Consider the following 57,671-nt stretch of genomic DNA (forward strand, 5'->3'; position numbering starts at 1 on the left):
TGGGAAGGAATTGAATTACTTCCTGTCGTTGAGGAAGGAAATAAGCTGCAAGGTATTATTAGCCGTCAAGATGTACTTCAGGCACTGCAAATGATTCAACGTCAGCCACAAGTTGGAGAAACAATTGATGATATTGTAACGAATCAATTTATGACGCCAAAAGAAGCGAGGAATGAGCATCTATATCAATTTTCGGTGACGCCACAAATGACGAACTCAATCGGAACGTTATCGTACGGTGTATTTGCAACAATTGTGACAGAAGCGACAAATCGCGTCATTCGTGCGCAAAAGAAAAGCGATTTAATTGTTGAAAACTTAACGATTTATTTCGTAAAGCCGGTTCAAATTGATAATGTTGTATCCGTTCATCCGAAAGTATTAGAAATTGGGCGTAAATTTGGTAAGGTCGATGTAGAGGTGCATCATGAAGGTAATGTTGTTGGAAAAGCATTACTTATGGTTCAGTTAATCGATAAATAAAAAGATGGGACAAATCGTTTTGATTTGTTCCATCTTTTTTGCTGTTTTACATTTGAAAGGCATGATTTTAGATGGGAGTTTTAGTGGAATATGTATGGGATGGAGTGGAAAAGTAACGTAATAAAAGACAGAATAGTAATTCAATTCCGTCGTATATTGTGTTATGATTATATTGTAAGAAAATGGATTTCTGAAAGGTGGTATGCATTATGTCGTCAGCCGTACTCTTTTTTTGTAGTATCGCACTATTTTACTTTCTTGTAATGATACCGATCCAATATTTATACTTACAAGGTTTACATGAAAAAAAGGAAAAGACAGGATTATCTCAGCGAGAGCTATATGAAAAAATGTCTTTTGGAGAAGAACAATTACATTTTCACGTACAAGGTAACCCATTTAATATACCATCTGCGTTTGTTGCATATATGATTTTGAAAGTTAGGGGACGTAAAAAAGCATCACAATATTGATGCTTTTTTATGTTGCTTCATAGACTTCGGCTTCTTTAACTGCTAATGGCAAGAAATGTTTGTATTGGCGAAATCCATTAAATACACTTGCACTACCAAATAGAATGAATAAAACACCAACGATAATACGAGCGGTTGAAAGTTCTAAAAAGAATTGGTTTATCCCGAAAAATAAAACGAATGAACCGAGTGCCATTGCGGATTTTCCTGAGAGCCAACCTTTTTCCATTGGGCGGTTTGTACGAAAGTATTTTGTTTTGTAAAAGATGTACAACATAAATGAGACGATAATACAGAAGACTAATACTGGCATAATGAACACTCCCATCGCTTTGTGAAAAATAATAGAAAAGAAAAAGAAATATCTAAACTTTCTAACTTTTATTATAAAGCAATTGTTCGCATGTATGAAATACTTTCCGTTATAATGGAGGATAAAGTGAAACTTTAATTAGTGTGGGGATGTTTCCATGCGCTAATGATTAGCCCCATCCATTGGGCTTTTACTGCACGTTAAAGTGAAGAAGTTGATTAAAAAGGAGATTATACATATGCATGAGCAAATTTTAGGAGCAATTAAAGAATTTGATACAATTATTATTCATCGCCACGTGCGTCCGGATCCAGATGCGTTAGGTTCACAGGGTGGTCTTGGTACAATTCTACAAGAATCGTTTCCAGAGAAAAATATTTATACGATTGGGTACAATGAACCGTCACTAGCATACTTACGAGTAATGGATGATATTGAAGATAGTGTATACGAAAATGCGCTTGTTATTGTTTGTGATACTGCGAATCAAGAACGTGTTGACGATCAACGCTATACAAAAGGGAAGATGTTAATTAAAATTGATCATCATCCAAACGAAGATCCATATGGAGATATTACGTGGGTAGATACGACAGCGAGTTCTACAAGTGAAATGATTTATGAGTTTTATAACTATGGAAAAGATAAGGGGTTAAAAATAACAAAAGAAGCAGCCCGCCTTATTTTAGCAGGAATTGTTGGAGATACAGGTCGTTTCTTATTCCCAAATACGACAGCAAAAACACTTCGTTACGTAAGTGAGCTTGTTGACATGGGTGTGAAATTCACAGATTTATACAATGAAATGTATAAGACAAAAGAAAAAATTGCTCGTTTAAACGGTTATATTTTACAAAACTTTACGATGGTAGAAGAAGGAGCAGCTTACATTAAATTAACGAAAGAAGTATTAGAAGAGTTTGATGTACTTCCTTCTGAAGCATCTGGTGTTGTTGGAGCGCTTGGCAATATTGATGGATTAAAGGCGTGGGTTCTATTTTTAGAGGAAGACGACGTAATTCGTGTTCGTCTTCGTTCAAAAGGACCAGTTATAAACAAATTGGCAATGCAATATAACGGCGGAGGGCATCCGATGGCTTCTGGTGCCAAGGCATCTTCTTGGGAAGAAGCGGATCGTCTTTTTGCTGATTTACGTGAGATTTGTAAATAAGAGACTATATGTTAGAACGAAAAGAAGGAGCGGCGCTAAAGCCCTCCTTCTTTATTTTTCTTTCTCTATAGTTATGCTAATTTCAAGCACTGTATCAAAAGATATTGTATCGACTTTAAAACGGTATAGCCGATCGTAATGTTTGTACGTTTTATTTTCGATTACCTTTTTTAGCAGGTCTTTATTTTTTGCGATACTTTGAATGTTTTTCGTTAAAAGATGCTGGAGATCATTATGGATAGATGTAGTCATATTTTCGAGTGTAAGATTGTCTAAATCGTATTTTTCTCGATTGATAAGTTTTATTTTAATCTCTTGAATGGTTAAGAGTCGTTTATTTTCAGTGTTCAATTTTTCTTGATCTTCGAGAAGGACGTGGAGCTTTGCTTCTTGTTTTTCTATAATTTCTCTTTGTTCTGCTATTTTACTAGCTTGTTCTTCTTGAAAAACACCGTATATGTACAAAAAAATAAACCAGCTCAACACGCCTCCAACAGCAGCACCGGCTAATACTAAGTACCATCTTTTTGCTGTATTGGCACTTGGTACTCTCATACATGTTCCTGCGTTAGCCATTTAATAATAATGAGACCTGTTTGCATACCACCAGTTGCGAAAAAAATAAGGAGAATTTGTTTTACGATATCTTTCATATCTCCGCCAAAGAAACTTCTTTCAAAGCTATAAAAGGTATCGAATGTTCCACCGATTGCTGCAACGAGTGCCCAAATTCTTAAATTTTGGGCGAATTGATTAATGTAAGTTAGAGCTGGTTTTCCGATAAGAAACGCACCAAATCCACCAATTAATGAACCGCCAAGTATAACCCCAAAGGCAATAAAATAACTAATAATAAGCAGAGAGAAAAAAGTATGTTCTCTTACATCCATCGTCATTCCCCTTTCTTCTTCATATATATGGACAAAGTATAAGAAGTATGTTTTGATTTCCGCTTTCCTCATCACCTATAATAAAAGTAGTCAAATAGGTAAAGAGAGGGTACAACAGTGAAGTTTGTGCATTTACAATGTCAAACCGTTTTTAGTTTATTAAAAAGTGCTTGTAAAATTGATGAGCTTGTAGTCAGGGCGAAAGAACTCGGTTTTTCATCGCTGGCTATTACGGATGAAAATGTTATGTATGGCGTTATTCCGTTTTATAAAGCATGTAAGAAACATGGTATACAGCCTGTTATTGGATTAACCGCTTCTATTTTTAGTGAAGAAGAAGAAAGGTCTTATCCGCTTGTATTACTTGCTGAGAATGAAATAGGCTACCAAAATTTATTAAAGATTTCTAGCAGTATTATGACAAAGTCCAAAGAAGGTATTCCTAAGAAGTGGCTTGCGCATTATGCGAAAGGATTAATTGCAATTTCACCAGGTAAAGATGGCGAAATTGAGCAATTATTACTAGAAGACAATGAGAGTCAGGCTGAAGAAGTAGCTCGCACATATCAAAATATGTTCGGCCATTTTTATATGAGTTTGCAGCATCATGCGATTCAAGATGAGTTGCTTTTACAAGAGAAACTACCTGAATTTATTAGTAGGGTTAATATTCCAGTCGTTGCAACAAATGATGTGCGCTATATCAATCAAAGTGACGCGCTTGTTCATGAATGTTTACTATCTGTTGAAAGTGGAACGAAAATGACTGATCCAGATAGGCCGAGGCTGAAAACAGATCAGTATTATTTAAAGTCATCGGATGAAATGGAAGCACTATTTTCCCATGCGCCGGAAGCAATCAAAAATACAATAAAAATTGCAGAGCGTTGCCAAGTAGAAATACCGTTCCATGTAAATCAACTTCCGAAGTTTCCTGTTCCGTCTAATGAAACGAGTGATATATACTTGCGTCGTGTTTGTGAAGAAGGTTTGCGGAAACGATATGGTGCTCCGAAAGAAGTGCATATAAAGCGTTTGGATCATGAATTAAATGTTATTTCTCGTATGGGATTTAGTGATTATTTCCTCATCGTATGGGATTTTATGAAGTATGCACATGAAAATCATATTCTAACAGGACCAGGTCGTGGATCGGCAGCTGGTTCACTCGTTTCATACGTATTAGAAATTACAGATATTGATCCAATTGAATACGATCTATTATTTGAAAGGTTTTTAAATCCTGAACGTGTGACGCTTCCTGATATTGATATTGATTTTCCAGACGTAAGACGTGATGAGATGATTCGCTATGTGAAAGATAAATACGGTCAGCTCCGTGTTGCGCAAATTGTAACGTTTGGTACGCTTGCAGCAAAAGCGGCAATTAGAGACATTGCCCGCGTAATGGGGCTTCCGCCGCGAGATATTGATATATTTTCAAAACTTATCCCATCAAAGCTCGGTATAACGTTAAAAGATGCATATGAAGAATCACAATCACTTCGTGAGTTTATACAAGGGAATCTTCTACATGAGCGTGTGTTTGAAATCGCAAAACGTGTAGAAGGTTTACCACGTCATACGTCTATTCATGCGGCTGGTGTTATTATGAGTCAAGAACCGCTAACAGGCAGTGTAGCAATTCAAGAAGGACATAACGATGTTTATGTTACGCAATATCCAGCCGATGCGCTAGAAGAACTTGGGTTGCTTAAGATGGACTTTTTAGGATTACGTAATTTAACGTTACTTGAAAATATTATAAAATTTATCGCGAACAAAACAGGGAAAGAAATCGATATAAGAAACTTACCTCTTCAAGATGAAAAGACGTTCCAATTATTAGGGAGAGGGGATACAACAGGTGTATTCCAGCTTGAGTCAGGTGGTATGCGAAATGTACTTCGCGGGTTAAAACCGAATGAGTTTGAAGATATCGTAGCTGTTAACTCGTTATACAGACCAGGACCGATGGAACAGATACCGACTTTTATTGAATCGAAACATGGAAAAAGAAAAATTGAATATTTACATCCGGATTTAAAGCCAATTTTAGAAAGAACATACGGCGTCATTGTATACCAAGAACAAATTATGCAAATTGCATCGAAGTTAGCAGGTTTTTCGCTTGGTGAAGCAGATTTACTGCGCCGTGCGGTGAGTAAAAAAAATCGTGATATTTTAGATCAGGAACGTAAGCATTTCGTCCAAGGATGTTTGCGAAATGGATACGATGAGACATCCGCAGAGAAAATTTATGATTTAATTGTAAGATTTGCGAATTACGGTTTTAACCGAAGTCACGCTGTAGCTTACAGTATGATTGGATATCAGCTTGCCTATTTGAAAGCGAATTATACGCTGGAATTTATGACGGCATTATTATCAAGCGCAATTGGAAATGAAGATAAGATTGTACAGTATATACGAGAAACGAAGCGGAAAGGTTTTCACGTTTTGCCGCCGTCTCTTCAGAGGAGTGGTTACAACTTCCAAATAGAAGGGAATGCGATACGTTACAGTTTACTTTCGATCCGAAATATTGGAATGGCTACAGTGACGGCATTATTAGAAGAACGAGAGAAAAAAATGTTCGAAGATTTATTTGAGTTTTGTCTCCGTATGCCGTCAAAGTTCGTAACGGAGCGTAATTTAGAAGCTTTCGTCTGGTCGGGATGTTTTGACGATTTTGGTGTTTCGAGAACGAATTTATGGAAAAGTATTAAAGGGGCGTTAGAGTACGCGAATCTCGCACGTGATTTAGGAGATGCTGTTCCAAAATCGAAATATGTACAAGGAGAAGAGTTATCTTTTATTGAACAACTAAATAAAGAGAAGGAAGCACTTGGCTTTTATTTATCAAGTTATCCAACAGCGCAGTATGTGAAGTTAGCAAAAGAATTAGAAATTCCATCTCTCGCTCAGGCGATGCGAAACAAGAAAAAAGTACAAAGAGCGATTGTGTATATAACAAGTGTGAGAGTGATTCGTACGAAAAAGTTTCAAAAGATGGCATTTATTACATTCTGTGATCAAAATGATGAAATGGAAGCGGTCCTCTTCCCGGAAACGTATATACATTTCTCGGATAAGTTGCAAGAAGGAGCAATTGTTTTAGTTGACGGTACGATTGAGCTAAGAAATCATAAGCTGCAATGGATTGTAAATGGACTATATCCGCTAGAGGAAATGGATGTTTATGAAGAAAAGAAAGACGCATCTGTTTACGTGAAATTGCCATCTCAGTATGAGAAAAAGCTTTTAAATCAGGTTACGAAAATATTGTTCGACTATTCAGGTTTTGCGAAAGTACTAATTTATTATGAAAAGGAACATAAAATGGTACAATTATCTCGGAGTTTATCGATTCATCCAAGTGAAGAATGTTTAGGAGCACTTCGTGAAATTGTCGGGGAAGAAAATGTAGTTGTGAAAATATAATGGACAATTTCCCTACACTTCGATTATTATAGTAGTAGTGTTCGTGGTCAGACCACTTGGAGAAATTGATATCAGCAAGAATAATTTGAGGAGAGTGGATAGTTTGTCAACACTTCGTGAAGAAGCACTTCACATGCATAAAGTGCATCAAGGAAAATTAGAAACTGTATCAAAAGTAAAAGTAGAAAATGCAAAAGATTTAAGTCTTGCATATTCTCCAGGGGTTGCAGAACCTTGTAAAGAAATTTATGACGATAAAAGTAAGGTATATGAATATACGATGAAGGGAAATATGGTAGCAGTTGTGACAGATGGAACAGCTGTACTTGGTCTTGGTAACATTGGACCTGAAGCATCTCTTCCAGTAATGGAAGGTAAAGCTGTATTATTCAAGAGCTTTGCTGGTGTAGATGCATTCCCAATTGCCTTAAATACAAACGATGTAGATAAAATTGTTGAAACTGTAAAATTAATGGAGCCAACTTTTGGCGGCGTTAACTTAGAAGATATCGCAGCACCAAACTGCTTCATTATTGAAGAGCGTTTGAAAAAAGAAACAAATATTCCTATCTTCCATGATGATCAACACGGAACAGCTATCGTAACAGTAGCAGGTCTTGTAAATGCACTGAAATTAGTTGGAAAGAAAATGTCTGACATTAAAGTTGTCGCAAATGGCGCAGGTGCAGCAGGTATTGCAATTATTAAACTTTTATATCGCTATGGTGTACGCGACATTATTATGTGTGACCGTAAAGGCGCAATCTATGATGGTCGTCCTACAGGTATGAATCCGGTGAAGGATGAAGTTGCAAAATATACAAATAAGAATCGTATAGAAGGTTCTTTAGCTGATGTTGTACAAGGTGCGGACGTATTCATTGGTGTGTCTGCAGAAGGTGCATTAACAGAAGAGATGGTTCGTACAATGAATGACGATGCGATTATTTTTGCAATGGCGAATCCAGTTCCAGAAATTATGCCAGAATTGGCAAAAGCAGCGGGCGCAGCTGTTGTTGGAACAGGTCGTTCTGACTTCCCGAACCAAGTAAATAATGTACTAGCGTTCCCTGGTATTTTCCGCGGTGCACTTGACGTACATGCGACACAAATTAACGAAGAAATGAAGATGGCAGCTGTACAGGCTATTGCTGAGCTTGTAGCAGAAGATGAGTTAAATGCAGACTATATCATTCCGGCGCCATTTGACGCGCGTGTAGCGCCTCAAGTAGCGGCTTACGTTGCAAAAGCAGCAATGGAGACAGGAGTAGCTCGCCGTCAAGTAGATCCAAATGAGATCGCTGAAAAAACAAAACAATTAGCGCTGATTGGTAAAGAATAAGCGAGGAATTTCCATTGACATCATCAAATACAAAAGTATATCTCGAAATTGTAAAAAAAATCCGTTCCATTATGGAAGAGGATGGTTTGGTAGCGGGGGATCGTTTGCCGTCTGAGCGTGAGTTAAGTTCACGCTTAAACGTAGGACGTTCCTCTGTAAGAGAAGCATTGCGTGCTTTAGAACTGGTAGGATTGATTGAAACGAGACGTGGTGAAGGGACGTTTATTCGAAACTTTTATGATAACGGTCTTGTACAATTAATTGCTCCGTTCTTATTGCAAGATGAGAAAACAATTCGTGATTTATTACAAACGAAACGATTACTTGAGAAAGATATGATTCGAATTGTATGTAATTTACCGAAAGAAATGTTTTCTAAAGTACTAAGTAGATTACACCAAGTACTTGAAGGAAATGAAAGCTCAATCCCAACGCTTCATCAAACGTTCTTTAAAACCCTTATTGAACAAGTCGATAATTATTTACTATATCGCATTTGGATGATCGTAAATGATTACGTAGCAACTCTTTCTTGTAAAGTTTCAAGAGATTCTATCAATATGTATAGAAAGCTTTATGCTACTTTGGAAGAAAAACAAGAAAATGATGCACTAAAAATTTACGATGAATTAGTAGAGAATATACAGTTTCACTCGTAATGTATAAAATTTGTCGAAATGACCATGACACGTTATGACAAACATTCTACCGCATAGCGGTTAAAGTTAAACGTAAAGAGTGAGGTTATTAGACAGATTGAGAAGATAAGGCTAACATCAAACTTTGGTGTTAGCCCCATTTTCTTCTTACGCTAACCTTAGCTCTCAACGAAGGGGGTCAAATTGTGCTAAGAGATTTATTCGTGAAAAAGAAAAAGTACGCTGCAATACCTTCAGAACAAGTACGAAAAGATGTACCAGATGGCGTTATGACAAAATGTCCGGAATGTAAAAAAATCATGTATACGAAAGAACTTCTAAAAAATTTAAAAGTATGTGTGAATTGTGGATATCATCATCCTATGAATGCATGGGAACGTCTTGATAGTATATTGGACGAAGGGTCATTCCGTGAGTATGACAAAGAAATGGTTTCATTAAATCCACTCGAGTTTCCAGGTTATGAAGAGAAACTAGAGAGCGATCGTAAGAAGACTGAATTGAACGAAGCGGTTGTAACTGGTGAAGGAACAATTGATGACATGCTTGTTGTTGTTGCAGTAATGGATTCTCGTTTTCGAATGGGGAGCATGGGCTCTGTGGTAGGAGAAAAAATCGCCCGTGCGGTTGAAAAGGCGTACGACTTACAAGTTCCATTTATTATCTTTACTGCTTCGGGTGGTGCCCGTATGCAAGAAGGTATATTAAGTTTAATGCAAATGGCAAAAACAAGCGTAGCTTTGAAAAAGCATAGTAATGCAGGAGGATTATTTATTTCTGTTATGACTCACCCAACGACGGGCGGGGTTTCAGCGAGTTTCGCTTCACTTGGTGATTATAATCTTGCAGAACCAGGTGCACTTATCGGATTTGCTGGTAGACGTGTAATTGAACAAACGGTGCGTGAGAAACTACCAGAAGATTTCCAAACAGCAGAATTCTTACTAGATCATGGTCAATTAGATGCGGTGGTGCATCGTGATGATATGAGAGAATCACTTCGCAAGATTTTAGAAGTTCATCAAGGAGGGGAAATGGCTGTATGGCAGAGCTAGAATTTGAAAAACCAGTTGTTGAGCTAAGAAATAAGATTCGTGAACTGAAAGACTATACGAAAAACAGCCAGATGGACTTCAGTGAGGAGATTCGTATTTTGGAAGAAAAGCTAGAAAATTTAGAGGAAGATATATACGGCAATCTGAAAGTATGGGACCGTGTTCAAATTGCTCGTCATGCAGAACGACCGACAACGCTCGATTATATTGAGCACTTATTTACTGATTTTTTCGAATGTCATGGAGATCGTCTATTTGGCGATGATGCAGCGATTGTCGGCGGCATTGCGAAATATAAAGGGATGCCTGTAACTGTAATTGGGCATCAGCGCGGAAAAGATACGAAAGAAAATATTCGCCGTAACTTTGGAATGCCTCATCCAGAAGGATATCGAAAAGCATTACGTTTAATGAAGCAGGCGGAAAAGTTCAATCGTCCTATTATTTGTTTTATTGATACAAAAGGAGCTTATCCTGGTAAGGCTGCTGAAGAACGTGGTCAAAGTGAAGCTATCGCCCGCAATTTATTTGAAATGGCAGGTTTAACGGTACCTGTTATTTGTATCGTTATCGGCGAAGGTGGTAGTGGTGGTGCGTTAGGCCTTGGAGTTGGAGATTACATTCATATGCTAGAAAATTCCACTTATTCTGTTATTACACCAGAGGGTGCAGCGGCAATTCTTTGGAAAGATGCAGGAAAAGCAAAGGAAGCTGCAGAGGCAATGAAAATTACAGCAGCAGATTTGAAAGAATTAGGTGTAATTGACGAAATTATTCCAGAAACAAGAGGTGGAGCTCACCGTAATATTTTGAAACAGTCAGAAAATATAGACTTAATGATTCGGAAAACTTTTGAACAATTAAACGGAATTTCGAAAGATGAATTAATCGAGAAACGTTATGAAAAATATATGAAAATTGGGCAAGTTTCGTTTTCAAACGCTTCCATTTGGATAAAATAAGAAAAGCGTGCGTTCCACTTCGCGAATGCACGTTTTTATTATGAAAAGACACATCTTCTCCATTGTATTTTTATATTTTTTCGTGTTATTTTATTATAAGGCAAATAATCTTTATGAGGTGAGTACAAATGAAACGTATTGGTGTATTAACAAGTGGTGGAGATTCACCTGGTATGAATGCTGCCATTCGTGCAGTTGTTCGTAAAGCGATTTTCCATGATATTGAAGTATATGGTATTTACCATGGATACGCTGGATTAATTTCTGGTCACATTGAAAAATTAGAACTTGGTTCTGTTGGCGATATTATCCACCGCGGTGGTACAAAATTATATACAGCAAGATGTCCTGAGTTTAAAGATCCAGAAGTACGACTAAAAGGTATCGAGCAATTAAAGAAACACGGTATCGAAGGACTTGTTGTTATTGGTGGAGATGGTTCTTACCAAGGCGCTAAAAAATTAACTGAACAAGGATTCCCATGTGTTGGTGTACCAGGTACAATCGACAATGATATCCCTGGAACAGACTTCACAATTGGTTTCGATACAGCTTTAAACACTGTTATTGATGCAATTGATAAAATTCGTGACACAGCTACATCTCATGAACGTACATATGTTATCGAAGTAATGGGACGTCACGCTGGTGATATCGCATTATGGGCTGGTTTAGCTGATGGTGCGGAAACAATCTTAATTCCAGAAGAAGAGTATGACATGGATGATGTTATCGCTCGTCTGAAGCGTGGTAGTGAACGTGGTAAAAAACACAGTATTATCGTTGTAGCTGAAGGTGTTGGAAGTGCAATTGACATCGGTAAGCACATTGAAGAAGCAACAAACTTTGATACTCGTGTAACTGTATTAGGTCACGTACAACGTGGTGGATCGCCAAGTGCACAAGACCGTGTATTAGCAAGTCGTCTTGGCGCAAGAGCAGTTGAATTATTGATTGCTGGTAAAGGCGGACGTTGTGTAGGTATTCAAGATAACAAACTTGTTGATCATGACATTATCGAAGCGTTAGCTCAAAAGCATACAATCGATAAAGATATGTATCAATTATCTAAAGAATTATCCATCTAATCGGCGTAATGTCAGATATTTGGGAACGGTTTCATAATTTTCGGAGGTGCAATATGCGTAAAACTAAAATTGTATGTACTATAGGTCCTGCTAGTGAAAGTATTGAAAAATTAGAGCAATTAATCGAAGCAGGTATGAACGTTGCTCGTTTAAACTTCTCTCATGGTAGCCATGAAGAGCACGGAGCTCGTATTAAAAACATTCGTGAAGCTTCAAAGAAAACTGGTAAAACAGTTGGTATCTTACTTGATACAAAAGGTCCAGAAATCCGTACTCACGACTTCGTAGACGGACAAGCTGAGCTTGTAACAGGTGCAGAAGTAGTTCTTTCTACTGAGCAAGTATTAGGTACTGCAGAGAAGTTCTCTGTATCTTATGCTGGTCTTTATGACGATGTAGACCCAGGTTCTCGCATTCTAATCGATGACGGTCTTATCGAACTAGAAGTAATCGAAAAAGCTGACGGAAACATCCGTACAAAAGTTCTTAACAGCGGAACTGTAAAAAATAAAAAAGGTGTTAACGTACCAAACGTAAGCATTAAGCTTCCTGGTATCACTGAAAAAGACGTAAAAGATATCATCTTCGGTATCGAGCAAAAAGTTGATTTCATCGCAGCTTCATTCGTACGTAAAGCGTCTGACGTATTAGAAATCCGTGAATTATTAGAAGAGCATAACGCTCAATACATCCAAATCGTACCAAAAATCGAAAACCAAGAAGGTATCGACAACATCGATTCAATCTTAGAAGTTTCTGACGGTTTAATGGTAGCTCGTGGTGACATGGGTGTGGAAATTCCACCAGAAGAAGTACCATTAGTACAAAAACGTCTAATTAAAAAATGTAACGTGTTAGGTAAACCGGTTATTACTGCAACACAAATGTTAGATTCTATGCAACGTAACCCACGTCCAACTCGTGCGGAAGCAAGTGACGTAGCTAACGCAATCTTTGATGGTACAGATGCAATCATGCTTTCAGGTGAAACAGCTGCTGGACAATACCCAGTAGAAGCAGTAACAATGATGGCTAACATTGCGGTACGTGTTGAAAAATCATTACAATATGAAGATATGTTCAAAAAACGTATTAAAGAGTTCACTCCAACAATTACAGATGCAATTAGCCAATCTGTTGCGCATACAGCACTTGCTCTTGATGTAGCTGCAATCGTAGCTCCAACAGAAAGTGGATATACTGCAAAAATGATCTCTAAATACCGTCCAAAATCTCCAATCGTAGCTGTAACATCTGACGAGCAAGTAGGACGTCGTCTTGCACTTGTTTGGGGTGTACAAGCATTTATGGCTGAGGAGCGCGCGGCTTCAACTGACGAAATGTTAGATACAGCAATTCAAACAGGTATGGATGCAGGTCTAATCGGACTTGGAGATACTGTAGTGATTACTGCTGGTGTACCAGTTGCTGAAACTGGTACAACAAACTTAATGAAAATCCACGTTGTCGGTGAAGAAATTGCTAAAGGACAAGGAATCGGTCGTAAAGCTGCAAAAGGTAAAGTGGTTGTAGCAAAAACAGCTGCTGAAGCTGTAGCGAACGTAAACGAAGGTGATATCCTTGTTACAACAAGCACTGATAAAGATATGATTCCTGCCATCGAAAAAGCTGCGGCTTTAGTTGTAGAAGAAGGTGGCTTAACAAGCCATGCAGCTGTTGTAGGCGTATCAATCGGTATTCCTGTTATCGTTGGTGTAAACGGCGTAACAGCAACTTTAAAAAATGGCCAAGAAGTAACAGTTGATGCAGCACGCGGAATTGTTTATAATGGACATGCGGAAGTGCTATAAGTAATACAGAGAGAAGGATCGGAGTCCTTCTCTTTTTTTTACACAAAAACGAGATAGAATTAGCTTAAAGCGCCTAGGATTGCTTTTAAAAGCTGTTTGTTATGGGTTTTAATATGAAAGGGTATCTATATTTCATATGATGTATGTAGGCATTGTGAGGGCATTAAAAGTGAGTTGTGAGAGAGGTGTAGAACTATGAAGTGGTTACTATTCTTGTTTATTTTAATACCGGCGATTGAGATTACGGTCTTAATTGGATCAAGCCATGTAATAGGTTTATGGTCTACGTTCGCTATGATTGTATTTACAGGTGTTGTAGGTGTGTATTTGGCGAAAAGACAAGGGTTTAAAGTGCTTAGAGAGATTCAATCTAAGTTGAATAGAGGGGAAATGCCAGGTGAGGCAGTACTAGATGGTATTTTTGTATTTGTAGGAGGCGTTCTCTTGGTGCTTCCTGGGTATGTGACAGATGTGCTAGGGTTTATCTGCGTGATTCCTATTACGAGAGCTTTATTGAAGCCTCTTGTTATGAAGTGGATGGAATGGAAATTTAGAAAGAACTCTACTATTATCATTCAGAAATAGCACTTAGATTGTAGAAATCTAAGTGCTATTTCTTGTCTTGTAAGAGGAGAAGAACTTTTTGATTGAAGCTTTGCTTTACCTCGCTATTTGTGGGGGATTTCTACCTCAAAGCTGGGCTGCTTGTAAGTGTCTGATGTGGGGTGAATGATGAGTGGGGATGAACAAAACGTCCGCTTATTATATTTGTTATATAATTTTCGTTTGAACTCTTGTTGTACTTCGATTAAACTTGTGATTTTTTAGTGCTATTTATTTAGATGAATAAGATGGAGGGGAGTGCTGTTAAATTAAAGTTTTGCTTTTGTATATTTATTCATTTACATAAAAAGTAATAAATGTAAATAATAATTATAAAATAAATAGAATAAATATGTAAAAACACCACGAAATATGCGTTTTTTATGCAAAAAACAAGAGAATTATCTTTTTTGAGTGCAATTCTCTTGTTTTATGTAATGAGTATGAAAAATAAGTACAAGGAATAATCAGTGGGAATTTCCCACTGATTACATGTAAGTTTTTTGTTGTGTATGAATTAGAAACTATTATTTTGAAGGTGAACCTTTAATATATTTCCACAAGTCATGGAAGACATTAGCTTTGTGTAATGTATTAAGTAGTACTAAGGTGACTGGACCGATGATTAACCCTAAAAAGCCAAAAAGTTTAAAGCCGACAAATAGAGCGACGAGTGTTGCTAATGGATCGAGACCGATGTTAGATGAAAGTACTTTCGGCTCCATAATTTGTCTTTGGACAATCACGACGATGTATAAAATGAGAAGACCAATGGCGAATGCGGTATCGCCAGTGAAAAATACGTATATAACCCATGGAACAAAGACTGCGCCTGTTCCTAAATATGGTAGTAAATCTACAACCCCTGTAATAATCGCGATAGTAATGGCGTATGGTACGCGTAATATTAAAAGCCCGATTAGTACAATGACAGTTGTCATAGATACGAGTGTAAGTTGTGCTTTCACAAAACCAAACAAAGCTTTTCTTAAGTCGACAAAAATAGTTTTTCCATAGCCATGTACACGATTCGGTAGCAATTTTCTTGCTTTCTGAGCAAGACGGTGCCAATCGTAACTAATGAAGAAAGTGGCTAATAAAATGAATACAAGGACAGTTAAAGTTGTTGGCAGTGCACTAATGAAATTCGTTAACCCGCTTATAATGGTGGTTAAAAGTTCTTTCATTTGTGTTGTCGCTTCTGTTCCTAAGTTTTGAATGTTTTGTGTAATTGTATAGCGCTGTGGTTCTCCAAGATGATTAAATTTAGAGATTAAATCATCGTAGAGAGGCATAATATGATTAAGTGCAAATTGCTGAGCGAATGTAACGATATCTGGAAACTTTACTGTAACAAGTTGTAGTAAGTATGTTGTGGCAGATATTGCTTCAGTCACAAGATATGTAACAAGTCCAACGATAGCTCCAAATACGAGAATTAAGCTAACGAGTACTGCTAGTGCGCGAGGAAATTGTAGTTTTTGATTAAGGAAATTGACGACAGGATTAATCAAATAAGCAAATGCAAAAGCGATAATAAAAGGATAGATAAGCCCTGATATGTATAGTAATACATAGAACCCAGCTACCGTTGCTACAATGACAAATATGAGTCGTAATATCATATATAGTAAGTTTCGGTTCAAAGATGTATACCTCCCATTCCGATTTGGATTATCCTAATTCGTTCAACTTATAACGAGTGTGCCCCACTGATTAAAGTTTCACTTTACCCCGCATTAACGGGCAGTAAAGCTCCTATCAAAAGTGCGGCTGGATCAAAGGAGTTAGATGGCGATAAACTGCCCGTAAAAGCCCGATTGGTTCAACTAATAATCAGTGGAAAATGCCCCACTGATTAAAGTTTCACTTTATGTTATAGTGGAATGATGGATTTTTCCTGCTTTTTCAGTATGTGAGTGACTGTGAAAGCTTGGTGTTGATGCTTCTACTATATGGTAAAAACTTCATTTTCTCTTCTTTTTATTTTACCTGTTTCTAATTAGAAAAGAAAGAAGAGACGCCCGTTTTTAAAAATGTATACATGCTTAAATTTTGATGGTGAAAGTCTCAGTTTGTCATTTTAAAATACATAAAAAATGAAGTGATTCATGTTGAATAGGCATCGATATAGCATGTATAACGATAGGTTTAAAGGTATTTTTGTTTGGAAATGAGTTCATTATTTTCAGAAAGGAAGTGCAAACATGATTAGTCAGTCAACGTTATTTTTATTCATACTACTTATTATCGGACTTATTGCTAAAAACCAATCGCTTACTGTAGCTATTGGTGTGTTATTTTTATTGAAGTTTACATTTTTAGGAGATAAGGTCTTTCCTTATTTACAAACGAAAGGAATTAATCTAGGTGTAACGGTCATTACAATAGCGGTGCTCGTACCGATTGCGACGGGGGAAATAGGTTTTAAACAACTTGGAGAAGCGGCGAAATCTTATTATGCGTGGATTGCTTTAGCTTCAGGTGTAGCGGTCGCTTTGTTAGCGAAAGGCGGCGTACAATTGTTGACAACGGATCCTCACATTACAACTGCGCTTGTTTTTGGGACAATTATAGCGGTTGCGCTATTTAATGGGGTTGCTGTTGGTCCGTTAATTGGGGCTGGAATTGCCTATGCGGTTATGAGTATTATACAAATGTTTAAATAAGGAATTTTATAGTAATATAAAATTTTTGAATTCTTTCTGTTCACAAAAGTCAGATAATTGTTTATAATAGGATTAGAAACTTTGAAAAGTTACATAACAGCAGAGACTTTACACCAGATAAAATAAAAACAACATAAAACAATTTTATAATGATATTGTTTTATGTTGTTTTTATCATAAAACTCTTCGGAATGTATTTTCCTCACTAACTTGTTGTTTTGAGCGTGAGGATTCGGGGAGACATTCACGCTCATGCTTTCCATGTAGACAATGGACAATAAGAGGGGAACATCGCAACAAATTTGCATGATCGTGCATTTTGCTTGCCTAAAGAGTGAACGGGCGTTCATAATTCATAGGGGGAGCAAATAGATATAAGGAGCAAGGTTGGGAGAATTTTCAGGAAAAGGAGAGAATGTCATGACTGTTATTCGAGGTTTAGAAGGGGTAGTAGCAACAACATCATCTGTGAGCTCTATTATTGATGATACATTAACTTATGTTGGGTATAATATTGATGATTTAGCTGAGAATGCTACGTTTGAAGAAGTAGTGTACTTATTATGGCACCGCAAGCTTCCTAATGAAAAAGAACTAGCGGAATTTAATGAAATTGTATCTGAATACTATAAAGTTCCAGGTGAGATTTTAACATATTTAAAACAAGTAGATTTAAAAGTTGCACATCCGATGTCTGTTTTACGAACTGCAATTTCCATGCTATCATTATACGATGAGAGCGCTGAAATTATGGATGAAAAGTCTAATTATTTGAAAGCGGTTAAATTACAGGCTCAAGTGGGAACTTTAGTTGCTGCTTACGCGAGAATCCGTAAAGGTTTAGATATTGTTGAGCCAAGAAAGGATTTATCATTAGCTGCAAACTTCTTGTACATGTTAAATGATCGCGAGCCAAATGAAGTTGAAATTGAAGCTTTTGATAAGGCGCTTGTACTTCATGCAGACCATGAGTTAAACGCTTCTACATTTACTGCACGTGTTTGCGTAGCTACACTTTCAGATGTATATTCTGGTATTACAGCAGCAATCGGTGCATTAAAAGGTCCTCTTCACGGTGGGGCAAATGAAAATGTAATGAAGATGTTAACTGAAATTGGTGAAGAAGAAAATGTAGAGCCATATATTCATAATGCTCTTCAAAATAAAGTGAAAATCATGGGCTTTGGCCACCGTGTGTATGAGCAGGGTGATCCACGTGCAAAACACTTACGTGAAATGTCTAAGAGATTATGCGTGCTTTTAGGAGAAGAGAAATGGTATAATATGTCTATCAAAATTGAAGACATTGTAACAAAAGAAAAAGGTCTTCCACCAAATGTTGATTTCTATTCAGCTTCTGTATACCATTGTTTAGGAATTGACCATGACTTATTTACACCTATTTTTGCAATTAGCCGTATGTCAGGCTGGTTAGCTCATATTCTAGAACAATATGAAAACAACCGTTTAATTCGTCCGCGTGCTGATTATAATGGACCAACGCATCAAGTGTATGTTCCAATTGCACAACGATAAGCGAATAACACTATTTTGATAGTGAAAATACGCTTTCAAAAGTCTGATTTTTTCGGAAAGATGTAATGATTAGAATATTTTAATTTGACTAACGGTTTGAACTGAGGGGTTATTCCCTCAGTTTCATACATATGAAATTTCAAACATGGGGGTTATCACATTGACGACAGGTGAAAAAATTACTGTAACTAATGGTGTTATGAATGTACCAAACAATCCGATTATTCCATTTATCGAGGGAGATGGAATTGGTCCTGATATTTGGGCAGCTGCATCTCGCGTACTAGAAGCAGCAGTTGAAAAAGCTTATGATGGTGAGAAGAAAATCGTTTGGAAAGAAGTGCTTGCAGGGGAAAAAGCATTCAACCAAACAGGCGAGTGGTTACCAGAAGAAACTTTAAACTTAATTCGTGAATATTTAATCGCGATTAAAGGTCCACTTACAACTCCAGTTGGCGGTGGTATTCGTTCTCTAAACGTAGCACTTCGTCAAGAATTAGATTTATATGTATGTCTACGTCCAGTTCGTTATTTTGAAGGTGTTCCTTCACCTGTAAAACGTCCGGAAGATACTGATATGGTTATTTTCCGTGAAAATACAGAAGACATTTATGCTGGAATTGAATATGCACAAGGATCTCCAGAAGCAGAAAAAGTTCTTGCTTTCTTAAAAGAAGCAATGGGTGTTAATAAAATCCGCTTCCCAGAAACATCTGGTATTGGTATTAAGCCGATTTCAGAAGAAGGGACAAAGCGTCTTGTTCGTGCTGCAATTCAATATGCAATTAACGAAAAACGCTCTTCTGTTACATTAGTTCATAAAGGAAACATTATGAAATTTACAGAAGGTGCTTTCAAAAACTGGGGTTACGAAGTAGCGGAACAAGAATTCGGCGACAAAGTATTTACTTGGGCTGAATACGATCGTATTGTTGAAAAAGATGGTAAAGATGCAGCGAATAAAGCGATGGCAGACGCTGAAGTGGCTGGAAAAATCATCGTAAAAGATTCTATTGCAGACATCTTCTTACAACAAATTTTAACTCGTCCACGTGAGTTCGATGTTGTTGCAACAATGAACTTAAATGGTGACTATATCTCTGATGCACTTGCTGCACAAGTAGGTGGAATTGGTATTGCACCTGGTGCAAACATTAACTATGTGACTGGACATGCTATCTTTGAAGCTACACACGGTACAGCTCCAAAATATGCAGGTTTAGATAAAGTAAACCCATCTTCTGTTCTTCTTTCAGGTGTATTATTATTAGAACACTTAGGATGGAACGAAGCTGCGAAATTAGTAACTGCTTCTGTTGAGAAAACAATTGCTTCAAAAGTAGTAACTTATGATTTCGCACGCTTAATGGAAGGTGCAACAGAAGTGAAATGTTCTGAGTTCGCTAATGAACTTATTAAAAACATGGATGTAGCGATAATCAAAAACGCATAATTAAAGCGGGGGGTAAATTATGACAATCAAACGCAAGAAGGTTTCAGTCATCGGTGCGGGATTTACAGGAGCAACAACGGCATTCTTATTAGCACAAAAAGAACTTGCAGATGTTGTATTAGTGGACATTCCACAACTGGAAAATCCAACAAAAGGGAAAGCGTTAGATATGTTAGAAGCGAGCCCAGTACAAGGTTTTGATGCTAACATTATTGGAACATCTGATTACGCAGATACTGCTGATTCTGACGTTGTCGTTATTACAGCAGGTATTGCACGTAAGCCTGGTATGAGCCGTGATGACTTAGTAGCAACAAACTCTAAAATTATGAAAAGTATTACGCGCGACATTGCAAAACATTCACCAAATGCAATTATTGTTGTGTTAACAAATCCAGTTGATGCAATGACATATTCTGTATTTAAAGAAGCAGGATTCCCGAAAGAGCGTGTAATCGGCCAATCGGGTGTATTAGATACAGCTCGTTTCCGTACATTCATCGCACAAGAATTAAATCTTTCTGTAAAAGACATTACAGGATTTGTTCTTGGCGGACACGGTGACGACATGGTACCTCTTGTGCGTTATTCTTATGCAGGCGGTATTCCGTTAGAAACATTAATTCCGAAAGAGCGTTTAGAAGCAATTGTAGAACGTACACGTAAAGGTGGCGGTGAGATTGTAGGCTTATTAGGAAACGGTAGTGCATATTACGCACCAGCAGCTTCTTTAGTTGAAATGACAGAAGCGATTTTAAAAGATCAACGCCGTGTATTACCAGCTATTGCGTATCTTGAAGGTGAGTATGGTTATAGTGACCTTTACTTAGGGGTACCAGTAATTCTAGGTGGTAACGGAATTGAAAAAATTATTGAATTAGAACTTCTTGCAGATGAAAAAGAAGCGTTAGATCGCTCTGTAGAATCTGTACGTAACGTAATGAAAGTTCTTGTTTAATAATTGAATAGTAGTGAAAAAGATTCGGGATCCCGAATCTTTTTCTACTATTTACCGAATTGTTTTTTTGAAATAATATGAAAACGCTATCATTTGTAATATCCTATAATGAAACTGTAGATTTATACTATACATTGCCCTCATCATAGTAAATTTCGGATAAGGTATCGCTTTTAGTAGGGTAATAAGGTGAAAAAATCGGAGGGGGTTGTAACATGTTAAAGAAAAAAGTTCAAATTGGTCGTAAAATGGATGAAATTACAGTAGGAGAGAAATTATCTATCACTGAAAAAATTGAGGATAAAGATTTGTTATTGTACTTAGGGTTAACGAATGATGCCAATCCATTATATATTCAGCATGATTACGCATCCCAAACTCCGTATGAAAAGCCGATTGTACCAAGCATTATGCTAACGGGAATGATTACAACGGCGGTTACGAAATATTTACCGGGTCCAGGAAGTCATATTACGAGAAAGGACCTTACATTCGTGAAACATGTTCACCATTATGAAACGTTACAAATCCACTTTGAAGTTGTGGCTGTTTCTGAGGAGGAACATACAATTGATATGCTTGTATCTGCTCATGATGAAAAAGGAGAAACTGTTGTGAAAGGTTCATTAACAGTAACGCCACCTTTTAAATCAGTCTCTATTATGGAAAAAGCATTAGATAATTTTTAAAAGAAGAAAGTATGAATAGCGCTAGCATACCTTTAATAAGGATGATAGCGCTATTTTTAGTTGAAGAATCCTTCTTTGAACCCTTCAGCAAATTCTGAGCACCCCGTTTTAATCGTATCCCAGCTCGGTACGTTAAAAGTAAGGAAACATGTTACTACTAAAGTTAAAATAGGTAGTAATAGTCGCATAATAGAAACTCCTTATCTTTTATATTCGAATTATCAAATTAACAATATTCACTATATTATAATTTAATAATTTAAGTCAATGGAAGGAGTGATTCTTTAAGATGAGGTGGAAAAGAGAAGGTGTGATCTTTGAAACGGTAAGAGAAGCTGAAGTGTGGGCAGACGGGGTTGCGAATGAAATGTACGGGAGAGTATTTGATGGATATGAAACACCAGATTATAAAATAGCGTATGCTCTTTCGTTTTTTCTAGCACAAAATCAAGATTTTATAGTTCATACGGAAGTGAGCTTTAAAGAAGAGAGAGCAATCTATAAAGTTTGGCAAAATCCTGTGTAGTTGCAGGTGAAGCGTAATTACGTCTATTTTCTCAATTCTACACAAACGATCTCCATGAATAGACAATTATATTGAGAGGGACCTTATTTTCTAGTATGATGAGAATAACGGGGAAAATACTAGGATGAAGAAGGTTTCAAGTCTATAACTTGGAGGAAAAGAATGAACAATCGTATTTTAGTAGTTGATGATGAGGAATTTATCTTAACTTTAATTGAATTTAATTTACAACAAGCTGGGTTTGAAGTTATAACAGCGATGGATGGAGAAATGGCGCTTCAAAAAGCGACAACAGAACGCCCAGATTTAATTATATTAGATTTAATGCTTCCGAAAATGGATGGTATGGAAGTGTGTAAAGAATTACGATTGCAGCGCGTTATGACGCCGATTTTAATGTTAACGGCAAAAGATGATGAGTTTGATAAGGTGCTAGGCCTTGAACTTGGGGCAGATGATTATATGACGAAGCCATTTAGTCCAAGAGAAGTTGTTGCTCGTGTGAAGGCGATTTTGCGCCGTACGAAATTACAACAAGAAGAACAAGTTGCAGAAGCGCCAGATGAAGATAGCATCACAATTGCAGAACTTAAAATTTTACCGGAGTTTTATGAGGCTTATTTCCAAGGAAGAAAGCTTGAATTAACACCAAAAGAATTTGAACTACTTGTGTATCTTGCGAAAAATAAAAGTCGCGTGTTGACACGTGATCAATTATTAAGTGCTGTATGGAATTACGATTTTGCTGGTGATACACGAATTGTTGATGTTCATATTAGCCATTTGCGCGATAAAATTGAACAAAATACGAAAAAACCGACGTACATTAAAACGATACGTGGTTTAGGATATAAATTAGAGGAGCCAAAAGGGAATGAATAAATTTCGTTCCAGGCTTCTTTTTACATTTGTTTCTCTTATTGTATTTATTTTAGTTGGACTAGGTTTATTACTAGAAACTGTGTTTGAAAACTACTATATAGATCATGCTAAAGAGAGAATGGTAAAAGAGACGGAGTATGTTGCGACGTTAGCAGAAGAGCAAGGTTTTGATAATGTCTTAAAGAATCCATACGTATTTGAAAAGATAGAAGAAAAAATACCAGCTTCTATCGTATTTTTGGATGAAAAAAAGAAAGTTCAATATAGAAAAGGACAAGAATTGGCATTTAGTCCAGAGACGATTAAAGAACTTTCTTCGGAAGTGGCAAAACAACGAAGTAAAGTGATTACGAAAGAAACGGATCGAAAGAATGAATTTTATCATGCGGTGTTCGTTCAAGATGTAGAAGGAAAACAAGGATACATTTTGGTGAAAAGCACAATTGAGCCTTTGAAAGATGTTCACCAAAAAACGTGGGGATTATTAATTATCGGATTTGTCATTGCTTGTCTCGTAGTTGTATTTTTAGGTATGAAAATTACAGGGCAATATATTAGGCCAATTGAATCGGTTACGAAAGTTGCAATTGAATTGGCAAAGGGTAATTATAAAGCACGTGCATACGAAAGTCATTCGGATGAAACAGGAATGCTGAGTAAAGCGATTAATATTTTAGCTCGAAATTTACAAGAGATGACACTTGAACAAGAAATGCAGCAAGATCGTCTGCATACGTTAATTGAAAATATGGGAAGCGGAATGATTTTAATTGATAGCCGAGGATATATAAACCTTGTAAACCGCTCTTATAAGGAAACCTTCCACGTAACAGATGAAGAATATTTAGATCGCTTATATTATGAATCGTTTCATCATACAGAAATTATTGAGCTTGTAGAAGAAATCTTTATGACAGAAGTGAAAGTGCGTAAACAAATGTTATTGCCACTTGGAATTGAACGGAAGCATTTCGAAGTATATGGAGCGCCTATTATCGGGACAAACCATGAATGGAAAGGGATTGTTCTCGTATTCCATGATATAACAGAGTTAAAGAAATTAGAACAAATGAGAAAAGACTTTTTAGCGAATGTTTCTCATGAATTAAAGACACCGATTACTTCTATTAAAGGTTTTTCAGAAACACTCTTAGACGGAGCGATGGATAATAAAAAATTCTGCGAACATTTCTTGCACATTATTTTAAAAGAAAGTGAGCGCATGCAAGGATTAATAGAAGATTTATTAGATTTGTCAAAGATCGAACAACAAGGATTTAAATTAAATATGGGAACTGTTGACATGAAGGGGCTGCTTGAAGATATTCATATGGTGCTTGATAATAAAGCGGGAGAGAAAGAAATCTCTTTACAAGTGAATGTATTAAAACGAGCCTCTGTTATTGGAGATCCAAGTCGTTTGAAACAAATCTTTATTAATTTAATTAATAACGCAATCGTATATACACCGGCTGGAGGCGTTGTTTCAGTAGAGTTAGCGGAAGATAAATATAATGCTTATATAAAAGTATCGGATACTGGAATTGGTATTAGTAAAGAGGAAATTCCGCGTATTTTTGAACGTTTCTACCGGGTGGATAAAGCAAGAAGTAGAAATACTGGTGGTACCGGCCTTGGATTGTCGATCGTAAAGCATTTAGTTGAGGCGCATCAAGGTACGATTACAGTAGATAGTGAAGTTGGAGAAGGGACAACGTTTACAGTTGTTTTACCGAAATCAGCAACTGAAAAATAGGATGAAGGATGTTTACAATATATTAACAATGGCTTAATTAAATATTAATAAAGCTCTGTTAATATAATACATGAAAACCCCTTCATCCAAGGAGTAATTTTGGACGAGAATAGTTAAGCTGTTCTCGTCACTTCCCTTTATGCCAATATAAGTCTGTTTTATATATGAAAGAAAATAGCCGTTATTTTTCTTCTCTCTATTAGTCATGTTAATATAGAGAGAGGAAAGGAACGGTTTTTTTCTGTGAAAAAAATCATTTCAAATTTGTATGGGGAGGTTTCAATTTTGGAAAAAAAGGTCGTATTAGTAGATGGTAATAATATCGCGTATCGTGCTTTCTTTGCACTACCGCTTTTAAATAACGACAAAGGTATACATACGAACGCAATTTACGGTTTTACAATGATGTTAATGAGAATATTAGAGGAAGAAAAGCCAACTCATATGTTAGTGGCATTTGATGCAGGCAAAACAACGTTCCGTCATAAAACGTATAGTGAGTATAAAGGAGGACGTCAAAAGACTCCACCTGAATTATCAGAGCAGTTCCCGTTTATTCGTGAGATGCTGGATGCGTTCAATGTACCGCGTTATGAATTAGAAAATTATGAAGCGGATGACATCATGGGAACGTTAGCGAAAGAAGCGAGTGAGCAAGGGGCAAGTGTAAAAGTTATTTCAGGAGATAAAGATTTACTTCAACTCGTTTCTGATAACACGCTTGTATGTATTCCGCGAAAAGGGATTACAGAAGTGGATGAATATACGAAAGAAGCTTTATTTGAAAAATACAGCTTATCACCAAAGCAAATTATCGATATGAAAGGTTTAATGGGAGACCAGTCAGATAATATACCGGGTGTACCAGGAGTTGGTGAAAAAACGGCAATTAAATTGTTAACACAGTTTGGAACGGTTGAAGCGGTGTATGAAAATATAGATCAAGTAAGTGGGAAGAAATTAAAAGAAAAACTGGAAGAAAATAAAGAACAAGCTCTTATGAGTAAGGATCTTGCAACTATTATTACAGATGCGCCGATTACAGTTCATGTGGATGATATGGCGTATAAAGGATATGAAGCAAGTGATGTCATTCCAATGTTCGAGAGTTTAGGATTTACATCTCTTTTAAATAAATTAGGCGTTACGCCAGAAGAAACAGCTCCAGCTGAATTAGATGATATTACATTTGATATTGTGGAAGAAGTTACAGAAGAAATGTTTCAGCAAGATAGTGCGCTTATCGTTGAAGTACAAGAAGATAATTATCATAAAGCAGACATTCAAGGTTTCGGTATTCAAAATGAAAATGGATGTTACTTTATTCAGACAGACATTGCTCTTAAGTCAGATGCTTTTAAAGAGTGGCTTGCAGATGGAGAAATGAGAAAGCATACATTTGATGCGAAGCGTGCAATCGTTGCACTGAAATGGAATGGGATAGATATGCAAGGGATTGACTTCGATCTATTAATCGCTGCTTATTTACTTGACCCGGCTGATACAGATAAAGATTTCCGTACTGTAGCGAAAATGAAAGAAACGCATGCTGTGAAATCAGATGAAGAAGTTTACGGAAAAGGTGCGAAGCGTGCTGTTCCAGAGTTAGAGGTAGTAGCGGAGCATGTGGCTCGTAAAGTGCATGTATTATATGATATAAAGCAAACATTTGTGGAAGAGTTAAAGAAGAATGAGCAATATGAACTGTTTACAGAGTTAGAATTGCCGCTTGCACGTGTATTAGCTGATATGGAAGTAAAGGGTGTAAAAGTTGATACAGATCGTCTTCGTAATATGGGGGAAGAACTTGCGGGTAGATTAAAGGAAATGGAACAGGAAATTTATAAGCTTGCGGGAACAGAATTTAATATTAATTCACCGAAACAGCTTGGTGTTATTTTGTTTGAGAACTTAAACTTACCGGTTATTAAAAAGACGAAAACAGGCTATTCTACGTCAGCTGATGTACTAGATAAGCTTATGAATCACCATGAAATTATTCCAAATATTTTACATTATCGTCAATTAGGGAAGCTAAATTCAACTTACATTGAAGGTTTACTGAAAGTTGTACATGAAGATTCATCTAAAATTCATACACGCTTTAATCAAGTGTTAACGCAAACAGGTCGATTAAGTTCAACGGATCCGAACTTGCAAAATATCCCGATTCGATTAGAAGAAGGAAGAAAGATTCGTCAGGCATTTGTTCCATCAGAAGAAGGATGGATTATGTATGCAGCTGATTATTCACAAATCGAACTGCGTGTATTAGCTCATATTGCAAATGATAAAGGGCTAGTTGAAGCGTTCCAACATGACATGGATATTCATACGAAAACAGCTATGGATGTATTTGGCGTTGAAAAAGATGAAGTAACTTCAAATATGAGACGACAAGCGAAAGCTGTTAACTTCGGAATTGTGTATGGTATTAGTGATTATGGTCTTTCGCAAAACTTAGGAATTACAAGAAAAGCAGCAGCGGAATTTATTGAAAAGTATTTAGAAAGTTTCCCTGGTGTACAAGAATACATGGAGGACATCGTAAAAGATGCGAAACAAAAAGGATATGTGGCTACATTATTAAATCGTCGCCGTTATATTCCAGAAATTACGAGTCGTAATTTCAACTTGCGTAGCTTCGCTGAACGTACAGCGATGAATACACCAATTCAAGGTACTGCAGCAGATATTATTAAAAAAGCGATGATTATTATGGCAGATCGTTTAGAAGAAGAAGGATTACAAGCGCGTCTTCTTCTGCAAGTACACGATGAATTAATATTTGAAGCACCAAAAGAAGAGATCCAAAAATTAGAGCAGCTTGTACCTGAAGTAATGGAACATGCAATTGAACTTGCAGTTCCGCTGAAAGTTGATTATTCTTACGGTCCAACTTGGTACGACGCAAAATAAGGAAGTGATGAAATGCCTGAATTACCAGAGGTTGAAAACGTCAGACGGACACTTGAAAATCTTGTAACAGGAAAAACGATTGAAGATGTTATTGTTACTTATCCAAAAATAGTGAAAAGACCGGATGATGCAGAAATCTTTAAAGAAACGCTAAAAGGCGAGAAGATTGAAAATATAAAGCGAAGAGGAAAGTTTTTGCTTTTATATGTAACGAATTATGTCATTGTTTCACATTTGCGTATGGAAGGTAAGTTTTTACTACATCAAGAGGATGAGCCAATTGATAAACATACGCACGTCCGTTTCTTATTTACAGATGGAACGGAATTACATTATAAAGATGTGAGAAAGTTTGGTACGATGCATCTCTTTAAGAAAGGTGAAGAAATGAACCAAATGCCTCTTGCTGACTTAGGTCCGGAGCCATTTGATGCTGAAATGACACCGCAGTATTTGCAAGAAAGATTGCAAAAGACAAATCGTAAAATAAAAGTTGTGCTACTGGACCAGCGTCTTTTAGTAGGGCTTGGAAACATATATGTAGATGAAGTTTTATTCCGTTCTCAAATTCATCCGGAACGAGAAGCTTCGTCTTTAACAGTAGAAGAAATTGAGCGAATTTATGAGGCTACCGTTACCACGCTAGGTGAAGCAGTAAAGCGTGGCGGAAGTACAATTCGGACGTATATCAACTCACAAGGGCAAATTGGTTCGTTCCAAGAACTTCTAAATGTATATGGGAAAAAAGGAGAGCCGTGCGTAACTTGTGGCACGATATTAGAAAAAACAGTTGTTGGCGGGCGAGGAACGCATTACTGCCCGATTTGTCAGCCTAGAATATAGAAAAGAGATAACATCGGATAGGCATTTGTCATATACATACAGCAGAGCTATGTATAAGGGAGGAGCTTACCGATGTACCTTTATTTATCTCTTATTTTATTAGCTTTTACATTAAGCTTAGACAGCTGTAGTGTAGGGCTAACATATGGTTTAAGAAGCGTAAGAATACCACTAAGATCAATAATAATTATCGGAATGTGTTCAGCGGCTGTTATGCTTGTTTCAATGGGAATTGGACATATGATCGCGAAAGTATTTTCACCTGTTATCGCAACGCGTATCGGTGGGCTTGTTCTTATTGGAATAGGGATTTGGGTATTATATCAATTTTTTCGAAGTGAGAAAAAAGAAGAACCGAAGCAAGAGGAGAAGGTCTGGAAATTAGAGATTGCCTCACTAGGGCTAGTGATTCAAATTTTACGGAAACCGACTGTAGCAGATTTTGATAAATCAGGCACCATTTCTGCAGGAGAAGCATTGCTTCTTGGTATCGCTCTTTCTGTAGACTCATTTGGTGCCGGAATTGGTGCATCTTTATTAGGGTATGCACCCGCTATGATGGCGATATTAGTTGCAGTTATGAGTTCTTTGTTTTTATTTATTGGAATGAAACTTGGAACGGTTTTATCGAATATGAAGTGGTTACAAAAATTTACATTCCTGCCTGGAGTATTACTCATTATTATTGGAATTTGGAAAATGTAAGTATGGGCGTGGAACATTAGTTTCGCGCCTTTTATTATGAGGAGGATTATGATGACAGTAGTAATTGGATTAACAGGAGGCATTGCAAGTGGAAAAAGTACAGTATCTCAAATGTTTCGCGAGCTCAGTATACCAGTTATTGATGCAGATATTATTGCACGAGAAGTTGTAGAGCGAGGAAAACCAGCATATAACAAAATAGTAGAAGTATTTGGAACGGAAGTTTTACAAGAAGATGGAGAACTAAATCGTCCAAAAATAGGAAGTGTCGTTTTCTATAATGAAGAAAAACGATTGCAGTTAAATAAAATTGTTCATCCTGCAGTGCGTGAGGAAATGAATAGGAAAAAGGAAATGTACATAGAAGAAGGTATGCAAGCGGTTGTGTTAGATATTCCTCTCTTATTTGAAAGTAAATTAACAAGTCTCGTTGACCGCATTTTAGTTGTAGCGGTTAAGCCGCATACGCAATTAGAGCGTTTAATGAAACGAAATAACTTTTCAGAAGAAGAAGCAACAGTTCGTATTCAATCTCAAATGCCGTTAGAAGAAAAAGTGAAAAATGCAGATGAAGTGATAAATAATGATGGCACAATTATGGGAACGAAAACACAATTGCAGGTAATTTTAAAGAAGTGGAACATTATTGACTAAAAAATTGTGAAATTAATGAAAATGCTTAGTGACATATCTCCTTTTTGTGTTATACTATTATTGGGATTGGAGATAAATAGTATAACGCATTCAAGGGGGATAACATATTATGACTCGTGTGGCAATTAATGGATTTGGACGTATTGGGAGAATGGTATTTCGTCAAGCAATAAAAGAAAGCGCATTCGAAATTGTAGCAATCAATGCAAGCTATCCATCTGAAACGTTAGCACACTTAATTAAATATGATACAGTTCATGGCAAGTTTGACGGAACAGTAGAAGCATTTGAAGATCACTTATTAGTTGATGGAAAAATGATTCGCCTTTTAAACAACCGCGATCCAAAGGAATTGCCTTGGACAGATTTAGGTGTTGAAGTTGTAATTGAAGCAACTGGTAAATTTAATTCAAAAGAAAAAGCAATTCTTCACGTTGAAGCTGGAGCGAAAAAAGTTATTTTAACGGCGCCTGGTAAAAATGAAGATGTAACAATTGTAGTTGGTGTGAACGAAGACCAATTAGATATTACAAAACATACTGTTATTTCAAATGCATCTTGTACAACAAACTGTTTAGCGCCTGTTGTGAAGGTGTTAGATGAGCAGTTTGGAATTGAAAACGGTTTAATGACGACAGTTCACGCTTATACAAATGACCAAAAAAATATTGATAACCCACATAAAGATTTAAGAAGAGCACGTGCTTGCGGACAATCAATCATTCCGACAACGACAGGTGCTGCGAAAGCGCTAGCAAAAGTTCTTCCGCATTTAAACGGAAAACTTCATGGTATGGCACTTCGTGTACCAACACCAAACGTGTCTCTTGTTGACTTAGTAGTAGATGTAAAACGCGATGTGACAGTTGAAGCTATTAACGATGCATTCAAAACTGTTGCAAACGGTGCTTTAAAAGGTATTGTAGAATTCAGCGAAGAGCCTTTAGTATCTATCGACTTTAATACAAATACGCATTCAGCTATTATCGATGGTTTATCTACAATGGTAATGGGTGATCGTAAAGTGAAAGTACTTGCTTGGTATGATAACGAGTGGGGCTACTCTCGTCGTGTTGTAGATCTTGTAACGTTAGTTGTTGAAGAGTTAGCGAAACAAGAAAATGTGCAACACATTTAAGTGAATAAGGGAGGAGAGGGCAAGGCAATATTTGCCCTCTTTTTTTATTTTTTTCTGAAAAGGAAAAAAATTATATGAGTATATTTTAAAAAGTGGACATACCACGAAACGTTGTGATTACTGCATTTGTGAATCGTTTATTTTTTTTAGGGAAAAGTAAAGAGGAAAATATGACAGAAAATCGAAAAAACTGTTGTTGCAAAATGAAAATAAACAAAGTATACTAACACTCGTAAACTTAAGAGCTGAGGTACGTAGTCACTACTTAAAGGGTTAGGACCTCTCTGGACTAACTTTCCCCCGTGGTAGTGGAGCAAGCCAAATTGCAAATTAGTTTTCAATTCGAACAGTTAGAATAAATTTACAAGGGGGAACTGTAGAATGGATACTATGGATACGATGGGTCGTCACGTGATCGCTGAACTTTGGGATTGCGATTTCGACAAGCTTAATGACATGCCGTATATTGAACAATTATTTGTGGATGCAGCACTAAGAGCTGGTGCTGAAGTGCGTGAGGTTGCTTTCCATAAATTTGCACCACAAGGTGTAAGTGGAGTAGTAATTATCTCAGAATCACATTTAACAATTCATAGCTTTCCGGAGCACGGTTACGCGAGTATTGATGTTTATACTTGTGGGGATCGTATTGATCCAAATGTTGCTGCAGAATATATTGCAGAAGGTTTAAACGCGAAAACGCGTGAGAGCATCGAGCTTCCTCGAGGCACTGGTAGCTTCGAAATTAAGCAGAGAGAAACAAAAGCTCTTTAAAAAAGAACATAATTGATTTAAAATGTAAAGAGGTGTATAATGCACCTCTTTTTTAGTTTATAAAAAAGGAAAAATATAACGTAATCGTTAGTTGAATAAATTGGACTCTTGCAAATGAGGTAGTGCTCTCTATATACCATCTTATTTTTAAGGATGAGATGATAAAATGATGCGCTGAAACTTAAAGTGGTAAGAGAGTTAGAATGAGTTATATAATATTGTATATATATTTTAGGTGAAGTGAGTAGAGAAAAATAAAGAGTATAGTGTAAAGGAGTGAATGAATTGCGTTGTCCATCCTGTTCTCATAATGGTACAAGAGTGTTAGATTCGCGTCCGGTAGACGAGGGGCGCTCTATTCGAAGAAGGAGAGAGTGTGAAAGCTGCTTAAGTCGCTTTACGACCTTTGAAAGGGTAGAAGAGTCACCTCTTATCGTTGTAAAAAAAGAAGGCACACGAGAAGAGTTTAATAAAGAAAAGATTTTACGCGGTTTAATTAAAGCGTGTGAAAAAAGACCAGTATCTTTAAGACAATTAGAAGAAGTAACACAAAGCGTGGAACGTGAACTGCGTAATTTAGGTATATCAGAAGTGAAAAGTGATATGATTGGTGAAATTGTTATGGAAGAACTGCGCGATATTGATGATGTTGCTTACGTACGTTTTGCTTCTGTATATCGTCAATTTAAAGATTTAAATGTATTTATTGAAGAATTAAAAGATATACTGCAAAAAGAAAGAGAGTAGAAGTTGTATTTTATTCTCTTTACATACCGTAAGTAATAGGATAAGAGAGCTAGAAGCGCAAGCTAATAGCTCTTTTTCACTAAGAATTTATATAATGAAGATAGAACGAATGAAGTAGAGGATAGATTGGATGAGAGAAAGGAAAAGCAAGAATGGAAAAACAGTCATGGATGGAGCTATTGCCGATTGATCGTTATAAAGTAAGTGCGAAAGGGCTACTGCACAATTACGACCGAAAAGTGTTAACGATGTTGTATCAGCCGTTAATAGGTAGTAGAGCTTTTAGCTTATACATGACACTATGGGGAGAGCTAGAGCAAGATCGTGTATTTGGAAAAGAGAATACGCATCATTCCCTTATGGTGACTATGCAAATGCAACTTCCTGAAATATATGAGGAACGAGTAAAGTTAGAGGCAATTGGGCTATTGAAGGTTTATATTAAGAAAGAAAAAGATATTCGAATGTTCATATATGAGTTGCAACCACCTTTATCTCCGAAGCAGTTTTTTGATGATATTGTTTTAAGTATCTTTTTATATAATCGATTGAGCCGGACAAAATATAATCAAGTAAAGCAATATTTCTTAGAAGAAGAATTTGATTTTGCTTCTTATGAAAATGTTACGCGTTCTTTCAATGATGTGTTTGGTTCGTTTAATCCAGGACAGCTTGAGCATGCGCAAGAAGACCTTCGTATTCCAAAAACGACAACTATGCCAAGTAACGAGAAGGGAGACGCTCCGAAAGTTTGGAATGATTTCTTTGATTTCTCTTTATTTGTAGATGGATTGTCCGCTCTTGTTCCTAAAAAGGCGATTACAGATCAAGTGAGAGACTGCGTTATAACACTTGCTTACGTGTATGGTGTAGATGTGTTATCGATGCAAAATATCGTTCTTGGTGCAGTGACAGAGATGCAAACAATTGATATGGAAAGGCTTAGAAAAGGAGCGCGCGATTGGTATCAATTTGAAAATGGTCAAGCATTACCGGTATTAAGTGAAAGAGTACAGCCTCATGCTGCACGTACGATGAAAGAGAAAGAGCCTTCATCGCAAGAGGAGATGTTAATAAAGCAGCTAGAGGAAATCTCGCCAAAACAACTATTGAAAGAGATTTCTGGTGGTGCAGAGGCAACGAAAGCGGACTTGCAGATCGTTGAAGATGTCATGATTAATCAAAAATTGACACCAGGAGTTGTGAATGTACTTATTTATTACGTTATGCTACGCTCAGATATGAAACTTGCGAAAACGTATGTCGAGAAGATTGCTGGGCATTGGGCACGTAAAAAGGTCGGTACAGTAGCGGACGCGATGGCGTTAGCGAAAGAAGAGAACCGTCAATATCAAGAGTGGGCTGAGACGAAGAAAAAAGGCCGTACGGCGAAGAAAACGGTGCGGAAAGAAATGGTGCCAGATTGGCTTAAGGAAGAAGAGCCGAAAGAACAAGAGAAAGAAACAGAGAAGAAAGATATAAGTGTAGAAAAAGATGCAAGTACGCTAGAAGATGAAAGAAAACGACTAGAAGAAGTGTTAAAAAAATATAAGCGTGATTAATAGAAGAGAATGAACGCTCTTTGAGGTGAGGAAATGGAGCATATTCAAAATTCATTTGCAAAATTAATGGAAAATGAAAACTTTAAAAATAGATATGAAGTACTAAAGGCAGAAGTAATGGCGCATCCGCGTGTGAAAGAATTTATAGACGAACATAAGGGTGAAGTAACGACTTCTATGATTGAGCGCAGTCTTGTGAAGTTATATGAATATATTGGACAAAGTGTAGGTTGCGTGGATTGTCCGGATTTAGGTTCATGTAAAAATATGCTACAAGGTTATGAGCCAAAGCTTGTTATTCAAGGGAAGATGATTGATATTCAATACGATCGCTGCGTTAGAAAAGTAGCGCATGACGAGAGAAAGAAATATGAAAAACTCGTTCAAAGTGTATATATGCCAACGGATATTTTGCAGGCAACTATGGAAAACTTAGACCCTTCTGATTTAAATGCACGTATCGATGCAATTGGTGCAGCGAATGAATTTTTAAGTACATATGAACCAGGTAAAAAAGCACAAGGTTTATATTTGTACGGTAAATTTGGTGTAGGAAAAACTTACCTTTTAGGAGCAATAGCGAACGAGCTTGCTCGAAAGAAAATAAGTTCGATGCTCGTATACTTCCCGGAATTTTTACGTGAAATTAAAAGTTCAATTCAAGATAATTCGATTGGTGAAAAGATTGATGCGGTTAAACGCGTACAAGTTTTAATGTTAGACGATATCGGGGCAGAAGCGATGTCAAGCTTTGTGCGTGACGATGTGCTTGGTGCAATCTTGCAATTCCGTATGTTAGAAAACTTACCGACGTTCTTTACGTCTAATTTTGATTTTAAACAACTGGAACACCATTTAACGTATACGCAGCGTGGTGAGGCTGAAGAAATGAAGGCAGCACGTATTATGGAGCGAATTAAATATTTAGCGAAACCAATTCCAATTGGTGGGAAAAACCGTCGTCATAAGTAAAAGAGCAAGCTGAGAAGCTTGCTCTTTTGTATTATAGTGATATTTTCTTTTCAAATATGAGGTCGAAATATTCAGGTTGTCCAGAACTGCCAATCGTAGGGGCAACAATCTGTACGAACCTCCAGCCATCTCTAGCATGTTCTTGAATAATTTCTTGGTAGTCTTCAGCTGGTTTTGAGCGAGTGAACCCCCAATGTAATTCGACTTTTATGAATTTATATTCAAACATTCAGATACCCCCTTTTATTGATAAGTAAAGTATACAATAAAAATTCATAGTAGCTTGTATCATTTTTTTCTCCCTCCCTTAATATATATAAAATTAGCAAGCCATATTGAGTGGATTTTCTAACGATAGGAAATGTGATTCTACTAAGAGTGAAATTCACGCGGGACGGACTCTTATAGGATTTGTAACGTATAGATACAGTCCTTTAGAGCGGGGATAAAAGGGGGGACAAAAGTGATTGAAATTTGCTTCGAAGAAAAAAATGATGCTATGCACGTATATAGACAATTGCTGAAAAGAGCGGAAGTATTATATAAGGAAACGAGTGTGTATTTACAGGAACAAAAAGTGGTGATTCACATACCAGTACGTGAATCGAATTATATTGAAAAGATCTTATTGCCAGTAATGGTGTATTTCATTGTGAATGTGAAACAAAATGAGTGGATTTATACGATTTTAAAAGAAAAGTTTTTTTATGAAGAACAAGAAGAGTGTCATCAAATATTGCACATGGCACATGAGATTTTAAAGGGAAGAAGAAAAGGTGTAGCTCAGGATTTAACGCGTAACGCATTTGAGTCATATATTAAGTCTTCTTTAAACAATTGGCTTTGTGATCCGCTCTCATTCTCGTTTTCATCATATATCCGTTTTCGTCTTCGTACATATAGGGAAATGGTGGCTAAACTTGCGGAAGTGGCAATTGATGAATATAAGATGGAGCAAGAATACCAAATGTTCATTGAGACGCTTCGGCAACAAGTAAGCAGCCGTAAATCACGTTTGTCTTGTGTGCATCTTATTTTTGATGAAAGCTTTATCTTTTATGATGATAAAGGTAGACGTTTAAAACAGGAGAAGTTGGTCCAATATATAGATGAGGAATTGTTAAAGCAAAATGATGTATATATTGATACGAAAGTAATTGCGCCGCTTCTTTCTATTTCGCCCAAAAAGATTTATTTATATACGAAAGAACAAGACCATAATATGATTATTACTTTGCGAAATGTGTTCCAAGAACGGGTCCAATTACATGGATTACATGATTTTGAGCGCAATGTGAAAAATTTAAAAAATAAAGGTAACGCCCTTGATTTTCTAAGTTTTTGAGCATATAATTACCTACATAAATGAAATATATTGAAATGTCATGATGAGGACATGAGTAGTTTTCTACGATTTTCAGAGAGGGAAGCCTTAGGGTGTGAGCTTCCTAGTACGGGATTATTACTTACCACCTCTAAACTTTAGCAGTGAACGGTTTTTCTAGTAATTGCTAACGGACAACACCGTTATGTTGAACTTGAGCAATTAACAATTATGTTAATTGGAACAAGGGTGGAACCACGAATTCAACACTCGTCCCTTTTTACGGGATGAGTGTTTTTTATTTTGAGAAAAAGAGGAGTGACCAGTGATGGCAGATGTAGTTAAAATTACTTTCCCTGATGGAGCTGTGAAGGAGTTTCCAAAAGGCGTAACAACTGAAGAAATCGCAGCTTCTATTAGCCCAGGCTTAAAGAAAAAAGCTGTAGCTGGAAAATTAAACGATGAGATGATCGATCTTGTTACACCAATCGAAGAAGATGGTGCAGTTTCTATCATTACATTAGATTCTGAAGATGGCCTATATATTTTACGCCATTCAACAGCCCACCTTTTAGCACAAGCGTTAAAACGTTTATATAAAGATGTTAAGGTTGAGCTTGGCATTGGTCCAGTAATTGAAAATGGCTTCTACTACGATATTGATATGGAAGAAGCAATTACAGTTGAAGACTTCAAGAAAATCGAAAAAGAAATGCAAAAAATCGTGAACGAGAACTTAGAAATCGTTCGTCATGAAGTACCACGTGCAGAAGCAATTCGTCGCTTTGAAGAAATCGGCGATGAGTTAAAATTAGATTTAATTAACGATCTTCCAGAAGATGCAGTTATTTCAATCTATGAGCAAGGCGAATTCTTCGACCTTTGTCGTGGTGTTCACCTTCCATCTACAGGAAAAATTAAAGTGTTTAAATTATTAAGCGTTGCAGGTGCTTACTGGCGCGGCGATAGCAATAATAAAATGCTACAACGTATTTACGGTACTGCATTCGTTAAGAAAGCAGAATTAGATGAGCACTTACGTATGCTTGAAGAAGCGAAAGAGCGCGATCACCGTAAATTAGGTAAAGAATTAAAACTATTTACTAATAGCCAAAAAGTAGGACAAGGTTTACCACTTTGGTTACCAAAAGGTGCAACAATCCGCCGCATTATCGAGCGTTACATCGTTGATAAAGAAGCAAGCTTAGGCTATGATCACGTATATACTCCAGTACTAGGAAGCAGAGAGCTTTATGAAACTTCTGGTCACTGGAACCACTACCGTGATGGCATGTTCCCATCAATGGAAATGGATAACGAAGAATTAGTTCTTCGTCCAATGAACTGTCCTCATCATATGATGGTTTATAAAAATGATATTCACAGCTACCGTGAATTACCAATCCGTATTGCAGAACTTGGAACAATGCACCGTTATGAAATGTCAGGTGCGTTATCTGGATTGCAACGTGTACGCGGAATGACTTTAAACGATGCGCACATTTTCGTTCGTCCAGATCAAATTAAAGAAGAGTTAAAACGTGTTGTAAACTTAACTCTAGAAGTGTACAAAGATTTCGGTTTAGAGAACTACTCATTCCGTCTATCTTACCGCGACCCAGCAGATACTAAAAAGTATTATGCGGATGATGAGATGTGGGAAAAAGCACAAGGTATGTTAAAAGAAGCTATGGATGAAATGGGTCTTGATTACTATGAAGCTGAAGGTGAAGCGGCATTCTACGGTCCAAAACTTGATGTTCAAGTTCGTACTGCTCTTGGAAAAGACGAAACACTTTCAACTGTACAATTAGACTTCTTACTTCCAGAACGCTTTGAATTATCATACGTTGGTGAAGACGGTAAACAACATCGTCCAGTTGTAATTCACCGTGGTGTTGTATCAACTATGGAACGTTTTGTAGCCTTCTTAATTGAAGAATACAAAGGTGCATTCCCAACATGGTTAGCTCCAGTTCAAGTACAAGTAATTCCAGTTTCTCCGCAAGTACATTTAGACTATGCGAAGAAAGTACAAGACGAATTGCGTCGTGCTGGTATCCGTGTTGAATTAGACACTCGTGAAGAGAAGATCGGTTACAAAATCCGTGAAGCACAAATGCAAAAAATTCCGTACATGCTTGTAGTAGGTGACAATGAAGTAACTGAAAACGGCGTAAACGTACGTAAATATGGTGAACAAAAATCAGAAACAATCGCATTAGATGCTTTTGTTGACATGATTAAAGTAGAAGGAAAACGATAAGAAAAAGCCGCGGTATACCGCGGCTTTTTTATGTAATATACTTGAGAAAAATTAGAAAAAATAACCATGTAACACTTATCATAAAAAAGTATTGCAAGTATGTTAGTTGTTTGTTACAATGTTTCTTGTTGTTAGTAAAACACATCGCGTCTTCTTGACAGACGTCATGTCCTATGATAAACTCATCAAGGATAATAGAATATTGTTTTGTGGAACAAGTAGAAGCACCCGCTTCTCACCTGATGGACGCATTCGCAGTTAACAGGTAAATGTATTTCTTACTTAAGATTTTACAAGTGTGGGTGTCGTATGCCCGCACTTTTTTTGTTCGGGTTCTATGACTACAAAATATGTTCTGAGAAAACCTTGGAGGTGGCTTACTATTAGCAAGGATATGATGATTAACGAGCAAATTCGTGCACGTGAAGTACGTTTAGTTGGCGCAAATGGCGATCAACTTGGAATCAAGTCTCGTAATGACGCTTTAGACTTAGCTGCAAATCTTAATCTTGATTTAGTATTAGTTGCTCCAAATGCGAAACCGCCAGTATGCCGCATTATGGACTACGGTAAATTCCGCTTTGAGCAACAGAAGAAAGAAAAAGAGCAGCGCAAAAATCAAAAAGTAATTAGCATGAAAGAAGTTCGTTTAAGTCCAACAATTGATGAACACGACTTTAACACAAAACTTCGTAATGCTATCAAGTTTTTAGAGAAAGGCGACAAGGTTAAAGCGTCAATTCGCTTTAAAGGACGTGCCATTACTCATAAAGAAATCGGTCAACGTGTTTTAGATCGCTTCTCAGAAGCTTGTGCTGAAGTTAGTACAGTTGAATCTAAGCCTAAAATGGAAGGACGCAGTATGTTCTTAGTTTTAGCACCGAAAAACGATAAGTAATAGATAGAGGAGGAAATACCTATGCCTAAACAAAAAACTCATCGCGGCGCTGCAAAGCGTTTCAAAAAGACTGGATCAGGTAAACTGAAACGTTCTCACGCTTACACAAGCCATTTATTCGCTAACAAATCTACAAAAGCTAAACGTAAACTACGTAAAGCTGGTGTAGTAAGCGCTGGTGACTTCAAACGCATTCGTCAAATGCTTGACAACTTAAAATAAGTTCGGCTGATATATAGAACAATTAGGAGGTAATATTATGCCAAGAGTAAAAGGTGGTACAGTTACTCGTCAACGTCGTAAAAAAGTAATTAAATTAGCAAAAGGTTACTACGGTTCAAAAAATACATTATTCAAGGTTGCTAACCAACAGGTTATGAAATCTCTAATGTATGCATTCCGTGACCGCCGTCAAAAGAAACGTGACTTCCGTAAATTATGGATTACACGTATCAACGCAGCAGCTCGTATGAATGGTCTTTCTTACAGCCGCTTAATGCACGGTCTTAAAAATGCTGGCATCGAAGTTAACCGCAAGATGCTTGCTGACTTAGCTGTTCATGACGAAAAAGCTTTCGCTGAATTAGCAACAGTTGCAAAAAACAACATTAACTAATTAATTAGTTGAAACCTTAGAAGAATTTTCTTCTAAGGTTTTTTTATTTGTATTCAAATAGAAGTTAGAAGTGAAAGAAATTCTAAAGATTAACGGCTATGTCATTATCAATATGACAAAATCAATATAAAAGTTATAGCAGTATAGAAGAATATACATATGAAGTCAGGAGAATACTCCTGGCTTTTTTCAATTCTGCTCGTTTGGAAAGAAGAGTATCTTTCCTAGCCGAAACGACACTGCTATAATGGAAAGATGATATGGAACTTTCATCAGATGAACAATTTAACAGTGATGACTGAAACGTATTTGTAAATTAAGGACAAGCTATTTTATAAAGAGGTAGATAGCTGACTTATTCATAAGAACTGAAACATAATAATGAACTTTGAGATGAAACAACATTGTTGCGTAAAATGCGATGTTGGAGGAGGACAATAGAATGGACTTACTACAACTATTTAAATTACAAAAAGAATTAGATGACCGTATTGCAAAAGAACATGACTTACAACCGAAAAAATTGTTAAAAGAAAAAATGTTAGCTCTTCTTGTAGAAATTGGAGAACTTGCAAATGAAACACGTTGTTTTAAATATTGGAGCAACAAACCAGCTTCGGAACGTGAAGTAATATTAGAAGAATACGTAGATGGTTTGCATTTTATTTTATCAATCGGCATTGATTTAGGTATTGATAAAAACTTCCTATTCTATAAATGTGCACAAACGAATAAAACACAAGTGGAAATTTTCTTAGACACATATGCGAAAGTAATTCGTTTTACAGATCAACCATCTATTACAAACTATATTGAATTATTTACGAGCTACCTTCGACTCGGACAAGCACTTGAATTTGAGCAAGAAGAGATTGAAAAAGCATATTTAGATAAAAATGAAGTAAATCATCAGCGTCAAACACAAGGATACTAATTTAATTTTTGAATATTTCAATTTAATTATTGTATAATGAATTGACTGAAGAAAAAGGAGGGTGTTGGCAATGACAAAATTAGACGCGACATTGACAATGCTAAAAGAATTAACGGATGCACGTGGTATTGCTGGTAACGAACGTGAACCACGTGAAGTAATGAAGAAATATATCGAGCCGTTTGCGGACGAACTTTCTACTGATAATTTAGGGAGTTTAGTTGCGAAAAAAGTAGGGGAAGAAAACGGCCCGAAAATTATGGTTGCAGGTCATTTAGATGAAGTTGGATTTATGATTACACAAATCGATGACAAAGGTTTCCTTCGCTTCCAAACGGTTGGTGGCTGGTGGTCACAAGTTATGCTTGCGCAACGCGTGACGATTGTAACGCGTAAAGGAGATGTAACAGGTGTAATTGGTTCAAAACCACCGCACATCTTACCTCCAGAAGCTCGTAAAAAGCCAGTTGAAATTAAAGACATGTTCATCGATATCGGTGCTTCTAGCCAAGAAGAAGCGATGGAGTGGGGCGTACGACCAGGAGATCAAGTTGTACCTTACTTTGAATTCCAAGTGATGAAGAATGAAAAAATGTTACTTGCAAAAGCATGGGATAACCGAATCGGTTGTGCAATTGCAATTGACGTATTAAAACAATTAAAAGATGAAAAGCATCCAAACGTTGTATACGGCGTTGGAACTGTACAAGAAGAAGTCGGTCTTCGTGGCGCAAAAACATCTGCGAATTATATTAAACCAGATATCGCGTTCGCAGTAGATGTTGGTATCGCTGGAGATACACCGGGTGTAACGTCAAAAGAAGCGCAAAGTAAAATGGGCGATGGACCACAAATCATTTTATATGATGCTTCTGTTATTGGACATACAGGTTTACGTGATTTCGTAGTTGATGTTGCTGATGAATTACAAATCCCGTATCAATATGATTCAGTAGCGGGCGGAGGAACGGATGCGGGTGCGATTCACATTGCTGTAAATGGTATTCCTTCTATGGCAATTACAATTGCAACGCGCTATATCCATTCTCATGCGGCAATGTTACACCGTGATGATTATGAAAATGCAGTGAAGTTAATTGTAGAAGTTATTAAACGTCTTGATAAAGAGGCTGTACATAACATTACATTTAATTAATAGAAAAAGCGAAGGAGATTCTCCTTCGCTTTTTTATGTTTTAAAAAGGCCGTTCTAATCCTGCTGCAGTATGAGCGCCTAAAATAATTAAACGAGTTAATTGCATCGCCATAAAATGCGGAGTATATATCATTCCTCTTTTTAACCATGACATAATCATTCCGATGTGAGCCCCTGTAACATAACTAATCAAAATATCACGAGGAACCATAAGATCTTCATCATCTGGTTGTGAAATAGACAAGCTTAATGTTAAATGCACTTGTATTGTTTTCATCATTTTATAAGAGTAGTTTCCGGCAGCTTTATCCCCAAGCATAACGTTATAAAAGTTTACATTTTCTGCGATATGTTCGAATAAAGCCAAAAATGTAGGGTGAGGTGAATCGAATGTAAGTTGAAAATCTTCTTTATTTCTATTTTTCGGTTTAATTACTTCTGCTAGCTTCTCTAACATTTCTTCAATACTTTTGTCTAATAGGTCATATTTATCATGGTAATGGCTATAAAATGTAGCGCGATTTACAGGAGCGCGTTCTGCAATATGTTGAACAGTTACATTTTCAAAGCCTTTTTCGCCTACTAAAGCGACAAAAGCATCCTGAATGAGTTGTCTCGTTCGCTTTACACGTGGATCATTTGTATTTTTAATAGACATTTTTCTTCTCCTCGTTTAATTTTCTATACTTAAACAACATATTGGTATTATATTGTTGTTTAAGCGACATTTCATACGTAAATTGTCGGTTGTAGATTCAAAATAATTATTTATAATTATAAACGATAGTCCTTCAGAAATCAGCACCGCTCGCAGGTAGATAAATTTCGATTTATGCTGCAGATGGTGTGATTTTTTTGATAAAAGGTTAATATAATTAACAATTAAACAATCTAAACAATAAGGACATAAATAGTTTAGAAAAAAATTATATGCGATATAAGGAGAGGAATGCAATGAATCAGTTTCGAAGAATGGTAATTATCAACATTATCACATTAATTGTACTAGTTGGCGGCGGTATTGGCGGTTATTACTATTACAACCAAACGGAAAATTACTTAAAAACAGACAATGCAAAGATTGATGGGAAGGTAATTCCGGTTGCTTCACCAGTAGCAGGTAAACTAACTGACTGGAAAGCTGAAGTAGGAAAAAATTATAATGAGAACGATAAACTAGGTACTGTTACTGTAGCGGCAGCTAATGGAGAACAAACAGTAGATGTAACAATTCCACAAAATGCAACGGTTGTACAATCAAACGCAACAACAAATGCTTTCGTTGGAGCTGGTAGCCCGATTGCTTACGCATTCGATATGAACAATTTATGGGTAACAGCAAACATTGAAGAAACAGATGTTGATGATGTTCAAAAAGGTCAAGATGTAGATGTGTATGTAGACGCATACCCAGATACAACGTTAACAGGAAAAGTAGAACAAGTTGGCTTAACAACAGCGAATACATTCTCTATGTTGCCATCAAGCAACGCAACAGCGAACTATACGAAAGTAACACAAGTAGTACCAGTTAAAATTTCTTTAGATCATAGCAAATCAGTAAATATTGTTCCTGGCATGAATGTGACAGTTCGTATTCATAAGTAAGGGGGAGATGAGATGTCCTCAATTGTAATTGCAGGATATGCACTATTTTGTATAATCGTCTTCTTCCTTGTAAATCGTCTTTTACGAAAGAAAAAAACGAAAATGGGAGAAGAACAAGTCCCAGCCGTAAGTAAAATAGAAATAAGTAAAGTTGAAACAGAAGAGAAAGAAATTGAACGAAAGCAAGAATCGGAAATTTCTAATGTAGTTGAGTTAGAAACAGGAAAGCAAGAAGAAGTAAAACAAGAAAAAGAAGTGCCGAAAAAACAAATGTCTACGCCTGTAGAGAATGTGAACGTAAAAGCAGTTGTAGCTGTATTAATTCTCGGCATGTTCGTTTCTATTTTAAACCAAACAATTATTAACGTTGCATTACCTCCGTTAATGAATGAATTTAACGTATCAACTTCAACAGCACAATGGTTAATTACAGGCTTCATGCTTGTAAATGGTATTTTAGTACCGATTAGTGCATTTTTAGTTTCACGATTTACGTATCGTAAATTATTCGTAGCAGCAATGTTATTCTTCACGGTAGGATCTATCATTTGTGCTACTTCAGGAAACTTTACAATGATGATGACGGGCCGCGTTATTCAAGCAGTTGGTGCGGGTATTTTAATGCCGGTTGGTATGAATATCTTCATGACGTTATTCCCGCCTCATAAACGCGGAGCGGCGATGGGATTACTAGGTGTAGCGATGATTTTAGCACCAGCTATCGGACCAACTGTAACAGGTTGGGTGATTGAAAACTATAGCTGGAACTTAATGTTCTATGCGATGTTTATTATCGGTTTAATTATTACGTTCCTATCTTTAAAATTCTTTACACTAGCCCAGCCAGTGTCTAAAACGAAATTAGATATATTCGGTGTGGTTAGTTCAAGTATTGGACTAGGAAGCTTATTGTACGGATTTAGTGAAGCTGGAAATAATAGTTGGACTAGTGCAGAAGTCATTATTTCACTTGTTATCGGTGTAATTGGTTTAGCGTTATTTATTTGGAGAGAGTTAACAACGGACAATAAAATGCTTGATTTACAAGTATTTAAATATCCAGTATTTACTTTTACTTTAGTAATTAACGCAATCGTAACGATGGCACTATTTGGAGGTATGTTATTACTTCCAGTATATCTGCAAAACATTCGTGGCTTTACGCCAATTGAATCTGGTTTACTACTTCTTCCAGGATCATTAATTATGGGAATCATGGGACCAGTAGCGGGTAAATTATTCGATAAATATGGCATTCGTCCATTAGCGATAATTGGATTGGCAATTACGACGTATGCGACATATGAATTTACAAAATTATCGATGGATACACCGTATAGCGTTATTATGACGGATTATATTATACGTTCAATTGGTATGTCATTCATTATGATGCCAATTATGACAGCTGGTATGAACGCACTGCCGATGAAATTAATTTCTCACGGTACAGCAACGCAAAATACGTCAAGACAAGTAGCTGGTTCAATCGGAACAGCGATTTTAATCACACTTATGACGCAACAAACAACTGCTCACGTAGCAGATTACGGCAATATGTTAACAACATCCAACCCAATTTTAGTTGATAAAGTACACGGCATGGGCCAAAGCTTAGCGGCCTTAGCTGGATCGGCTCAAGCAGGAGATGCGATGAGCACACAACTATTATATGGACAAATTTCAAAGCTATCTGCAATTAACGGTATTAACGATGCCTTCTTAATCGCAACGATACTAGCAGGTATCGCTTGGGTGTTATCGTTCTTCTTACAATCAGGCAATAAACCAAATAGAAAAGCAGGGAATTAAATTCCCTGCTTTTTTGTGCTCTTTATGCAGTTAAATATAAAAGCTGGTAACCAGCTACGGAGCAGAGCCCTGTTATAAACAAAATTGTTCCCATAGCACGAATACTTGATATTTGTCTGCCGCTTATAATAGCTAATAGTCCAGCTAAAGAGAAGAGACCCCAATATAAAGTTACTGAAATTGGAATCATCCCCTCTAAATCTATTCCATAACCTATACAAATGATAGGAACAACGATAAGAGATATGCTAATTAAACCAGCTATAATAGTAAATGATTTACGACATTTCATACCAGCAATAATTAAAAAAATGCCGACGATGAATTCGCATAACATTAAAGTAAAAGCTAAAATCATCCAAATTAATATTCCGAACATTTCTGTATTACCTCCGATTTGTGGGTTTCGAAAAAAGTTATATATAGAATCAATCACCTACAGACATGAGTACCCAGAAGATAACCCCTAATATTCCAATGGTAAAAATAATGAATCCCATATTACGTATACTTTTAATTTTTGCTTGTAATCCACTCAATCCTGCTGATAATCCAGTTAAAGAAAACAGTACCCAATATAAAGTAGTCGAAATAGGGAGGATTGTATTGCTCTCCACTCCCATGCCCCAAAAAACAAAAGGTAGTGTGACAAAGGAAAAGCTAAGTAGCCCCATTAAACCAGCAAATAATTTACGATGTTTCATGCTAGTAACAATTAAAAAAATACCACCGAAAAATCCACATAAGACAAGAAATGGCATATAAACAACCCAAAGTAAGCTAAACATATATAATCTCCTTCTATGTAATGAGTTATATTTTACTACATGAGGTTTATTTTGGATATTATTAATTAATATATATAAATTGATTGAAAAGGGTAATAACGATACGGATTATTAAAAACGTAACTGTAGAAGGGTTTGAAGTAATGATAAAAGAGTAAAGAGAGGTATCATCATGACACCTCTCTTTATCCTAAGAATGCTAACATATTATTCATAATATGAAATAACATAGCTGGAATAATGGACTTTGTTTTTTTACATAAAATCGCCATTAATAATCCCATAAAGAAAGTAATGACCATTACCCCAAGTGAGTATGTATGAGCGATACCGAAGAAGAAACTTGTTACGATGGCTGCAATCCAAAATGGAAAGCGTTCTGAGAAGAAGCGAAGTATAAAACCACGGAAAATAAGCTCTTCAAAAATAGGTGTGAGTATGGCGAAGCTGAGAAGCAATAATATTTCATATTGCTTAAAGACGTCTAAGCTTAGTGCGGAAGATTGCTGCTTCGTTGCGTCTTGGAACACATAATTTAACAGTATGTAATTGAGTACGATGTTTATAACGAAGAAAAGAAGTAAATATACGTATGTGCGCCATTCTTTCAGTGTTTTAAAGTTAAAAGATTTTAGTAGTAATTTTTTTGCGGGTTCGAATTTAAAAATGAAGAATAACAATACGGCTAGTTGTAATACGGTACTTGCGGTATTGGCAATAGATTCGTACAGGGCAATTTGTTTTTTATTTGTGAGACCAGCTGTATAAATTGTTAAGGGCATTGCGAGGAACACAGTAATAAGTCCGGTTCCGAAAAAAGCGAATACAACGGAGCTAATAAATTGTCCCCATGACATAGAGTATTTCTGTTCATTAGAAAGTTGTGTAGCGGGTTGCATATGTAGAATCACCTCTTTATATTTGTATATTTAATTATAAGGCATTTTGTTTTCAGGCGTAATATTTAAATATTACATATAAAGGTGTATTTTCCACAAAATAATAAAAGAGGTATCACCCTGTAGTGATGCCTCTTTCTCATTGATAACTATGTTCTGTCTTGTTACTCAATTTTGCTTGCTCTATTTGCAATTCACGCTCTACCAATCGATCTAATTGCTGAATTGCTTTAAGTGCTTTTTCATAAGAAATTGTTCGATAATGATGCGCTCCGCCCGGTTCTTCATCTGCTTCATCTGCCCATTTAATAATATTTTGAAGAGATGTTCTTTCAATTTCTTGTTCCACTAAGAAAGAATCTGTATGAAGAAGAATTGCAATAGAAATTTCTTTTGCTAGTTTTGGATGTTCTCCTAATCTAATAAGTAATTTATGTGCTCTTTCAGCGCCTTTAATTGCATGGATATCATTCTTTTTATATAAGTCATAATCCCATTCGCCGCCTGTGTACCACGTATGATGTCCGATATCATGAAGGAAGCCAGCTTTTGTGGCAGCATCGACTGAGGCGTGATGCTTTTTGGCTAGGTGAAACGCATGGTAAGCGACAGCGATCGCGTGGACCATTCCAGAACGGTTTACGTATTTTTGTGTAATGTGGTGTTTAAAAATTTGTTCAAGCGTAATACGGTGCATAAAACATTCACTCCTTTTATCTTATGGTGTATATGAAGAAAAATCGATCGGTTTAAATGTATTTTGAACATTGTACTCCATCATAGTTCGCTAGTAAAGTAGAAATGTTTAGGAGAAGAAAAAATTTTTCCGCAAAAAAATCACCTTAGCTGATGCAAAGGTGATTTTCAAATTGCTTATTTTTTTAATCCTTGCTCTAGTGTTTCTAACATTTCGTGCTTTTCATTTTCATCAGCGTTTTTCCAAATGACTTCAAATAAAACGCCAAGACCTGGAAGCATTTTTTCTTCACCGCTTTGAATTGCATCGACGATTGTTTCTTGTAATTGATCTTGTGAATTTCCAGATACATTCGCTAATACGGCACCGCGTAAATTAAAACTCATTGCTTTCACCTCTTCTTCAGAATTGAAACTGACGTTAGTTTTTGTTCTTTTTTATGTAAATATGTATGAAAAATAGGCTATAATGATAAGACAAGAAGAGAGGGAAATACATATTATGAAAAACATTGATTCAGTACAAAATCCGCGTGTAAAGCAGTGGAAAAAGCTGCAAACGAAAAAAGAACGCGATAAAAAAGGTTTATTTTTTGTAGAAGGATTCCACTTAGTCGAGGAAGCTTTGAAGGCAGGAATTGTAACGGAACTTATCGTTTCAGATCAGACAGACCTTCCGAAAGATTGGACAGTTAATGATGTGGAAATGTATATCGTACCTGAGGCGATTGTCAAAATACTTCGTGAAACAGAAACGACACAAGGTGTATTTGCTGTTTGTGAGAAGCATGAGAAAGAAGTAGCTCTTACTGATGGGAAATTCCTTTTATTAGATGGCCTGCAAGACCCAGGTAATTTAGGAACAATTATTCGTACAGCTGATGCAGCTGGTATTCACGCCGTTGTGCTTGGAGAAGGTTGTGTTGATGTTTATAATAGTAAAGTACTCCGCTCTACACAAGGCTCTATTTTCCACTTACCAATTGTAAAAGGGAACTTAGAAGAATGGGTAGACAAGTTAAAAGAAAATAACGTTCCTGTATATGGAACAGCTCTTGAAAATGGAGTTCCGTATGGTGAAGTAACGCCGGCTGGCAGTTTTGCATTAATTGTAGGAAATGAAGGGAACGGCGTACGCCAAGAAATTCTTGCAAAAACGGATCAAAACTTGTATATTCCGATTTACGGCGGGGCAGAATCATTAAATGTTGCGGTTGCAGCAGGGATTTTAACGTATTATTTGCAAAGCCCGGTTGCGAACAAATAAAAAACTTCTTATAATAAGTTGAAGTACATTATATTAAAAGTTAAATAACGAAAAACGTTGATAGAGAAGAGTAACTTACAAAATCGCCATATAGGGAGAGAGTGCCGTAGACTGAAAGCATTCTTATGGTAGACGGAAGTGAATTCACCTCTGGAGTTGACGCCAGGACCATGTATATGTAAAGGCGTTCCGGTCAGAATTGATCGTTATAACTAATGAGTGGGCAGACTTGTTCTGTCAATTTAGGGTGGTACCGCGAATTTACCTCGTCCCTTTTTGGGAGCGAGGTTTTTTTATTTTTAAAATTAGGAGGGTTCCAAAATGGAAGCACGTTTAAAAGAGCTAAAGCAAAAAGCGTTAGAGCTTATTGAAGAAGCGAAAGAGCTAAAGAGCTTAAACGACGTACGCGTAGCGTATTTAGGAAAAAAAGGCCCAATTACAGAAGTATTACGCGGCATGGGAAAATTGTCAGCAGAAGAGCGTCCACGTATGGGAGCATTAGTAAATGAAGTGCGTGAAGCGATTCAAACGCGTTTAGATGACAAAATTAGTAACTTAGAAAAAGCGGTAATCGAAGCGAAATTAGCTACTGAAACAATCGATGTTACACTGCCAGGTCGTCCTGTTGAAACAGGTTGTCACCATCCGTTAACAGCTGTTGTTGAGCAAATTGAAGATGTATTCATCGGTATGGGTTATGAAGTAGCTGAAGGAACAGAAGTAGAAAAAGACTACTACAACTTCGAAGCACTAAACTTACCGAAAGATCACCCAGCACGTGATATGCAAGATACATTCTACATTACAGAAGAAACGTTACTACGTACACATACATCTTCTGTGCAAGCACGTACGATGGAAAATAATAAAGAAAAAGGCCCGATTAAAATTATTTGTCCTGGTAAAGTGTATCGCCGTGATGACGACGATGCGACGCATTCACATCAGTTCATGCAAATTGAAGGTCTTGTAATTGATAAAAACATTCGTATGAGTGACTTAAAAGGTACACTGCAAGTATTCGTGAAAAAGATGTTCGGTGAAGATCGTGAAATCCGTCTTCGTCCAAGTTTCTTCCCATTCACAGAGCCATCTGTAGAGATGGATATTTCTTGTATGATGTGTCATGGCAAAGGTTGCGGCACTTGTAAAGGAACTGGCTGGATTGAAATTCTAGGCGCAGGTATGGTTCACCCGAACGTACTTGAAATGGCTGGTTATGATTCAAAAGAATATCAAGGTTTCGCATTCGGTATGGGCGCAGAGCGTATCGCAATGTTGAAATACGGAGTAGATGACATTCGTCATTTCTATACAAATGATGTACGTTTCTTACAACAATTCAAACGAGCGTAAGGGAAGGAGAGGATAAATATGTTCGTATCATATCGTTGGTTACAAGAGTATGTAGATATTAAAGATGTAACAGCACAAGAACTAGCAGACAAAATCACGAAAAGTGGTATTGAAGTAGAAGGCGTTGAAGTATTAAATAAAGGTGTAAAAGGTGTTGTAGTTGGTCACGTATTAGAATGTGAAAAACACCCAGAAGCTGATAAATTAAGCAAATGCTTAATCGATATCGGTGAAGAAGAGCCAGTTCAAATTATTTGTGGAGCTGCTAACATTGCAAAAGGTTTAAAAGTACCAGTTGCAAAAGTTGGAGCTGTACTTCCTGGTAACTTCAAAATCAAAAAAGCAAAACTACGCGGTGAAGCTTCTCACGGTATGGTTTGTGCTCTTCAAGAGCTTGGTATTGATGGAAAGTTAGTTTCAAAAGAATACGCAGATGGTATCTTCATCTTCCCAAGTGACGCTGAAGTTGGTGCAGATGCACTTGAAATTTTAAACTTACACGATGAAGTACTTGAGCTTGGCTTAACACCAAACCGTGCAGATTGCCTAAACATGTTAGGTGTTGCATATGAAGTAGCTGCTATTTATGGCCGCGAAGTAAAACTTCCAGCTATCGACTTACAAGAAACAGCAGAAAAAACTTCTGATTATATTTCTGTAAGTGTAGAAGCGAAAGAAGAAAACCCGTTATACATTGCAAAAATGGTTAAAAACGTAAAGATTGGTCCATCACCAATGTGGATGCAAACTCGTCTTATGGCAGCTGGCATTCGTCCAATTAGCAACGTAGTTGATATTACAAACTACATTTTAATGGAATACGGTCAACCGTTACATGCATTCGATTACGATAAATTAGGTTCAAAAGAAATCGTTGTTCGTCTTGCAAAAGAAGGCGAAAAAATTGAAACGTTAGATGATCAAGAGCGTACATTACAAAGCCACCATCTTGTAATTACAAACGGCACGAAAGCTTTAGCTGTTGCTGGTGTAATGGGCGGGGCGGATTCTGAAGTTACAAATGAGACAGTAAACGTTCTAATTGAGTCTGCATACTTTGCAGGTCAAACAGTACGTCGTACATCAAAAGACTTAGGTCTTCGTAGTGAATCAAGTGCACGTTTCGAAAAAGGAATCGACCCAACACGTACATTTGAAGCAATTCAACACGCAGCTGCTTTAATGGCGAAATATGCTGGTGGTGAAGCACTTGAAGGTGTGGTAGAAGCTGACAACTTACAAGTACAAGAGCGTACAGTATCTGTTACTGCTGAAAAAGTAAACCGTGTATTAGGTACAAATATTTCTGCGAGTGAAATGGGTACAATGTTCACAAACTTGAAATTCCCATTCACAGAAGTAGAAGGAACATTCCATGTAAATGTACCAGCACGTCGTCCTGATATTACAATTTCAGAAGACTTAGTAGAAGAAGTGGGCCGTTTATACGGTTATGACCATATTCCAGTTACATTACCTTCTGGAACGATGACTCGTGGTAAATTAACATCAGCACAAACGAAACGTCGTAAAGTACGCCGCTTCTTAGAGGGTGCTGGTTTATATGAAGCAATCACGTATTCATTAACAAGCGCTGATAAAGCGAAACAATATATGGTTGAGCCAAACGAAAAGGCGCCTGTAGGTCTTGCACTTCCAATGAGTGAAGAACGTAGCCAACTTCGTTTAAGCTTAGTACCGCAATTACTAGAAGCAGTTTCATACAATGTCGCTCGTAAAAACGACAGCGTTGCTTTATACGAGGTAGGTTCTATCTTCTTACCGACAGAAGAAGGAGAACTTCCGAAAGAAGAACAACATCTTGCAGGTGTTATGACAGGTCTTGCTCTTCACCATGCATGGCAAGGTGAGAAGAAAGTAGTAGACTTCTTCGTTGTGAAAGGTGTACTAGAAGGACTATTCGACGTGCTTGGCGTTTCAAACCAAATCACATATGCACCAGCAAAACGTGAAGGTATGCACCCAGGCCGTACAGCTGACATCGTATTGGATGGCGAAGTAATTGGTTTCATCGGTCAATTGCACCCAGAGGCAGAAAAACAATTAGATGTGAAAAATACATTCGTATTCGAACTATCTCTTGTAAAAGTATTCGGTGCAGACGCAGAAGAAACTTACTACGCAGCAATTCCACGTTTCCCATCTATGACGCGTGATATGGCTGTTGTAGTAACAAAAGAAACAAAAGCTGGTGAAATGAAGCAAGTCATTGCTGAAGCTGGCGGAGAACTTCTGAAAGATGTAACATTATTCGACTTATACGAAGGTGAAAAAATGGAAGAAGGCAAGAAATCACTTGCATTCTCTATGACTTACTTCGATGCAGAACGTACATTAACAGACGAAGAAGTAACAGAAGCACATAACCGTGTACTAACAACGGTAGAAGAGAAATTCGGTGCGGAGTTACGTAAGTAATTAGAAAATTGCCGGATTCATTCCGGCAATTTTTTTATTGGATTGGTTGTCGGACACTATCGGTAAGTCGATATATTACAAAAATCGCTCATATATTTTTTGGCATCTTGCATCTTTCTCTCGAATGTAGTACATTAATTTTAGTTTAACAAAATGAAAGACGATGATAAGGAAAAGTAGTATATACTATAATCCAAAGCGAGTCAGGGACGGTGAGAGCCTGATGAGGCGGTATATGTGAAGAACACCTTGGAGTTGCTAACCGAAATTGAATCTTATATTCAAGAGTAGGCTTAGACGGGAATCCGGCCTGTTATAAACCGGGAAGTATGTATTACATACGAGTTAAAGTTGGTCTTTATGACAAATTGGGTGGTACCGCGAAGTTTAACCTTTCGTCCCTTTATGGATGAAAGGTTTTTTTGTATTTAAATATATGAGCAAAGGAGAATTTCACTATGGAAAACACATTAGTAAAAAGTCTGTATAGAGATACAGAAAAGTATGCAGATCAAACAGTACAAGTATCAGGGTGGATTCGTAACTTACGTGATTCAAAAGCATTTGGTTTCATCGAATTAAACGACGGTAGCTTCTTCAAAAGCGTTCAAATCGTTTTCGATACAGAATTAGAGAACTTCAAAGAAATTGCAAAACTTCCACTTAGCTCTTCAGTTAAAGTAGAAGGTAAAGTAATTGCAACGCCTGGAGCGAAGCAACCATTTGAAATTAAAGCAGAAAAAATTGATATCGAGGGTTTATCAGATTCTGATTACCCACTTCAAAAGAAACGTCATACGTTTGAATACTTACGTACAATCGCTCACTTACGTCCAAGAACAAATGCATTCTCTGCAACGTTCCGCGTACGTTCTATCGCAGCATTTGCGATTCACCAATTCTTCCAAGAGCGTGGATTCGTACATGTTCACACACCAATCATCACTGGTAGTGATACAGAAGGTGCTGGCGAAATGTTCCGCGTAACAACGCAAGATTTAAATAACCTACCAAAAGGTGAAGACGGAAAAGTTGATGAGTCAAAAGACTTCTTCGGTAAAGAAACAAACTTAACAGTAAGTGGACAGCTGAACGCTGAAGCTTATGCATTAGCATTCCGTGACGTATACACATTCGGACCTACATTCCGTGCAGAAAACTCAAACACAACTCGCCACGCTGCTGAGTTCTGGATGGTTGAGCCTGAGATTGCATTCGCTGAACTAGGGGACGTAATGAACCTTACAGAAGATATGCTGAAATATGCAATGAAATACGTATTAGAGCATGCACCAGAAGAAATGGAATTCTTCAACAGCTTCGTTGATAAAACAGTTCTTGAGCGCATGAACAACGTAATTAACTCTGACTTCGGTCGCATCACTTATACAGAAGCAATTAAAGTGCTTCAAGAATCAGGTGCTGACTTCAAATACCCAGTAGAATGGGGAATTGACTTACAAACAGAGCACGAAAGATACTTATCAGAAGAAATCTTCAAACGCCCTGTATTCGTAACTGACTATCCAAAAGACATTAAAGCATTCTACATGCGTTTGAATGAAGACGGTAAAACAGTAGCTGCTACTGACCTTCTAGTTCCTGGCATCGGCGAATTAATCGGCGGAAGCCAACGTGAAGAAAGAATGGACGTTTTAGTAGACAGAATTAAAGAATTAGGTATGAACGAAGAGGACTACTGGTGGTACTTAGAACTTAGAAAATACGGCGGTACAAAACACGCTGGATTCGGTCTAGGTTTCGAGCGCTTCCTAATGTACATCACTGGCATGGCTAACATCCGTGACGTAATTCCATTCCCAAGAACTCCAGGTTCTTCTGAATTCTAAAATATGAAAAAAGCGAGAGGATTTCCTCTCGCTTTTTTATTTTGTATAGTTTATTCTCCCGTAGCAAAAAGTAACGCGAAGGGGTGAATATAAATGAGTAAAAAAGTGAAAAAAGATCATTCAAGATCAAGCCTAGGTTCTCCAGAAGTTGAAGGACAAGGAACGACGACACATGAAACAGGTTCTCATAAAGTATCTTCATCAAATAAGAAGCAGAAACGAAGCTAACATAACAAAGGAGAGTCTTAAGGGCTCTCCTTTGTTATGTGTTACATCTTATTATCGTTAATTTCTTTTGTAATCTTATTTATGTCTTTGTCTAATCGATCTAAATAGAAAAACCACAGTAAACTCATGAACACGTAATAGATGGCCATCATGCCAAGATTATCAGATATATTTTCGAATGTGGATTTAGTAGTGAAAAAAGCTCCCCAAATGGTAGAAATAGTGAAGTAAGAAAGTGGGCCTACGAGGTGTACGAAAACATATAATATCTTTTTAACTTTTACAGCGTTCATATGAAAAAACTCCTTTTTCTAATCATACATTCAAGTTCTTCACAGAAGTGTTGTAGTTTTGTTGGATTATGTATTAACAAGCGTGCATCGTGTTTCCCGATAAAGTGAAACTTTAATCAGTGGGGGGGGTCATCCCCCACTGATTATTAGTTGAACCAATCGGACTTTTATGGGCAGTTGATCCCCCCTAACTTCTTTGCATTCGCTGAATTTTGAGGTGGGGGTCTTACTGCCCATTAAAGCGGGATAAATCTCCGAATCCGAAAGTTTAATAAGAAAGATCGACCATAACGCTCTATTAAATCGTTGAACGCTGGTTGTTCACTTAGTAGCTGAATGTTTTCTCTAATTTCGAACTGTCTTTCGTGTGGATCGCCTAGTAAAATATTTAGAATCATTTGTAGAAGTAGCAATGTAGATCTCCTCCTATGTTAGAATAATCTGTATATTATAATTGTAACAAAACTATAAGGACAATAGTAGGATGAAACAAAAAACAGGAGTTTGTAGGCTCCTGTTTTTGTCGATACTATTTTAATAAGCGAAGCGCCTTCTCCGTATTAGCGAAATGCAGTTTCACAAACTCAGGTAATCGTTCTTTACCAAGCTTTTGAATTAATTTAGCAGCAGCGATATCAACTTGTTTACTAGCACCTTTTGGAAGTGGCATACCAGCTTTTTTACTTAGTTCGTCAAACTGTTTTACGAATGAGTAGCGAGCTAAAATAGAAGCAGCGGCTACTGCTAAATGGACGCTTTCACCTTTCGTAGCGAAATAAACATTTTCACGCTGTACCTGTTTTTGTTTTGCTAAATATTTATAGTATGTATCAGGTTGTGTGAATTGATCGATTAAGACGCCTTCAGGTTTTGTAGGTGCCATTTTAGCTAATAAGTTTGTAATAGCTTTATTATGTAGCAAGGCTTTTAGCTTACCTTGGTTGTTTCCTTTATCAAATAGCTCGTTATATTTTTCATTATGAAGGACAAGAGAGCTGTAAGGAACAACGTGTAGAAGTTGTTTCGCAATGGCAGTAATTTGATCGTCATTTAAGTTTTTAGAGTCTTTTACACCAAGTTCTTTTAGTAGTGGAATTTGCTTTGCATCCACATATACAGCAACGACTGTCATCGGTCCAAAGAAATCTCCCGTACCAACTTCATCAGACCCTACAATAGACATTGTACTGATGGAAGCAGGCGGCGCATAACGATGGGAATCGACAGGTTTTTTTACAGTTGTTTTTGGTCTTTTAGAGACAGTTTGCCAACGAGAAGCTTCTGCTTCAGCGCGGCCTCCTTGGAACATTACTTTTCCAGATTTATACGCTGTAATCGTGCAAGATGGCACCTTAGCCATAAAGATACCGCCTTGCGGAATTTTCGGGCTAAGCGAATGTTTATATTGTTGTTTCATGTCTTCAATTACTGTAGAATTTGTTTGAATTACGATAGAATTTGACATAATGGTCGCCCCTTTTTTTATATTGTTATTTTTATCATATCGGATTGTTCTTTCTGTTTCCATATTATGAAGGTTCATGGTATGATAAACTTTAGGATTCTGTACGTGATTGGAGGCCGGTGAGTTGTCACAACAAAAGGGAAAGAAAAGTCGAATTAATGTAGAAATCTATGGTCAGCAATATTCAGTTGTTGGCGATGAAAGTACAAGTCATATCCGCATGGTAGCAGCGATTGTGGATGATAAAATGCGCGAACTCAATGCCAAGAATCCTTCGCTTGACACGAGTAGACTAGCGGTATTGACGGCGGTAAACGTCATACACGATTACATAAAATTAAAAGAAGAACATGAGAAATTGAAAGAAAGTATGACAAAAAAAGGAATGGAATAACATGATTGATATTATTATCATTTTACTGCTTGTTATGGGATTTTTCCTCGGCTTACGCAGAGGGTTTATTCTGCAACTTGTAAAGTTAACAAGCTTTATTATCGCATACCTTGTTGCATACTGGTACTGTAAAGATTTAGCGCCAGCACTTGCGAAATTTATTCCGTATCCATTTGATAAAAACGTATCTGTTCCAGAATGGATTGATGCAAATAATATTGAGACAGTATTTTATCAAGCGCTTGCGTTTATCATATTGTTTATTATTACAAAAATAGCACTTTCATTACTTGGTAATTTGTTAA

Annotated in this window: 59 protein-coding genes and 4 other annotated features (2 of these 63 only partly in view); of the genes, 44 read left to right on the forward strand and 15 right to left on the reverse strand. The window is 37.0% G+C overall.

Annotation, left to right across the window (positions count from 1 at the left end; all coding sequences use genetic code 11):
* Both AC0OM3_RS00560 and AC0OM3_RS00565 read left to right on the forward strand, forming a co-directional pair.
* Positions 1 to 483, forward strand: the 3' portion of a protein-coding gene (locus AC0OM3_RS00560) for a CBS domain-containing protein (protein ID WP_000201574.1). Its footprint begins 831 nt before the window's first position; 483 of the gene's 1,314 nt are visible here — the last part of the coding sequence; the start codon falls outside the window, past its left edge; the stop codon is at positions 481 to 483.
* Between the two features lie 209 nt (positions 484 to 692).
* The gene (locus AC0OM3_RS00565) at positions 693 to 956 is read left to right on the forward strand and encodes a DUF3949 domain-containing protein (protein WP_000093043.1); all 264 of its coding nucleotides are present in this window, start codon (positions 693 to 695) and stop codon (positions 954 to 956) included.
* Positions 957 to 963: 7 nt separating this feature from the next.
* On the opposite strand, the gene AC0OM3_RS00570 is transcribed toward AC0OM3_RS00565, so the two are convergent.
* A complete protein-coding gene (locus AC0OM3_RS00570; RefSeq protein WP_001144757.1) occupies positions 964 to 1,269 on the reverse strand; it encodes a YtpI family protein in 306 nt (101 codons plus the stop codon).
* Between the two features lie 238 nt (positions 1,270 to 1,507).
* Here AC0OM3_RS00570 and AC0OM3_RS00575 point away from each other — a divergent pair, with 238 nt between their 5' ends.
* Positions 1,508 to 2,440 (forward strand): DHH family phosphoesterase, encoded by a 933-nt coding sequence (locus AC0OM3_RS00575; protein WP_000545130.1) that lies wholly within the window; start codon positions 1,508 to 1,510, stop codon positions 2,438 to 2,440.
* A 51-nt stretch (positions 2,441 to 2,491) separates the two neighbouring features.
* Here the strand turns inward: AC0OM3_RS00575 and ytrI are convergent, their stop codons facing one another.
* Entirely contained in the window at positions 2,492 to 2,995 is a 504-nt protein-coding gene (gene ytrI, locus AC0OM3_RS00580) for a sporulation membrane protein YtrI (protein WP_001265736.1), read from the reverse strand.
* Positions 2,992 to 3,405 carry a YtrH family sporulation protein gene (locus tag AC0OM3_RS00585; protein WP_002005839.1) on the reverse strand — a complete coding sequence of 138 codons (414 nt, stop codon included), beginning with the start codon at positions 3,403 to 3,405 and terminating at the stop codon, positions 2,992 to 2,994. The genes ytrI and AC0OM3_RS00585 overlap by 4 nt, the downstream gene beginning before the upstream one ends.
* A 42-nt stretch (positions 3,406 to 3,447) precedes the next feature.
* On the opposite strand from AC0OM3_RS00585, the gene dnaE reads away from it, so the two are divergent.
* From dnaE to AC0OM3_RS00625, 8 genes are all read left to right on the forward strand, one after another.
* Entirely contained in the window at positions 3,448 to 6,774 is a 3,327-nt protein-coding gene (gene dnaE, locus AC0OM3_RS00590; protein ID WP_000673719.1) for a DNA polymerase III subunit alpha, read from the forward strand.
* A gap of 133 nt (positions 6,775 to 6,907) precedes the next feature.
* Entirely contained in the window at positions 6,908 to 8,116 is a 1,209-nt protein-coding gene (ystJ, locus tag AC0OM3_RS00595; protein WP_161508111.1) for an NADP-dependent malic enzyme, read from the forward strand.
* A gap of 14 nt (positions 8,117 to 8,130) precedes the next feature.
* On the forward strand, positions 8,131 to 8,775 hold the full coding sequence (locus AC0OM3_RS00600) for a FadR/GntR family transcriptional regulator (RefSeq protein WP_000204432.1): 645 nt from the start codon (positions 8,131 to 8,133) through the stop codon (positions 8,773 to 8,775).
* 185 nt (positions 8,776 to 8,960) lie between these two features.
* Positions 8,961 to 9,830, forward strand: a complete 870-nt coding sequence (gene accD / locus AC0OM3_RS00605) for an acetyl-CoA carboxylase, carboxyltransferase subunit beta (RefSeq protein ID WP_000942856.1) — start codon at positions 8,961 to 8,963, stop codon at positions 9,828 to 9,830.
* Positions 9,818 to 10,792: an acetyl-CoA carboxylase carboxyl transferase subunit alpha gene (gene accA / locus AC0OM3_RS00610; protein WP_000818809.1), complete on the forward strand. Its 975-nt coding sequence runs from the start codon at positions 9,818 to 9,820 to the stop codon at positions 10,790 to 10,792. Before accD ends, accA begins: the two co-directional genes overlap by 13 nt.
* A 128-nt stretch (positions 10,793 to 10,920) precedes the next feature.
* Entirely contained in the window at positions 10,921 to 11,880 is a 960-nt protein-coding gene (pfkA, locus tag AC0OM3_RS00615) for a 6-phosphofructokinase (protein WP_000821157.1), read from the forward strand.
* A 53-nt stretch (positions 11,881 to 11,933) separates the two neighbouring features.
* Positions 11,934 to 13,691, forward strand: a complete 1,758-nt coding sequence (gene pyk, locus AC0OM3_RS00620) for a pyruvate kinase (RefSeq protein WP_001232670.1) — start codon at positions 11,934 to 11,936, stop codon at positions 13,689 to 13,691.
* Between the two features lie 195 nt (positions 13,692 to 13,886).
* Complete coding sequence (locus tag AC0OM3_RS00625; RefSeq protein WP_000871639.1) at positions 13,887 to 14,276, forward strand: FxsA family protein; 390 nt, start codon at positions 13,887 to 13,889, stop codon at positions 14,274 to 14,276.
* Between the two features lie 545 nt (positions 14,277 to 14,821).
* Here the strand turns inward: AC0OM3_RS00625 and ytvI are convergent.
* Positions 14,822 to 15,940, reverse strand: a complete 1,119-nt coding sequence (ytvI, locus tag AC0OM3_RS00630; RefSeq protein ID WP_001081382.1) for a sporulation integral membrane protein YtvI — start codon at positions 15,938 to 15,940, stop codon at positions 14,822 to 14,824.
* A 561-nt stretch (positions 15,941 to 16,501) separates the two neighbouring features.
* Between ytvI and AC0OM3_RS00635 the strand changes: the two genes are divergently transcribed.
* The 5 genes from AC0OM3_RS00635 (at position 16,502) to AC0OM3_RS00655 (ending at position 21,599) form a co-directional block, all read left to right on the forward strand.
* A complete protein-coding gene (locus AC0OM3_RS00635; protein WP_000625507.1) occupies positions 16,502 to 16,963 on the forward strand; it encodes a DUF441 domain-containing protein in 462 nt (153 codons plus the stop codon).
* A gap of 387 nt (positions 16,964 to 17,350) precedes the next feature.
* The gene (gene citZ, locus AC0OM3_RS00640) at positions 17,351 to 18,499 is read left to right on the forward strand and encodes a citrate synthase (RefSeq protein WP_000503654.1); all 1,149 of its coding nucleotides are present in this window, start codon (positions 17,351 to 17,353) and stop codon (positions 18,497 to 18,499) included.
* A 160-nt stretch (positions 18,500 to 18,659) separates the two neighbouring features.
* Positions 18,660 to 19,952, forward strand: coding sequence for an NADP-dependent isocitrate dehydrogenase (icd, locus tag AC0OM3_RS00645; RefSeq protein ID WP_000206898.1), 1,293 nt, complete (start codon positions 18,660 to 18,662; stop codon positions 19,950 to 19,952).
* A 19-nt stretch (positions 19,953 to 19,971) separates the two neighbouring features.
* The gene (gene mdh / locus AC0OM3_RS00650) at positions 19,972 to 20,910 is read left to right on the forward strand and encodes a malate dehydrogenase (protein ID WP_000153232.1); all 939 of its coding nucleotides are present in this window, start codon (positions 19,972 to 19,974) and stop codon (positions 20,908 to 20,910) included.
* Between the two features lie 215 nt (positions 20,911 to 21,125).
* A complete protein-coding gene (locus AC0OM3_RS00655; protein ID WP_000914180.1) occupies positions 21,126 to 21,599 on the forward strand; it encodes a MaoC family dehydratase in 474 nt (157 codons plus the stop codon).
* A gap of 56 nt (positions 21,600 to 21,655) precedes the next feature.
* On the opposite strand, the gene AC0OM3_RS00660 is transcribed toward AC0OM3_RS00655, so the two are convergent.
* A complete protein-coding gene (locus AC0OM3_RS00660; protein ID WP_001238014.1) occupies positions 21,656 to 21,787 on the reverse strand; it encodes a hypothetical protein in 132 nt (43 codons plus the stop codon).
* A 101-nt stretch (positions 21,788 to 21,888) separates the two neighbouring features.
* On the opposite strand from AC0OM3_RS00660, the gene AC0OM3_RS00665 reads away from it, so the two are divergent.
* The 12 genes from AC0OM3_RS00665 to dnaI all read left to right on the forward strand — a co-directional run bounded on the left by AC0OM3_RS00665 (position 21,889) and on the right by dnaI (position 35,077).
* Positions 21,889 to 22,125, forward strand: coding sequence for a hypothetical protein (locus tag AC0OM3_RS00665; RefSeq protein ID WP_001267386.1), 237 nt, complete (start codon positions 21,889 to 21,891; stop codon positions 22,123 to 22,125).
* A 162-nt stretch (positions 22,126 to 22,287) separates the two neighbouring features.
* Complete coding sequence (gene phoP / locus AC0OM3_RS00670; RefSeq protein ID WP_001065220.1) at positions 22,288 to 23,007, forward strand: two-component system response regulator PhoP; 720 nt, start codon at positions 22,288 to 22,290, stop codon at positions 23,005 to 23,007.
* Positions 23,000 to 24,763 carry a sensory box histidine kinase PhoR gene (gene phoR, locus AC0OM3_RS00675; RefSeq protein WP_001032104.1) on the forward strand — a complete coding sequence of 588 codons (1,764 nt, stop codon included), beginning with the start codon at positions 23,000 to 23,002 and terminating at the stop codon, positions 24,761 to 24,763. The genes phoP and phoR overlap by 8 nt, the downstream gene beginning before the upstream one ends.
* A 285-nt stretch (positions 24,764 to 25,048) precedes the next feature.
* Positions 25,049 to 27,682 (forward strand): DNA polymerase I, encoded by a 2,634-nt coding sequence (gene polA / locus AC0OM3_RS00680; RefSeq protein WP_474210988.1) that lies wholly within the window; start codon positions 25,049 to 25,051, stop codon positions 27,680 to 27,682.
* Between the two features lie 12 nt (positions 27,683 to 27,694).
* Positions 27,695 to 28,525, forward strand: coding sequence for a DNA-formamidopyrimidine glycosylase (gene mutM / locus AC0OM3_RS00685; RefSeq protein WP_001114495.1), 831 nt, complete (start codon positions 27,695 to 27,697; stop codon positions 28,523 to 28,525).
* Positions 28,526 to 28,597: 72 nt separating this feature from the next.
* Positions 28,598 to 29,230 (forward strand): sporulation membrane protein YtaF, encoded by a 633-nt coding sequence (gene ytaF, locus AC0OM3_RS00690; RefSeq protein ID WP_000281744.1) that lies wholly within the window; start codon positions 28,598 to 28,600, stop codon positions 29,228 to 29,230.
* A gap of 51 nt (positions 29,231 to 29,281) precedes the next feature.
* A complete protein-coding gene (gene coaE / locus AC0OM3_RS00695) occupies positions 29,282 to 29,884 on the forward strand; it encodes a dephospho-CoA kinase (protein ID WP_000219322.1) in 603 nt (200 codons plus the stop codon).
* A 109-nt stretch (positions 29,885 to 29,993) separates the two neighbouring features.
* Positions 29,994 to 31,022, forward strand: coding sequence for a glyceraldehyde-3-phosphate dehydrogenase (locus AC0OM3_RS00700; protein ID WP_000198974.1), 1,029 nt, complete (start codon positions 29,994 to 29,996; stop codon positions 31,020 to 31,022).
* A gap of 390 nt (positions 31,023 to 31,412) precedes the next feature.
* Positions 31,413 to 31,796 carry an adenosylmethionine decarboxylase gene (gene speD / locus AC0OM3_RS00705; protein WP_002003660.1) on the forward strand — a complete coding sequence of 128 codons (384 nt, stop codon included), beginning with the start codon at positions 31,413 to 31,415 and terminating at the stop codon, positions 31,794 to 31,796.
* A 285-nt stretch (positions 31,797 to 32,081) separates the two neighbouring features.
* Entirely contained in the window at positions 32,082 to 32,543 is a 462-nt protein-coding gene (gene nrdR, locus AC0OM3_RS00710; RefSeq protein WP_001203687.1) for a transcriptional regulator NrdR, read from the forward strand.
* A gap of 152 nt (positions 32,544 to 32,695) precedes the next feature.
* On the forward strand, positions 32,696 to 34,105 hold the full coding sequence (locus AC0OM3_RS00715) for a replication initiation and membrane attachment family protein (RefSeq protein WP_000415026.1): 1,410 nt from the start codon (positions 32,696 to 32,698) through the stop codon (positions 34,103 to 34,105).
* Positions 34,106 to 34,138: 33 nt separating this feature from the next.
* Positions 34,139 to 35,077, forward strand: a complete 939-nt coding sequence (gene dnaI / locus AC0OM3_RS00720) for a primosomal protein DnaI (protein WP_000400104.1) — start codon at positions 34,139 to 34,141, stop codon at positions 35,075 to 35,077.
* Between the two features lie 31 nt (positions 35,078 to 35,108).
* Here the strand turns inward: dnaI and AC0OM3_RS00725 are convergent, their stop codons facing one another.
* Positions 35,109 to 35,306 (reverse strand): DUF4177 domain-containing protein, encoded by a 198-nt coding sequence (locus AC0OM3_RS00725; protein WP_088045505.1) that lies wholly within the window; start codon positions 35,304 to 35,306, stop codon positions 35,109 to 35,111.
* 234 nt (positions 35,307 to 35,540) lie between these two features.
* Between AC0OM3_RS00725 and ytxC the strand changes: the two genes are divergently transcribed.
* The 7 genes from ytxC to AC0OM3_RS00760 all read left to right on the forward strand — a co-directional run bounded on the left by ytxC (position 35,541) and on the right by AC0OM3_RS00760 (position 42,271).
* On the forward strand, positions 35,541 to 36,422 hold the full coding sequence (ytxC, locus tag AC0OM3_RS00730; RefSeq protein ID WP_000569629.1) for a putative sporulation protein YtxC: 882 nt from the start codon (positions 35,541 to 35,543) through the stop codon (positions 36,420 to 36,422).
* Between the two features lie 31 nt (positions 36,423 to 36,453).
* Positions 36,454 to 36,682: a binding site (T-box leader), on the forward strand.
* Positions 36,683 to 36,729: 47 nt separating this feature from the next.
* On the forward strand, positions 36,730 to 38,667 hold the full coding sequence (gene thrS / locus AC0OM3_RS00735) for a threonine--tRNA ligase (RefSeq protein WP_000786083.1): 1,938 nt from the start codon (positions 36,730 to 36,732) through the stop codon (positions 38,665 to 38,667).
* Between the two features lie 210 nt (positions 38,668 to 38,877).
* Positions 38,878 to 38,998, forward strand: a sequence feature (ribosomal protein L20 leader region).
* Positions 38,999 to 39,061: 63 nt separating this feature from the next.
* Positions 39,062 to 39,565, forward strand: a complete 504-nt coding sequence (infC, locus tag AC0OM3_RS00740) for a translation initiation factor IF-3 (protein WP_000973215.1) — start codon at positions 39,062 to 39,064, stop codon at positions 39,563 to 39,565.
* Positions 39,566 to 39,586: 21 nt separating this feature from the next.
* A complete protein-coding gene (gene rpmI / locus AC0OM3_RS00745) occupies positions 39,587 to 39,787 on the forward strand; it encodes a 50S ribosomal protein L35 (RefSeq protein ID WP_001125945.1) in 201 nt (66 codons plus the stop codon).
* A 37-nt stretch (positions 39,788 to 39,824) separates the two neighbouring features.
* Positions 39,825 to 40,181 carry a 50S ribosomal protein L20 gene (gene rplT, locus AC0OM3_RS00750; RefSeq protein WP_001138362.1) on the forward strand — a complete coding sequence of 119 codons (357 nt, stop codon included), beginning with the start codon at positions 39,825 to 39,827 and terminating at the stop codon, positions 40,179 to 40,181.
* Between the two features lie 442 nt (positions 40,182 to 40,623).
* Entirely contained in the window at positions 40,624 to 41,115 is a 492-nt protein-coding gene (locus AC0OM3_RS00755; protein ID WP_000365050.1) for a dUTP diphosphatase, read from the forward strand.
* Between the two features lie 70 nt (positions 41,116 to 41,185).
* The gene (locus AC0OM3_RS00760; RefSeq protein ID WP_000163555.1) at positions 41,186 to 42,271 is read left to right on the forward strand and encodes a M42 family metallopeptidase; all 1,086 of its coding nucleotides are present in this window, start codon (positions 41,186 to 41,188) and stop codon (positions 42,269 to 42,271) included.
* Between the two features lie 40 nt (positions 42,272 to 42,311).
* Here AC0OM3_RS00760 and AC0OM3_RS00765 read toward each other — a convergent pair whose 3' ends face one another.
* Positions 42,312 to 42,929 carry a TetR/AcrR family transcriptional regulator gene (locus tag AC0OM3_RS00765; protein ID WP_000023661.1) on the reverse strand — a complete coding sequence of 206 codons (618 nt, stop codon included), beginning with the start codon at positions 42,927 to 42,929 and terminating at the stop codon, positions 42,312 to 42,314.
* 296 nt (positions 42,930 to 43,225) lie between these two features.
* On the opposite strand from AC0OM3_RS00765, the gene AC0OM3_RS00770 reads away from it, so the two are divergent.
* On the forward strand, positions 43,226 to 43,879 hold the full coding sequence (locus AC0OM3_RS00770; RefSeq protein ID WP_001071419.1) for an HlyD family secretion protein: 654 nt from the start codon (positions 43,226 to 43,228) through the stop codon (positions 43,877 to 43,879).
* A 12-nt stretch (positions 43,880 to 43,891) separates the two neighbouring features.
* Positions 43,892 to 45,691 (forward strand): DHA2 family efflux MFS transporter permease subunit, encoded by a 1,800-nt coding sequence (locus AC0OM3_RS00775; RefSeq protein ID WP_474210989.1) that lies wholly within the window; start codon positions 43,892 to 43,894, stop codon positions 45,689 to 45,691.
* A 22-nt stretch (positions 45,692 to 45,713) separates the two neighbouring features.
* Here the strand turns inward: AC0OM3_RS00775 and AC0OM3_RS00780 are convergent, their stop codons facing one another.
* From AC0OM3_RS00780 to sspI, 5 genes are all read right to left on the reverse strand, one after another.
* The gene (locus AC0OM3_RS00780) at positions 45,714 to 46,070 is read right to left on the reverse strand and encodes an ammonia permease (RefSeq protein WP_474210990.1); all 357 of its coding nucleotides are present in this window, start codon (positions 46,068 to 46,070) and stop codon (positions 45,714 to 45,716) included.
* Between the two features lie 49 nt (positions 46,071 to 46,119).
* Positions 46,120 to 46,479 (reverse strand): hypothetical protein, encoded by a 360-nt coding sequence (locus AC0OM3_RS00785; RefSeq protein WP_000492094.1) that lies wholly within the window; start codon positions 46,477 to 46,479, stop codon positions 46,120 to 46,122.
* Positions 46,480 to 46,664: 185 nt separating this feature from the next.
* Positions 46,665 to 47,378 (reverse strand): CPBP family intramembrane glutamic endopeptidase, encoded by a 714-nt coding sequence (locus AC0OM3_RS00790; RefSeq protein WP_001182125.1) that lies wholly within the window; start codon positions 47,376 to 47,378, stop codon positions 46,665 to 46,667.
* Positions 47,379 to 47,517: 139 nt separating this feature from the next.
* Positions 47,518 to 48,075, reverse strand: a complete 558-nt coding sequence (locus AC0OM3_RS00795) for an HD domain-containing protein (RefSeq protein ID WP_000554787.1) — start codon at positions 48,073 to 48,075, stop codon at positions 47,518 to 47,520.
* Positions 48,076 to 48,251: 176 nt separating this feature from the next.
* The gene (sspI, locus tag AC0OM3_RS00800; protein WP_000009509.1) at positions 48,252 to 48,461 is read right to left on the reverse strand and encodes a small acid-soluble spore protein SspI; all 210 of its coding nucleotides are present in this window, start codon (positions 48,459 to 48,461) and stop codon (positions 48,252 to 48,254) included.
* An 82-nt stretch (positions 48,462 to 48,543) separates the two neighbouring features.
* Here sspI and AC0OM3_RS00805 point away from each other — a divergent pair, with 82 nt between their 5' ends.
* The 5 genes from AC0OM3_RS00805 to AC0OM3_RS00825 all read left to right on the forward strand — a co-directional run bounded on the left by AC0OM3_RS00805 (position 48,544) and on the right by AC0OM3_RS00825 (position 55,214).
* On the forward strand, positions 48,544 to 49,341 hold the full coding sequence (locus tag AC0OM3_RS00805) for a TrmH family RNA methyltransferase (protein ID WP_001986644.1): 798 nt from the start codon (positions 48,544 to 48,546) through the stop codon (positions 49,339 to 49,341).
* Positions 49,342 to 49,389: 48 nt separating this feature from the next.
* Positions 49,390 to 49,618, forward strand: a binding site (T-box leader).
* Between the two features lie 44 nt (positions 49,619 to 49,662).
* Positions 49,663 to 50,697 (forward strand): phenylalanine--tRNA ligase subunit alpha, encoded by a 1,035-nt coding sequence (pheS, locus tag AC0OM3_RS00810; protein WP_000388226.1) that lies wholly within the window; start codon positions 49,663 to 49,665, stop codon positions 50,695 to 50,697.
* An 18-nt stretch (positions 50,698 to 50,715) separates the two neighbouring features.
* Positions 50,716 to 53,136, forward strand: a complete 2,421-nt coding sequence (gene pheT / locus AC0OM3_RS00815) for a phenylalanine--tRNA ligase subunit beta (RefSeq protein WP_046945875.1) — start codon at positions 50,716 to 50,718, stop codon at positions 53,134 to 53,136.
* Between the two features lie 154 nt (positions 53,137 to 53,290).
* Positions 53,291 to 53,542, forward strand: a binding site (T-box leader).
* 52 nt (positions 53,543 to 53,594) lie between these two features.
* A complete protein-coding gene (gene asnS / locus AC0OM3_RS00820; protein ID WP_000432177.1) occupies positions 53,595 to 54,986 on the forward strand; it encodes an asparagine--tRNA ligase in 1,392 nt (463 codons plus the stop codon).
* Positions 54,987 to 55,079: 93 nt separating this feature from the next.
* Positions 55,080 to 55,214 carry a YuzL family protein gene (locus tag AC0OM3_RS00825; protein WP_000039594.1) on the forward strand — a complete coding sequence of 45 codons (135 nt, stop codon included), beginning with the start codon at positions 55,080 to 55,082 and terminating at the stop codon, positions 55,212 to 55,214.
* A 41-nt stretch (positions 55,215 to 55,255) separates the two neighbouring features.
* Here AC0OM3_RS00825 and AC0OM3_RS00830 read toward each other — a convergent pair whose 3' ends face one another.
* The 3 genes from AC0OM3_RS00830 to rnhC all read right to left on the reverse strand — a co-directional run bounded on the left by AC0OM3_RS00830 (position 55,256) and on the right by rnhC (position 56,972).
* A complete protein-coding gene (locus AC0OM3_RS00830; protein WP_000994744.1) occupies positions 55,256 to 55,507 on the reverse strand; it encodes a hypothetical protein in 252 nt (83 codons plus the stop codon).
* 236 nt (positions 55,508 to 55,743) lie between these two features.
* Entirely contained in the window at positions 55,744 to 55,920 is a 177-nt protein-coding gene (locus tag AC0OM3_RS00835) for a hypothetical protein (protein WP_232294104.1), read from the reverse strand.
* Between the two features lie 116 nt (positions 55,921 to 56,036).
* On the reverse strand, positions 56,037 to 56,972 hold the full coding sequence (gene rnhC / locus AC0OM3_RS00840; protein ID WP_474210991.1) for a ribonuclease HIII: 936 nt from the start codon (positions 56,970 to 56,972) through the stop codon (positions 56,037 to 56,039).
* A 124-nt stretch (positions 56,973 to 57,096) separates the two neighbouring features.
* Here rnhC and zapA point away from each other — a divergent pair, with 124 nt between their 5' ends.
* Together zapA and AC0OM3_RS00850 are read left to right on the forward strand one after the other, a co-directional pair.
* Positions 57,097 to 57,366, forward strand: a complete 270-nt coding sequence (zapA, locus tag AC0OM3_RS00845) for a cell division protein ZapA (RefSeq protein WP_000082701.1) — start codon at positions 57,097 to 57,099, stop codon at positions 57,364 to 57,366.
* Between the two features lies 1 nt (position 57,367).
* On the forward strand, positions 57,368 to 57,671 hold the 5' portion of the coding sequence (locus AC0OM3_RS00850) for a CvpA family protein (RefSeq protein ID WP_000565412.1). 236 nt of this gene lie beyond the right edge of the window; 304 of the gene's 540 nt are visible here — the first part of the coding sequence; its start codon is at positions 57,368 to 57,370; its stop codon lies beyond the right edge, outside the window.

The organism is Bacillus sp. FAU20 (assembly GCF_056033865.1).

Excerpts from the sequence above, each read along its gene's own strand:
- accA (WP_000818809.1), top strand. The coding sequence starts at position 9,818 with ATGGCAGAGCTAGAATTTGAAAAACCAGTTGTTGAGCTAAGAAATAAG.
- rnhC (WP_474210991.1), bottom strand. The coding sequence starts at position 56,972 with ATGTCAAATTCTATCGTAATTCAAACAAATTCTACAGTAATTGAAGAC.
- dnaI (WP_000400104.1), top strand. The coding sequence starts at position 34,139 with ATGGAGCATATTCAAAATTCATTTGCAAAATTAATGGAAAATGAAAAC.
- pyk (WP_001232670.1), top strand. The coding sequence starts at position 11,934 with ATGCGTAAAACTAAAATTGTATGTACTATAGGTCCTGCTAGTGAAAGT.
- AC0OM3_RS00570 (WP_001144757.1), bottom strand. The coding sequence starts at position 1,269 with ATGCCAGTATTAGTCTTCTGTATTATCGTCTCATTTATGTTGTACATC.
- thrS (WP_000786083.1), top strand. The coding sequence starts at position 36,730 with ATGGCAGATGTAGTTAAAATTACTTTCCCTGATGGAGCTGTGAAGGAG.
- infC (WP_000973215.1), top strand. The coding sequence starts at position 39,062 with ATGATGATTAACGAGCAAATTCGTGCACGTGAAGTACGTTTAGTTGGC.
- rpmI (WP_001125945.1), top strand. The coding sequence starts at position 39,587 with ATGCCTAAACAAAAAACTCATCGCGGCGCTGCAAAGCGTTTCAAAAAG.
- AC0OM3_RS00770 (WP_001071419.1), top strand. The coding sequence starts at position 43,226 with ATGAATCAGTTTCGAAGAATGGTAATTATCAACATTATCACATTAATT.
- AC0OM3_RS00665 (WP_001267386.1), top strand. The coding sequence starts at position 21,889 with ATGAGGTGGAAAAGAGAAGGTGTGATCTTTGAAACGGTAAGAGAAGCT.
- ystJ (WP_161508111.1), top strand. The coding sequence starts at position 6,908 with ATGCATAAAGTGCATCAAGGAAAATTAGAAACTGTATCAAAAGTAAAA.
- phoR (WP_001032104.1), top strand. The coding sequence starts at position 23,000 with ATGAATAAATTTCGTTCCAGGCTTCTTTTTACATTTGTTTCTCTTATT.
- AC0OM3_RS00825 (WP_000039594.1), top strand. The coding sequence starts at position 55,080 with ATGAGTAAAAAAGTGAAAAAAGATCATTCAAGATCAAGCCTAGGTTCT.
- AC0OM3_RS00760 (WP_000163555.1), top strand. The coding sequence starts at position 41,186 with ATGACAAAATTAGACGCGACATTGACAATGCTAAAAGAATTAACGGAT.
- ytaF (WP_000281744.1), top strand. The coding sequence starts at position 28,598 with ATGTACCTTTATTTATCTCTTATTTTATTAGCTTTTACATTAAGCTTA.
- AC0OM3_RS00805 (WP_001986644.1), top strand. The coding sequence starts at position 48,544 with ATGATAAGACAAGAAGAGAGGGAAATACATATTATGAAAAACATTGAT.
- pheS (WP_000388226.1), top strand. The coding sequence starts at position 49,663 with ATGGAAGCACGTTTAAAAGAGCTAAAGCAAAAAGCGTTAGAGCTTATT.
- sspI (WP_000009509.1), bottom strand. The coding sequence starts at position 48,461 with ATGAGTTTTAATTTACGCGGTGCCGTATTAGCGAATGTATCTGGAAAT.
- AC0OM3_RS00660 (WP_001238014.1), bottom strand. The coding sequence starts at position 21,787 with ATGCGACTATTACTACCTATTTTAACTTTAGTAGTAACATGTTTCCTT.
- AC0OM3_RS00755 (WP_000365050.1), top strand. The coding sequence starts at position 40,624 with ATGGACTTACTACAACTATTTAAATTACAAAAAGAATTAGATGACCGT.
- AC0OM3_RS00795 (WP_000554787.1), bottom strand. The coding sequence starts at position 48,075 with ATGCACCGTATTACGCTTGAACAAATTTTTAAACACCACATTACACAA.
- phoP (WP_001065220.1), top strand. The coding sequence starts at position 22,288 with ATGAACAATCGTATTTTAGTAGTTGATGATGAGGAATTTATCTTAACT.
- mdh (WP_000153232.1), top strand. The coding sequence starts at position 19,972 with ATGACAATCAAACGCAAGAAGGTTTCAGTCATCGGTGCGGGATTTACA.
- AC0OM3_RS00780 (WP_474210990.1), bottom strand. The coding sequence starts at position 46,070 with ATGTTCGGAATATTAATTTGGATGATTTTAGCTTTTACTTTAATGTTA.
- asnS (WP_000432177.1), top strand. The coding sequence starts at position 53,595 with ATGGAAAACACATTAGTAAAAAGTCTGTATAGAGATACAGAAAAGTAT.
- coaE (WP_000219322.1), top strand. The coding sequence starts at position 29,282 with ATGACAGTAGTAATTGGATTAACAGGAGGCATTGCAAGTGGAAAAAGT.
- AC0OM3_RS00785 (WP_000492094.1), bottom strand. The coding sequence starts at position 46,479 with ATGTTTAGCTTACTTTGGGTTGTTTATATGCCATTTCTTGTCTTATGT.
- AC0OM3_RS00700 (WP_000198974.1), top strand. The coding sequence starts at position 29,994 with ATGACTCGTGTGGCAATTAATGGATTTGGACGTATTGGGAGAATGGTA.
- AC0OM3_RS00725 (WP_088045505.1), bottom strand. The coding sequence starts at position 35,306 with ATGTTTGAATATAAATTCATAAAAGTCGAATTACATTGGGGGTTCACT.
- AC0OM3_RS00715 (WP_000415026.1), top strand. The coding sequence starts at position 32,696 with ATGGAAAAACAGTCATGGATGGAGCTATTGCCGATTGATCGTTATAAA.
- pheT (WP_046945875.1), top strand. The coding sequence starts at position 50,716 with ATGTTCGTATCATATCGTTGGTTACAAGAGTATGTAGATATTAAAGAT.
- AC0OM3_RS00635 (WP_000625507.1), top strand. The coding sequence starts at position 16,502 with ATGATTAGTCAGTCAACGTTATTTTTATTCATACTACTTATTATCGGA.
- pfkA (WP_000821157.1), top strand. The coding sequence starts at position 10,921 with ATGAAACGTATTGGTGTATTAACAAGTGGTGGAGATTCACCTGGTATG.
- AC0OM3_RS00765 (WP_000023661.1), bottom strand. The coding sequence starts at position 42,929 with ATGTCTATTAAAAATACAAATGATCCACGTGTAAAGCGAACGAGACAA.
- mutM (WP_001114495.1), top strand. The coding sequence starts at position 27,695 with ATGCCTGAATTACCAGAGGTTGAAAACGTCAGACGGACACTTGAAAAT.
- AC0OM3_RS00565 (WP_000093043.1), top strand. The coding sequence starts at position 693 with ATGTCGTCAGCCGTACTCTTTTTTTGTAGTATCGCACTATTTTACTTT.
- speD (WP_002003660.1), top strand. The coding sequence starts at position 31,413 with ATGGATACGATGGGTCGTCACGTGATCGCTGAACTTTGGGATTGCGAT.
- AC0OM3_RS00830 (WP_000994744.1), bottom strand. The coding sequence starts at position 55,507 with ATGAACGCTGTAAAAGTTAAAAAGATATTATATGTTTTCGTACACCTC.
- AC0OM3_RS00790 (WP_001182125.1), bottom strand. The coding sequence starts at position 47,378 with ATGCAACCCGCTACACAACTTTCTAATGAACAGAAATACTCTATGTCA.
- AC0OM3_RS00775 (WP_474210989.1), top strand. The coding sequence starts at position 43,892 with ATGTCCTCAATTGTAATTGCAGGATATGCACTATTTTGTATAATCGTC.
- AC0OM3_RS00575 (WP_000545130.1), top strand. The coding sequence starts at position 1,508 with ATGCATGAGCAAATTTTAGGAGCAATTAAAGAATTTGATACAATTATT.
- AC0OM3_RS00625 (WP_000871639.1), top strand. The coding sequence starts at position 13,887 with ATGAAGTGGTTACTATTCTTGTTTATTTTAATACCGGCGATTGAGATT.
- ytrI (WP_001265736.1), bottom strand. The coding sequence starts at position 2,995 with ATGAGAGTACCAAGTGCCAATACAGCAAAAAGATGGTACTTAGTATTA.
- rplT (WP_001138362.1), top strand. The coding sequence starts at position 39,825 with ATGCCAAGAGTAAAAGGTGGTACAGTTACTCGTCAACGTCGTAAAAAA.
- AC0OM3_RS00655 (WP_000914180.1), top strand. The coding sequence starts at position 21,126 with ATGTTAAAGAAAAAAGTTCAAATTGGTCGTAAAATGGATGAAATTACA.